Annotated in this window: 36 protein-coding genes; 20 read left to right on the top strand and 16 right to left on the bottom strand. The window is 59.2% G+C overall.

Translation table 11 applies throughout. From position 1 onward, the window contains the following. Window positions 1-227 precede the first annotated feature (227 nt). The gene (locus Mhypo_RS08145) at window positions 228-785 is read right to left on the bottom strand and encodes a protoglobin domain-containing protein (protein WP_119340801.1); all 558 of its coding nucleotides are present in this window, start codon (window positions 783-785) and stop codon (window positions 228-230) included. 667 nt (window positions 786-1,452) lie between these two features. Then, on the bottom strand, window positions 1,453-5,949 hold the full coding sequence (locus Mhypo_RS08140; protein ID WP_119340800.1) for a glutamate synthase-related protein: 4,497 nt from the start codon (window positions 5,947-5,949) through the stop codon (window positions 1,453-1,455). Between the two features lie 289 nt (window positions 5,950-6,238). Here Mhypo_RS08140 and Mhypo_RS08135 point away from each other — a divergent pair, with 289 nt between their 5' ends. Both Mhypo_RS08135 and Mhypo_RS08130 read left to right on the top strand, forming a co-directional pair. After that, a complete protein-coding gene (locus tag Mhypo_RS08135) occupies window positions 6,239-6,511 on the top strand; it encodes a stage V sporulation protein S (RefSeq protein WP_119340799.1) in 273 nt (90 codons plus the stop codon). Window positions 6,512-6,746: 235 nt separating this feature from the next. After that, a complete protein-coding gene (locus Mhypo_RS08130) occupies window positions 6,747-7,421 on the top strand; it encodes a zinc metallopeptidase (protein ID WP_119340798.1) in 675 nt (224 codons plus the stop codon). A gap of 18 nt (window positions 7,422-7,439) precedes the next feature. On the opposite strand, the gene Mhypo_RS08125 is transcribed toward Mhypo_RS08130, so the two are convergent. The 4 genes from Mhypo_RS08125 to Mhypo_RS08110 all read right to left on the bottom strand — a co-directional run bounded on the left by Mhypo_RS08125 (window position 7,440) and on the right by Mhypo_RS08110 (window position 10,758). Then, window positions 7,440-8,006 carry a GNAT family N-acetyltransferase gene (locus Mhypo_RS08125; protein ID WP_119340797.1) on the bottom strand — a complete coding sequence of 189 codons (567 nt, stop codon included), beginning with the start codon at window positions 8,004-8,006 and terminating at the stop codon, window positions 7,440-7,442. 147 nt (window positions 8,007-8,153) lie between these two features. Continuing rightward, on the bottom strand, window positions 8,154-8,708 hold the full coding sequence (locus Mhypo_RS08120) for a GNAT family N-acetyltransferase (RefSeq protein WP_119340796.1): 555 nt from the start codon (window positions 8,706-8,708) through the stop codon (window positions 8,154-8,156). After that, window positions 8,709-10,154, bottom strand: a complete 1,446-nt coding sequence (cysS, locus tag Mhypo_RS08115; protein WP_119340795.1) for a cysteine--tRNA ligase — start codon at window positions 10,152-10,154, stop codon at window positions 8,709-8,711. It abuts the gene before it with no gap. 166 nt (window positions 10,155-10,320) lie between these two features. After that, window positions 10,321-10,758, bottom strand: coding sequence for a type II toxin-antitoxin system RatA family toxin (locus Mhypo_RS08110; RefSeq protein WP_119340794.1), 438 nt, complete (start codon window positions 10,756-10,758; stop codon window positions 10,321-10,323). A gap of 298 nt (window positions 10,759-11,056) precedes the next feature. On the opposite strand from Mhypo_RS08110, the gene Mhypo_RS08105 reads away from it, so the two are divergent. The 3 genes from Mhypo_RS08105 to Mhypo_RS08100 all read left to right on the top strand — a co-directional run bounded on the left by Mhypo_RS08105 (window position 11,057) and on the right by Mhypo_RS08100 (window position 16,357). Then, a complete protein-coding gene (locus Mhypo_RS08105) occupies window positions 11,057-12,292 on the top strand; it encodes an aminopeptidase (protein ID WP_119340807.1) in 1,236 nt (411 codons plus the stop codon). 151 nt (window positions 12,293-12,443) lie between these two features. Continuing rightward, window positions 12,444-13,478: a hypothetical protein gene (locus Mhypo_RS18535; RefSeq protein ID WP_240637166.1), complete on the top strand. Its 1,035-nt coding sequence runs from the start codon at window positions 12,444-12,446 to the stop codon at window positions 13,476-13,478. Window positions 13,479-13,522: 44 nt separating this feature from the next. Continuing rightward, window positions 13,523-16,357, top strand: coding sequence for a DUF4332 domain-containing protein (locus Mhypo_RS08100; protein WP_240637165.1), 2,835 nt, complete (start codon window positions 13,523-13,525; stop codon window positions 16,355-16,357). 36 nt (window positions 16,358-16,393) lie between these two features. On the opposite strand, the gene Mhypo_RS08090 is transcribed toward Mhypo_RS08100, so the two are convergent. The 3 genes from Mhypo_RS08090 to tkt all read right to left on the bottom strand — a co-directional run bounded on the left by Mhypo_RS08090 (window position 16,394) and on the right by tkt (window position 19,582). After that, the gene (locus tag Mhypo_RS08090; protein WP_119340793.1) at window positions 16,394-17,311 is read right to left on the bottom strand and encodes a quinate 5-dehydrogenase; all 918 of its coding nucleotides are present in this window, start codon (window positions 17,309-17,311) and stop codon (window positions 16,394-16,396) included. Window positions 17,312-17,428: 117 nt separating this feature from the next. Further along, window positions 17,429-17,620, bottom strand: coding sequence for a hypothetical protein (locus Mhypo_RS08085; RefSeq protein WP_119340792.1), 192 nt, complete (start codon window positions 17,618-17,620; stop codon window positions 17,429-17,431). Further along, window positions 17,621-19,582, bottom strand: coding sequence for a transketolase (tkt, locus tag Mhypo_RS08080; protein ID WP_119340791.1), 1,962 nt, complete (start codon window positions 19,580-19,582; stop codon window positions 17,621-17,623). A 114-nt stretch (window positions 19,583-19,696) separates the two neighbouring features. On the opposite strand from tkt, the gene Mhypo_RS18740 reads away from it, so the two are divergent. The 7 genes from Mhypo_RS18740 to Mhypo_RS08045 all read left to right on the top strand — a co-directional run bounded on the left by Mhypo_RS18740 (window position 19,697) and on the right by Mhypo_RS08045 (window position 27,952). Beyond that, the gene (locus Mhypo_RS18740) at window positions 19,697-19,858 is read left to right on the top strand and encodes a cytochrome c oxidase subunit 2A (protein WP_307724515.1); all 162 of its coding nucleotides are present in this window, start codon (window positions 19,697-19,699) and stop codon (window positions 19,856-19,858) included. A 3-nt stretch (window positions 19,859-19,861) separates the two neighbouring features. Continuing rightward, window positions 19,862-20,344: a cytochrome c oxidase subunit II gene (locus tag Mhypo_RS08070; protein WP_119340790.1), complete on the top strand. Its 483-nt coding sequence runs from the start codon at window positions 19,862-19,864 to the stop codon at window positions 20,342-20,344. Between the two features lie 12 nt (window positions 20,345-20,356). After that, entirely contained in the window at window positions 20,357-22,039 is a 1,683-nt protein-coding gene (locus Mhypo_RS08065; RefSeq protein WP_119340789.1) for a cbb3-type cytochrome c oxidase subunit I, read from the top strand. Between the two features lie 112 nt (window positions 22,040-22,151). Further along, window positions 22,152-23,309, top strand: coding sequence for an MFS transporter (locus Mhypo_RS08060; protein WP_119340788.1), 1,158 nt, complete (start codon window positions 22,152-22,154; stop codon window positions 23,307-23,309). 68 nt (window positions 23,310-23,377) lie between these two features. Beyond that, entirely contained in the window at window positions 23,378-23,647 is a 270-nt protein-coding gene (rpsO, locus tag Mhypo_RS08055; protein WP_119340787.1) for a 30S ribosomal protein S15, read from the top strand. Between the two features lie 281 nt (window positions 23,648-23,928). After that, window positions 23,929-26,073, top strand: coding sequence for a polyribonucleotide nucleotidyltransferase (gene pnp / locus Mhypo_RS08050; RefSeq protein ID WP_119340786.1), 2,145 nt, complete (start codon window positions 23,929-23,931; stop codon window positions 26,071-26,073). A gap of 148 nt (window positions 26,074-26,221) precedes the next feature. Beyond that, entirely contained in the window at window positions 26,222-27,952 is a 1,731-nt protein-coding gene (locus Mhypo_RS08045) for a ribonuclease J (RefSeq protein WP_119340785.1), read from the top strand. Between the two features lie 113 nt (window positions 27,953-28,065). Here the strand turns inward: Mhypo_RS08045 and Mhypo_RS08040 are convergent, their stop codons facing one another. Continuing rightward, a complete protein-coding gene (locus tag Mhypo_RS08040; RefSeq protein ID WP_119340784.1) occupies window positions 28,066-28,677 on the bottom strand; it encodes an IMPACT family protein in 612 nt (203 codons plus the stop codon). Further along, window positions 28,674-29,489 carry a shikimate dehydrogenase gene (locus tag Mhypo_RS08035; protein WP_119340783.1) on the bottom strand — a complete coding sequence of 272 codons (816 nt, stop codon included), beginning with the start codon at window positions 29,487-29,489 and terminating at the stop codon, window positions 28,674-28,676. Before Mhypo_RS08035 ends, Mhypo_RS08040 begins: the two co-directional genes overlap by 4 nt. Window positions 29,490-29,618: 129 nt before the next feature. Here Mhypo_RS08035 and Mhypo_RS08030 point away from each other — a divergent pair, with 129 nt between their 5' ends. The 8 genes from Mhypo_RS08030 (at window position 29,619) to cdd (ending at window position 36,526) form a co-directional block, all read left to right on the top strand. After that, complete coding sequence (locus Mhypo_RS08030) at window positions 29,619-30,893, top strand: NfeD family protein (RefSeq protein ID WP_119340804.1); 1,275 nt, start codon at window positions 29,619-29,621, stop codon at window positions 30,891-30,893. Window positions 30,894-30,993: 100 nt separating this feature from the next. Then, complete coding sequence (gene floA / locus Mhypo_RS08025) at window positions 30,994-31,992, top strand: flotillin-like protein FloA (RefSeq protein WP_119340782.1); 999 nt, start codon at window positions 30,994-30,996, stop codon at window positions 31,990-31,992. A 162-nt stretch (window positions 31,993-32,154) separates the two neighbouring features. After that, entirely contained in the window at window positions 32,155-32,715 is a 561-nt protein-coding gene (locus Mhypo_RS08020; protein WP_119340781.1) for a hypothetical protein, read from the top strand. Beyond that, the gene (locus Mhypo_RS08015; protein WP_119340780.1) at window positions 32,685-33,674 is read left to right on the top strand and encodes a PhoH family protein; all 990 of its coding nucleotides are present in this window, start codon (window positions 32,685-32,687) and stop codon (window positions 33,672-33,674) included. Before Mhypo_RS08020 ends, Mhypo_RS08015 begins: the two co-directional genes overlap by 31 nt. A 9-nt stretch (window positions 33,675-33,683) precedes the next feature. Next, window positions 33,684-34,109, top strand: a complete 426-nt coding sequence (gene ybeY, locus Mhypo_RS08010) for an rRNA maturation RNase YbeY (protein ID WP_119340779.1) — start codon at window positions 33,684-33,686, stop codon at window positions 34,107-34,109. 93 nt (window positions 34,110-34,202) lie between these two features. Beyond that, on the top strand, window positions 34,203-34,607 hold the full coding sequence (locus Mhypo_RS08005) for a diacylglycerol kinase (protein WP_119340778.1): 405 nt from the start codon (window positions 34,203-34,205) through the stop codon (window positions 34,605-34,607). A 104-nt stretch (window positions 34,608-34,711) separates the two neighbouring features. Beyond that, entirely contained in the window at window positions 34,712-36,088 is a 1,377-nt protein-coding gene (locus tag Mhypo_RS08000; RefSeq protein ID WP_119340777.1) for a hemolysin family protein, read from the top strand. A gap of 21 nt (window positions 36,089-36,109) precedes the next feature. Continuing rightward, window positions 36,110-36,526, top strand: coding sequence for a cytidine deaminase (cdd, locus tag Mhypo_RS07995; RefSeq protein ID WP_119340776.1), 417 nt, complete (start codon window positions 36,110-36,112; stop codon window positions 36,524-36,526). 3 nt (window positions 36,527-36,529) lie between these two features. Here the strand turns inward: cdd and Mhypo_RS07990 are convergent, their stop codons facing one another. From Mhypo_RS07990 to Mhypo_RS07970, 5 genes are all read right to left on the bottom strand, one after another. Beyond that, window positions 36,530-37,237: an endo alpha-1,4 polygalactosaminidase gene (locus Mhypo_RS07990; protein ID WP_119340775.1), complete on the bottom strand. Its 708-nt coding sequence runs from the start codon at window positions 37,235-37,237 to the stop codon at window positions 36,530-36,532. Window positions 37,238-37,245: 8 nt separating this feature from the next. Then, a complete protein-coding gene (locus Mhypo_RS07985) occupies window positions 37,246-38,679 on the bottom strand; it encodes a hypothetical protein (protein WP_119340774.1) in 1,434 nt (477 codons plus the stop codon). Window positions 38,680-38,936: 257 nt separating this feature from the next. Further along, window positions 38,937-40,427: a GT4 family glycosyltransferase PelF gene (gene pelF, locus Mhypo_RS07980; RefSeq protein WP_119340773.1), complete on the bottom strand. Its 1,491-nt coding sequence runs from the start codon at window positions 40,425-40,427 to the stop codon at window positions 38,937-38,939. Window positions 40,428-40,461: 34 nt separating this feature from the next. Then, window positions 40,462-42,759 (bottom strand): Agd3-related carbohydrate-binding protein, encoded by a 2,298-nt coding sequence (locus Mhypo_RS07975; RefSeq protein ID WP_240637164.1) that lies wholly within the window; start codon window positions 42,757-42,759, stop codon window positions 40,462-40,464. A 579-nt stretch (window positions 42,760-43,338) separates the two neighbouring features. After that, window positions 43,339-44,092 (bottom strand): endo alpha-1,4 polygalactosaminidase (locus Mhypo_RS07970; protein ID WP_338067087.1); only part of this gene is annotated, 754 nt, incomplete at its 5' end.

Raw genomic sequence — 44,092 nt, 5'->3', positions numbered from 1 at the left:
GCCGCCACATTCGACTTTCACACTTCCGCAGTTCTGGCAAGCTACACTATCTTTGGGCTTCTCTGGGTTATTCACAAATCCAGTTTAGAAGCCCCTTCCTTTGCTCAACCGAATTTTTTATATGACTCGACAGTTGCCGAAAGCGGGCTATGCTGAGCAGTTATCGAATGAGAAAGAGCGCGTCTATACAGCCCATGACCTTCGGCGCTTGACCCTTTCTCACCTGTTCAGTTGGTTTTTCCCAGCATGGCCCTGGCCCCCGCCACCAGGGCTTTCTCCTGGTCGGCAGCTACCCCCAGGCGGTAGCCGTACTCCATGGCCTGCATGTAGCTATCCTGCATCAGGGCCGCCTCGATGGACATGATCTTCTCAAAGGCTTCCACCGCACTATATATTTCGGGGCTTCGAAGGGTGTTGCGCAGGTGCTCGAGCGAAAGCTCTTGCACCATGCCAAAAGCCGGCATGATAAAGCTGGGCTTGACACCAATAGCCGCATGTACCAGGCCAATCCGGGCACGCTTCTCTGCGTATTCGGCATCATAGTTTCCACAGAATAGGCCCCTGTACCAGTCGGCAAAACTCTGGTACAGGCGCTCAACCCGCCCGGGAGCATCCCACAAAATAGCCCGCATCTCCTCATCGCGCCCCAGGTAGTCGTAAAAGGCCAGGGCGATTTCTGAGGCCATGGGGCTCATCAAGGGCTCAAGCCTGCGTAGCGTGTGCACGTGGTGCTCGAGCAGCCCGGTGCGATCTATCAGCTTAGCCAGCAAAGCCTTGGCTTCCATTTGGGACAATTGTACCTTGACATGAAACTACCAAACTAGACTTGCACAAAAAGACTGAATCCGGATACAGAATGAGTCTTGTATACATTCCAGCAAACCGATGAGCTATATTGATCGCACTCTTCACAGACGTGGCTATCCATCCCGGCGACCACTGTTCTGTTCAGGGTAAAGCTTTCTTAGGCGTGATGGCTCATAGATGTGAAGATGGCTATAGGTTGAACTTCCTTGACCCTTCAGAAAGGAACGGTTTATTGGGTGGTGCAGACTATAACTTACATCCATGTCGTTAGCTAATATCGCATCCCACTCATGTCATACCGGATTCAAAAAGACAGTTTACAAAACCAAAAACACCAGAGGCTGTCTTTTTGAATCCTAGAGCACACCCCTCCCTTGAGTACCGGCGCTAGCCGGGGGCCGATGGCCCTTCACTGTCGGTCGGCGAATAAAGCGTCTCCCTTCCAAGGGCGGTATCGCCCTCCGCTAAGCGGATAACTTCGGTCGGGTTGATTCGTTACCGTTCGGTAACGAATCAACCAAATCTGGTATCAAATCCCTTCCTGGGCGCGAGTGTTCAAGCCGGTCGGTCTACCACCAGACGCAATCACTTCAACCCCAACAACAGAAGGGGCAGCCTGAAAGCTACCCCTCTCAATGCGGCGGTTTACTCGGTACTGACTTCCTGCACCACTTGCTGGTTGGTAGGCACCACCATGCGGAAATGGGTCGCAGGGTCGGCCAGCAGCTTCATCAAACGCTCGGCCTTGTCTTCACGCTCGACATCGCGCAGGGCGTTGAGGTACGCACTCATCAGTTCACGCACATCGGCAATCCCGCGCTCATCGAGCTTCTGAATGGCCACCTTCGCGCCTTTTGCCAGCCGTCGGTGCATGGCCTCTTCGTTGAGACCCATCTCGGGCCAGAAGCGCAGGTAAACCCGTCCGCCAGTCATACCGGAGCAGATCCAGGGGCCAGGGTCGCCCAGCACCACGGCCCGCCCACGGGTCATGTACTCAAAGGCAAAACCTTTGGCCTGGGCACGGGCTGCAATGTTGCCCAGTTCGTCCTGCACGGGTCTATCAGGCTCTCCAGCAAGCACCACATCCGCACCTGACAGACGAATACAGAACCGGCTGTCGGCCTGCCCCTCCACAATAAGCAAGCCGCCAATTGCGCCATACGCGAAAGACTTGCCTACCGAACCATCTACGTACTGGCCGAAGGGATTGCGACCCTTAAGAATCGCTACCTTGCCACCATAGGCGTTCTTGGCGATGCCGTCCTGGGCCCCACCTTCCACCACGATGTCCAGCCCTTCTACGTTGAATGCAGCGATGCCATTCCCGGCCACACTCCCCGCATCAAAGCGCAGCTCAACCCTGGCATCCCACCCCTTGCCGTACAAACGGCGGCGGGCAATCTCGCCGGCCAGGTGGGTCCCTAGGGCACGGTCAGTGGAGCCGACTGGCCCTTCCTGAAAGAGCAGTTCGCGCCCTCCCTCGGCATAGGCATCGGTGACTACCTCGGTAATCGAGCGCGTAAGTTGATTCAAAGGCTTTCTCAGCACGTGGGCCGAGCGTTCGCCCAGCCACTCTGGAGCCGAAACAGGTTCGAAGAAGTAGCTCAGGTCAATTTCTTCGCGATGTCCTTCCTGTGTAAGCAGATCGCTGCGGCCCACCAGGTCACGCAAGCTTACTGCACCTAAAGCCGCCACCAGACGCCGCAACTCTTTGCCCTTGGCAGCAAAGAAATGTACCAGTTGATCTACCGCTCGAGTCTGTTCCTGCGGCACAAAACGCTTCAGGCCGTGGGCCTGGGCCTGCTCCAGGGTCTCGATCTGGGTGGCAATCCCCACATGGCAGGTGTCCATCTGACACTGGCGGCAAATGGTGCAGCCAATCGCCACCATGGCCATGGTGGCCATGCCCACACGGTCGGCCCCCAGCAGCACCATCCGTAGGGTGTCGTAAGCGGTTTTGAGGCCGCCGTCGGCCCAGAGCTCCACCTTATCGCGCATCCCGGCCCGCACCAGCGCCCGGTGAGCGCGGCGCACCCCAATTTCCACCGGAAGGCCGGCGTATTTGAGCGCATGCCAGCGGGCCGCCCCAGTACCTCCCTCAAAGCCCGAGAGCGCAATCACATCGGCCCCGGCCTTAGCGATACCCACCGCAATGGTGCCGATGCCAGGAATAACCGGCACCTTGACCGAGACCTTGGCCTTGGGGTTGATGGTTTTGAGCTCTTCAATCAATTGGGCCAGGTCTTCGATGGAGTAGAGGTCGTGGTTGTTGGAAGGCGAAATAAGGTCTACCCCCGGCACGGCGTTGCGGGCCGCCGCTACCTTGGCCGTGACCTTTTTGCCAGGCAGGTGACCGCCCTCTCCAGGTTTAGCCCCCTGACCAATCTTAATCTCAATGAAACCCGCCGAGTTGAGCATATAGGCATGGGCGCCAAAGCGACCCGATGCCACCTGCTGGCCGCGCCAGTGGGTGTACTTGCCCAGCATATCGGGGATTTCGCCACCCTCGCCGTTGATACACACCATGTTGAGCTTTTTGGCAGCCTCGATGTAGGCCCGGAAGCTGGCCTCCCCTTGAGAACCGAAGCTCATGGCGGTGATAACGAAGGGTAGCGAGTGACCGCCCACACTCAGGTCTACTTCTTCGGGGTTGACTTCGGATTTGCTGGCAAACTCGATACCGAGTAGTTGCCGAGCAGCTACCGGCGATTCATGCTCGAGCCCGCGCACCTTCTCCTGAAAGTGCTCATAAGGCGATTCGCCCGAGGAGACTTCCATGGCCGCCTTGAAGATGCGGGGGTTGAAGCGGAAGTCTTTGGCCGGCAGGACTTTTTCGGCGTTGAGCAAGTTGAGGCGCTCCAGGAGGGTGCGCTCGAGCTCTAACAACCCATAGCCTGCCTTTTCGGAACCCAGGAAGTTGCGAATACCAAACTGCTCGGCCAGTTCGGGCTTGAGGCCGATGGCGCTAAAGATGCGCCCATAGCCGCGCACCTCGTGGATGCCCATGGTGGAGATGACCTTCTCCAGGCCCTTCTTGAGGCCCTCGAGCAGGTTTTGCACGCCCAGCGCGCCCTTGGCGGCCTGGGCCTTGTGCTGCATCAGCCAGGGTGCAACTGCATCGGCCCCCAGGCCCAGGCAGACCGCCACATCGTGCAGGTTTCGCACCCCACCCGAGTGGACCAGAAGCGAGGTACGGCGGCGCAGCGAGATGCCTTCTTCATTCCGCGCCTCTTCCAGCGATTTGCCAACTACTGCCAATGCCAGATACACGTCGAGCCAGATTCCCCCCTCGAAAGCACCCCGGTCGGAGAGCACCAGGAGTTCAGCCCCGTTGCGGGCGGCTTCAACCGCGCTTTCCTGAAGTCGCTTGAGCCCTGCAGCAATGCCTTCTTCTACCGAGAACTGCATGGGCAATACCGCATGTTTGAAACGGCGCAGGGCCTCTTCATAGGTCAGGGTTCCCTGGCCTTGCGCGATGGCGCCTACCGTAGGAGCGGTCTCTTCCAGCAGCACAGGTACGACCAGCTCTTCAACATGACCTGCCCCCCGCCCATCGGGCAAAGGCCGACGCCCCAGGATGCTGCGGGTGGAGAAATGTTCAATTTCGCGCTCGCGGTCAATGGCGGGGTTGGTTACGACCGCTACGGTCTCCTTGAAGAACTCCGAAAGGTTGGGTTTTTCGGGGTTCAAAGCGGCAATAGGGCCGTCGTAGCCGAGCGAGCCAATGGGCTCGTTGCCGTTTTCGGCCAGGGCCTCGAGGTAGCCTGCGTCCCAGCGATCCCAGCCATAAGCCCGCTCGAGGTTCAACGAAGGCGGCGCAGGCCTATCTTCGACCTGGGCCTCGCTACCCCCGGCCATGGGAGGAACCGAGCTATAGCGGGGCCCGGCCAGATGGGCTCTGTAGCCCTCGAGGCTATGGGTTTTGGTCAGGATGCGCTCCAATACCTGGCGCTGATGGCGGTCAAAGGGGAAGAGCCGTGCTCCGTCGGGCGTCAGGCGCAGGTACATCTTTTCCCCTGGGGCAAAGGGACGCGGCTCGGCAACAAACTCCTCTACCGTAAAAACCCCCCGCTCCGAGCTGAAGACGTACTCCGAGTCGGTCTCGACAAACCACAAGGGACGCAGCCCCATGGCATCTGTACCAAAAACAGCCTCCTCGCGATGGCGCGTGACCAGGGCCGCCGGGCCCTGGGCCAGGGGCCCAAAGCGCTGGCGCAGGTTCATGTACAGGTCTTGCAACGCGGGGGAGTAGTTTTTAATCTCACCCAGAATGGGCGGAAAAGCCACATCCATAGCCTCCGGCAAGGAAAGGCCAAAGCGATAGAGCAGCCCCTCCAGAATCCGGTTCAGGTCTTGCGAGTCGGAGCCCCCGGTGAGCGGGATGCCCAGAAACCGCCCTTCGCGGCGCAGGCGCTCGATGGTGTTGATTTCACCGTTGTGGCCCAGCAAGCCAAAGGGCTGTACCGCCTCGAAGGTTGACATGGTGTTGGTGGAGTAGCGGTTGTGGCCCAGGGTGATGGTGGATTTGTACTCTGCCCGCGAGAGCTCCGGGAAGTAGCGCTTGAGAATCTCGGCGGAGCCTCGCACCTTGTAAACGACGGTAGCCGTGGAGAGCGAGACCACATGCACAGGGAAGCGCTGCTCCAGGAGCAAGCCCAGTTCCCACAAGGGGCCGTCGCCGTCGGTAGATAGTCCGGCTACCTGATAAAACAGCGGCTCGGTGCGCTTGCCCACCGGCCCTAGCACACTGCTGTTGGTCTCCCCTTTGCGCTCCAGAAGCAGCTTGATGCCCCGTTTTGAGCCCTCCACCCGGAACAAATCGAATAGCTCCTGAACCCGGGCGCTTTCGCTCTTGGGTATGAACAGGTGGCCTACAAAAAAACGGGGGTTCTGGGCCAGGTTGCTATCGAGCCCCGCTTCGTACAGGTAGCCCGCCCAAAGTTCGCGCGGGAGATCGGTCTGGATACCGGTGCCATCCCCTTCCCCCCGAATCAAACCGGCCCGGTGGGCCATCTTGTAGAGGCTTTCTATGGTACGCTGCACGTTGGCATGGCTTGGGCGTGCGCTCTTTTCGGCGATTGCAATGATGCCACAAGCATCGCGTCCATTTGGTATACCAGGATATGCCTCACTAAATTTCATCTACCAGACCTCCAGAACTGAGCCAAACGGATGTGGGGGAAGAATCTCCGCATAAGTTTGCGAAGATTTGAAGCAGTATACGAATCACCCTGGCCTGCGTCAATATAAAGGAGGTGGTGTAGGAATCCAGCTATTCGTAGTTCAGGACAAAAATACCCGACTTTGTATCTCTGGTGCTACAGTTGGGATAAGGACAGGTCAATAAAAACCCACCAAGAACGTATTTTCTTGACATTGCTTTACGATTGCTCCTACAATGCAAGGGGGAGCGTTACGCCTAGGAGGTATTGTGGAAACGCTGCGAGTATCCGGCAAGTCACGTCCCAACTCCGTCGCAGGTGCCATCGCTGCGCTGCTGCGCTCCCAGAGCGAAGTCGAGGTTCAAGCCATTGGCCCCGAGGCCGTCAATCAGGCTGTCAAGGCTATTGCTATTGCCAGAGGATATATTGCCCCCGACAACCTGGACTTGATTGTAAAACCGGCTTTCGTAAAGCTCGAGCTCGATAGCGAGGAGCGCACCGCCCTTCGCTTCACGGTACGTAGCCAACCCCTCCAACCCTAGCTGGTCTGTATACATCATGCCGGCCAGAGCTGGTTGGCATCAACTTCTGCCTGGCAGTGCCCATGTGGTCTACTGGGAGAGCCTTAGGCGCTTCAAAGATTGCTCAGACCCAAACCCGGTTTACTCACAGAATAGACCGCTTCCATTGTGATCTTTTATACCCAGCCCAGGCAAGTGACCCAGGACTCAGAGCCCTCATACTGGGTCTGCTACCTTATACGTGTAGGAGGGAAGAATGACGATTACGTTCTTACTGATGATTGTGGTTTTTGTGGCAACGCTGTTTATACAGTTCTGGCTCCAGCGAACCTACGCCCGCTATAGCCGGGTAGCCAACAGCCGGGGAGTGACGGGGGAACAAGTGGCCCGCGCAATACTCGACGCTTATGGGCTGCATAATGTGCGGGTAGAAATGGTGCCGGGCGCTCTGACCGACCACTACGACCCCATCGCCAAGGCAGTACGCCTCTCTGAACCCAACTTTCATTCTCCCTCGGCTGCCGCCCTCGCCGTGGCGGCGCACGAGGTAGGACATGCCATCCAGGATGCCAAAAGCTATGCCTGGTTGCGGGTTCGGCACAGCATTCTGCCGGTAGCCAACATTGGCAGTATGTTTGGCCCCTGGATTTTCATTGCCGGGATGTTCATGGGGGCCACCGGCCTGATGAGCATTGGTATCTGGCTCTTTGCCGCCGCCGCCTTATTCCAGCTCGTGACCCTGCCGGTAGAGTTCGATGCCTCCAACCGGGCCTTGAACATCCTCAAAAAGATGAATTTCTTGGACAACAGCGAGATGGGAGGTGCCCGGGCCGTCTTGACCGCCGCCGCCATGACCTACGTGGCCGCCCTGGCCAACTCGCTGGCCACCATCCTGCACTACGTTGCCATCATGATGTCCAACCGGGAGTGAACTAAATCTCGTACAGGGTTAGCCCCGCTTGCGGCGGGGCTTTTGTTTGGGCCAGTCTTGCTTCAATAGGGCGTAAAGAGCCATATCCTGCGGCTTGTCGTGCAGCCAGACTTCCTGGCGCAAAATGCCCTCGAGCATAAATCCTAACCGCTCGGGAATGGCCCGGCTCCTGAGGTTCTTGGTGTGGGTCCTGATCTCCAGGCGACCCAAGCCCATCTCAAAAAATGCATAATTTATCAGCGCTTCCACCCCTCGAGTCATTAACCCTTTACCCTCAAAAGCTGCGCCCAACCAGTAGCCAATCTCGGCCGTACGGTGAGGGAGCACTATGTTAAACAAGGTGAGTGTTCCGGCCAGCTTTCCCCGATGCCAGACCGTCAGGGGTAGTTGTTCGCCCCTGGCCAAGCCATCCAGGGCTCCCTGAATAAAGGCTTTGGTATCTTCTAACGTACGATTGTCATCTACCCACGGCAACCAGCGCCGCAGATGCTTTCGATTGGCGTCGGTGAGAGCGAACAATGCTTCGGCATAGTGGGGCAGCAGCAAACGGAGTTCGCTGTGTTCGTCGAGCAGATAGCTGAACATGGATACAAGAATAAGACCTCTTGCCGAGTAGGAATTTGTAGTTCTGATGGGACGGTTTCCTCTTCCAGCGAAGCGTCGTGCGGCCTATCATGTACGAAAGCACGTCCTGGAGCGCCGTACCGCTCATAATCAAAGAAGCCAACTCTATCAGCTTGAGCTTCGGATAGCCCACTCCTGGTCGGTGATGGCGTAGAGGGCGTGGTCGCAAGGCTTGCCGTGCAGTGTACCGTCGTTGCGCAGCAGGCCTTCTAGTTGCAGGCCCAGCCGCTCCGGGATGGCCCGGCTACGCAGGTTGTCCACATGTACTTTGATCTGAATCCGGTGCAGGCCGACTTCACCAATGGCGTAGTCGAGCAGTGCTCTGACGCTGCGGGTCATCAGGCCCAGGCCCTCGAATTCCTGGCCCAGCCAGTACCCGATCTCGGCCTTCCGGGCGGCCTGGTCGAGGTCGTACAGACCCACCACTCCGGCTACGCTACCCTTATGCCAGATCGAGAGGCTGTAGCCCTGGCCAGCGGCCAGCGCCTCCAGGCGGCCGCGAATAAAATTCGATATAAACGAGACATCGCGGGCACTATCCACCCAGGCCAGCCACCGGCGCAGGTAGGTGCGGTTACGGTCAGCCAGCGCATAAAGCGCCTCGGCATGGTGAGCTTGCAGCAATCGCAATTCGCTATCTTCGTCCAGGCGGTGGACAAGCATCTATACACCCACCTTCCATTTGGGGCCTTCACGGGTGTCCTCGACGACCACTCCCAGTTCGGTCAGGCGATCCCGAATGCGATCCGACAGGGCAAAATTGCGGTTGCGGCGCGACTCTTCCCGGATATCCAGCAGTAAGTTGACCAGGCCCTCGAGCAAAGCGCTCCCCAACTGGTTTTGTAGCACTCGAGCAGGAAACAGCCCCAACACCCCCTCGCCCAATTCCGAGAAAACCTTTTCGGCTTTTTGCAGGCTCTCCCTTCCGGGCCGCCCGGTCAGGGCTTTATTGAGCTCGGTGACGAAGTTAAACAGCGCGGCTATGGCCTGGGGGGTATTCAGATCGTCGTCCAGGGCTTCAGCAAAAGCGCGTTGCACCTCTTCCACCGCATGTTCCAGACCTGGGTGTTTGCCACTCGGCGCAGTATGGATGAGCCGGTGCACCTCCCGGTAGGCGTTCAGCAGGCGCAGGTAGCCGTTTTTGGCTGCCTCCAAACCTTCGTCGGTAAAGTCCAGTACGCTGCGGTAGTGGCTGTTGAGCAGGTAAAACCGAATGTACATCGGCTCGTACTTAGCCCGTAGCTCGGACAGCGAAACCAGGTTGCCGGTGCTCTTGGCCATTTTTTGCCCGTTCAGGAGCACGTGGTAGTGGTGCATCCAGTAGCGGGCAAAAGGGTGTCCGGCGGCCTCGGCTTGGGCAATTTCGGCCTCGTGGTGGGGAAATTGCAGGTCTACGCCCCCCGCGTGAATGTCGAAGCCATCCCCCAGGTATTTGAGGCTCATGGCCGAGCACTCGATGTGCCAGCCGGGGAAGCCCACCCCCCAGGGCGAGTTCCAGCGCATGAGGTGCTCGGGGTCGGCCCGCTTCCACAGGGCAAAGTCGCGGGGATCTTCCTTTTCCTCGCGCACCTCGACCCGCGCCCCGGCCTCCTGCTCCTCGATATCGCGGTTGGACAGCTTGCCAAACTCGGGCCAGCTTCGGACACGAAAATACACTGAGCCGTTGGCTACATAGGCGTGGCCCCGCTTGACCAGGGTTTCGGTCAGCTCGATCTGCTCGGGAATGTGCCCGGCAGCCCTGGGGGTGATGTCGGGGCGCAGCACGTTCAGGGCCTGCATCTCGTCGAAGTAGCTCCACATGTATTTTTCGGCTACTTCCATGGGCTCCAGACGAAGGAGCTTGGCGCGGCGCTGGATTTTGTCCTCGCCCTCGTCGGCATCGTCGGTAAGATGGCCCACGTCGGTAATGTTGGAAACGAAGCGCACCTTGTAGCCCTGGTACCGCAACCAGCGCCGCAGCACGTCGTAGACGATGGGGCCCCGGGCGTGCCCGAGGTGGGGGTCGGAATAAACCGTAGGGCCGCAGACGTAAATACCTACGTAGCCGGGCGTGGCCGGAACGAAGGTCTGTTTGGCCCTAGCAAGGGTGTTATAGATTTGTAAAGGCATTGAGGTGCTCCATTCTTGGAGTAGATTTGGGCATTTTTAGCCCGCCGGCGGTGATGAAGGAATAGCTATGAAAAAAGCCGGGTTGGTGGCCCCAGGCACACCATAACCCCGGCAGGTTGACACACTTAACATCGCGGAACAAACATCATGGGTAGAGTATAGCACCTCAAGCCGCGGTGCAGCGTTCCTTGAGGCCGCGCAACAGGTCGTCGATGTTTTCCTGCATGAGTTTTTTGACCAGCTTTTGCAGCAATCCGCCAAAGATGGGGATATTGAGTTCGTACTCGAGCCTAAGCACCGCCCTGGTGCCTTCACCCTCGGGCAAGAAGGTCCAAGAACCGCGGTAGACATCAAAGTCGCCCTCCTTGCTGTCGAACTCATTGCGCAGCTCGGCATCAAACCAGCGCTCGTCCTCGATCCAGTGGACTTTTTTACCCATAGCCACCGCCACAAACCTGGTGCGCGAGGTACTTCCGTGGTCTTCCAGTACCTCCAGGGTTTCCACATCCTTGAGGTAGGGCTTGAGGCCCGCGAGATCCCGCGCGGCGGCGTACACCTCTTGGGGGGATTTGGGAATGAAAAGTTCAGACATCACTTCCGGCATAGCGCTAGTTTACATGAGGGCCCTTGGGTTCGGCCCGATTCGTTTGATGGTGAGACAACCTGAAGCCTTCTAGGTCTGAAAAACGGAAGGTGTTTTCAAGTCTACGCCCTTGCGAGTGGGCTTAATGCTTCCTGGTAGGAGGTAGGCCATCAAATCGCCGGCGATTGCTCTGCAAGCATGCGGCTCCTCGCAATGATGCTTTTTACCAAGAGAAGACTTCCTCGAGCGGCCATCTGGCTATTGGCCATATCCTGCATTTTCGACCCAAATCACCTGGCCGTAGGGTAGGCTGATGGGCATGTCAGCCAGTTTTGAGGAAAAGTTGCGGCGCTTCGCCGAAGTTGCGGTCAAGGTAGGGGTGGGACTCCAACCCGGTCAGAAACTTTTTGTGAACGCCAACATCGAGGCGCTGCCGTTCACCCGCCTGGTGGTGGAGGAGGCCTACAAGGCGGGCTCGAGGCTGGTGGTAACCCAGCTCTACGACGAGCAGCTCAACCTGGCGCGGTATCGCCATGCGCCGCGGGATTCCTTCCAGGAGTATGCAGCTTTCATGGTTGAAGCGCGGCTCAAGGCCCTGGACGAAGGCTACGCCTGGCTGAGCATCCTGGCCGATGACCCGGAAATCCTGCGCGGACAAGACCCCGAGCTGATTCGCCAGGCCTCGCAAACCGCCGCCCGGTTTAGCAAACCCTTTTCGGATCGAATCAGCGGCTTTGCTACCAACTGGTGCATCATTGGGGCCGCTTCGCCGCGCTGGGCCCAACTGGTTTTTCCAAACGACCCCCCGTCCCGGCAGATGCAACAGCTTTGGGAGGCTATTTTCAAGGTGAGCCGGGTGGATCAGGCCGATCCAATAGCAGCCTGGAAGGTGCATACCGACAACCTCGAGCGTCGCGTGCAGCAGCTCAACGCCAGGCGCTACGCTGCTTTGCACTTCCGGGGGCCGGGCACCGACCTGCACGTAGGACTGGCCGAGGGGCATGTGTGGGCGGGGGGAGCAGGCCAGGCCCAAAACGGGGCGCGGTGCATTCCCAACATGCCCACCGAAGAGGTGTTCACCACCCCCCACCGCGAGCGGGTGGAGGGATGGGTGCAAAGTACCAAGCCCCTGAGCCTGCATGGCAATTTGCTCGAGGGCATCCGGGTTCGCTTTGCACAGGGCCGGGTAGTAGAGGCCCAGGCCGAAAAGGGCCAGGAGATTTTGCAGCACCTGCTCCAGACCGACGAGGGGGCCCAGCGTTTGGGCGAGGTAGCCCTTGTGCCCCATAGCTCGCCCATCTCCCAGACAGGGTTGCTTTTCTACGAAGCCCTCTACGACGAAAACGCGGCCAGTCACATTGCTCTGGGCGCCAGCTACGACGAATGCCTGGAGGGGGGTCATGGCCTCACCCCAGAGCAAAAACGGGCCGCCGGGGCCAACGATAGCCTGATTCACATAGACTGGATGATTGGCTCTGAGCACGTAGATGTTGATGGCATTACCCCAAGCGGCCTGGCCGAGCCCTTGATGCGAGGGGGGGAATGGGTGGATTAAAGCTCCATGACGGTTGGGTGGACTTCTCTCTCACAACTTACCCCGCCTTCGCTTTACTAAATTGAGGCTTCTGGCCGCGGCCTTTCTTCGATGAACGCCTCCGAGGCAGGATGCCCCGACTGTTAGACTTGGAGCAGAGCGGAGGGATTGTATGAGCTGCAATCAGCCAGGCCGCGGTGCCCTCGAGTTTCACGTTTCTAAAAGCGCACGGGATTATTACCAGTTCGACCTCTCGCTGTTTTCGCTGAGTGGAAACGTAATCTTCGCCAACTTCCAGGCCGCGCGGCGCTTTGCCGAGGCCATGAACGCCAAGCGCGACCTGGTGCGCCACCCTGAGCAGGCCGTGAGCGCCAGCCAGATCAATGCGATGGGCCTTATTGACGAGATGCTGCACTTTGTGGTGCGGCAATATCTGGAGCAGCATCCAGGTGTGCTACAGCAAGCCCTTTCTGCGCTGGAAAAGAGCGTCGGCCCGGACGAGCTGGAAAAAGCCCTGCGCTCGTTCGCTACCGAGTTTCCGCCCATACGGGTCTACCGGGGCGAAATCACCTTGGAAGAGTATCTTTTGGACACCACCGAGGGCCGCTCCAACCACGAGATTCTGCTGGAAGAGATGCTGATGCTCTGGATGGCCAATGCCAACCCGGCCTTCAGCCCCTTTAGCGAGTTGTTCGACGATGGCAACCTCGAGCGCACCACCGCCTACCTGCCCATCATCCAGAGCCTGGAAACCTTCTTCGAGGGCCAACCGCCCTTCGGCGAAACCGGCCTCTCCCTCTTCAAAACCCTGCGGCTGCCGGCCCTGCAGCACCCCGACTCCCTCGAGGCCCAGCTCGAGTTCTTACTAAAGCGCTTTGCGGGCAGCTTGGGACGCTTCTACTACCGGATGCTGATCGGCCTGGATGTGGTTCGCGAGGAGAGACGCTCGTTTGCGGTACCCATCCACTTCGACCAGCCGGGGGGTGGGGGCGGGGAAAGCGAGCTGCTGGATGTGCGGCGGCTAGCTCTGGAACCTGAGCCCGAAGCCTTTAGCGCCGACCTGGACTGGATGCCCCGCTGCGTGCTGATTGCCAAAAACGTCTTTGTCTGGCTGGATCAGCTCTCTAAAAAATACCGCCGCGAGATCGCCACCCTCGACCAGATTCCCGAGGAAGAGCTCGAGCTCCTGCAAAGCTGGGGCGGCTGATTGGGCTGTGGGAGCGCAGCAAGGCTTCCAAACGCATCAAGCAGATGATGGGTAACCCCGACGCAGTGGCCTCGGCCTACTCGCTGTACGACTATGTGATTGCAAAGGATCTGGGTGGCGAGGCAGCAGTCGAGATACTGCGACAAAAAGCCACCCGGCGCGGCATCCGCCTGGCCTCGGACATGGTGCCCAACCATGTGGGGATTGATGGGCGCTGGGTTATAGAGCACCCCAATTGGTTCATCAGTCTCCCCTATCCCCCCTACCCAAACTACACCTTTAATGGGCCGGATTTGTCGGAGGATGCGCGGGTGAGCATCTTCCTGGAAGACCACTACTACGACAAATCCGACGCGGCGGTGGTGTTCAAGCGGGTAGATAGGCACACAGGCGAGGTTCATTACATTTATCACGGCAACGACGGCACCGCCATGCCCTGGAACGACACTGCCCAGCTCAACTACCTCAACCCCGAGGTGCGCGAGGCGGTGATCCAGACCATACTGCACGTGGCCCGGCAGTTTCCCATCATCCGCTTCGACGCCGCCATGACCCTGGCCAAGCGCCACATCCAGCGGCTGTGGTGGCCTGAGCCGGGCGGCTCGCCCTGGGGGGCCTCCATTCCCAGCCGGGCCGAGCACGCCATGACCAAAGAGCAGTTCGATGCCGCTATGCCGGTGGAGTTCTGGCGCGAGGTGGTAGATCGGGTTGCCCAAGAGGCACCCGACACCCTGCTTCTGGCCGAAGCCTTCTGGATGATGGAAGGCTACTTCGTGCGTACCCTGGGGATGCACCGGGTCTACAACTCGGCCTTCATGAACATGTTGCGCGACGAGAAAAACGCTGAGTACCGGCAGATCATGAAAAACACCCTCGAGTTCGAACCGGAAATCCTGAAGCGCTTTGTGAACTTCCTGAACAACCCCGACGAAAAAACCGCCGTAGAACAGTTCGGCAAGGGCGATAAGTATTTTGGGGTCATGACCCTGTGCGCCACCCTACCGGGCTTGCCCATGCTCGGCCACGGGCAGGTGGAGGGCTTTACCGAGCGCTACGGAATGGAGTATCGCCGTGCCTACTACGACGAGACCCCCGACCAGGGTCTGGTGGATTACCACTACCAGCAAATCTTTCCCCTGCTCAAGAAGCGCTACCTATTTGCCGAAGTGGAGAACTTTGTGCTCTATGACGCGCTGGCTGGGGAGGCCGTCAACGAGGATGTGTTTGTCTACTCGAACCGGGCCGGTAGCGAACGGGCGCTGGTGGCCTACCACAACAAAAACACTCATACCTCGGTCTGGGTGCGGCGCTCGGTGGGTCAGCCTTTCAAGACCCCTCAGGGGCGCGAAACCCGACAGGTGGGCCTGGGGGAGGGGCTGCAACTGAGCTTTGACCGGCGCACCTTCAGCATTTTCCGCGACCGGGTTACGGGCCTCGAATTCATTCGCAACAACCAGGAACTGCACGAGGAGGGGCTCTACCTCGAGCTCGGCCCCTATCAGCGCAAGGTGTTTCTGGACTGGCGCGAGGTCTACGACCAGGACGGCACCTACGCCCGGCTGGCCCAGATGCTGGGCGGGCAAGGCGTCCCCAGCCTGGACGAAGCCCGGCAGGAGCTCTGGCTCGAGCCCATCCTGCGGCCCTTCCGCGAGCTGGTGAACCCCACCCTGTTGCGCAAGCTGTTGGAAGGCGACCGTACACTGGACGAAGCCCTACAGGAAGAAGTGCAGGGCAGGCTGCTGGCGCTGTACCGGGGCATTGACCAGCATCTGGGTAGCAAGCCCGCCCTGTTGCCGGTGCAGCAAGTGCTGGGCCGCCTAGAAGGGGCGCTAAAGGTGGTGGAGCGGGGTGACCTGGTCGCGAGCGGTGCCCTGCTGGGCTGGGTTTTCACCCACGGGCTGGGCAAGGCCGATGAGAGCCGCGCCCACCTCGACGAGTGGCGCCTGGGACGTGTTCTGGAGCAGACCCTGGCCGAGCTGGGCCTGGGCGAAGCAGATGCGCGGCGCGCGGTGGGCCTGGTCAGGCTACTCTTGGCTCATCCCGAGCTGGCGCAAAACCCAGTGCTATTGAATCAGCAGATGGATAGCCTGTTCCAAGACCCAGAGGTGCAGGGCTTTTTGAAGGTCAACCGCTTCGAAGGCGCAGTGTACTTCAACCGAGAGGCCCACCAAGACTGGCTCAAGGGGCTGAGCCAGATGTCCTTGACATTGGCCACTTCCGAGGGTGAGGCTCCCACTCAGGTCAAGAAGGAGCGCAAAGCCTGGGCAGCCCTGGTCGCAAAACTAGACAAGGCCGCCGAGTCGTCTGGTTATGTAGTCGAACAATACCTGGCGCGAATTGCGCCCAGGAAAGCCACCCCGCGCAAGGCCGGGGCTGCCCCTCGCAGGGCCACGGAGCGCATCAGAGCTCGAGCCTCTGGCAAGCCTGCAGCTTCTGGAGCCGCAAAAACCAAAGAACCTCGTAAAGCTTCCGCCAGAGGTGCTTCTTCTACCCCTACAAAAACGTCTACATCGGAGACGCAAAGCTCGAAAGGTTCGTTCGGAGCCAGGGCCACCAAAACCGAAAAGCCCAAAACCAGAGGCCCGGCTTCGTCGGTCAGTAAAGCCAGGAGTTCCCCAGCCAAACCCTCTCCTGACGACCTGACCCGCATCAAAGGCATCGGGCCCAAAATGTCGGCAGCCCTGCAAGCGGCAGGCATTACCACCTTTGCCCAGCTTGCCAAGGCCAAACCAGAAACCCTGAGCACCGCCCTGGCCGCCGCCAATCTGCGCTTTGCCCCAAGCCTCTCCACCTGGGCCAAGCAAGCCGCCTATCTGGCCAAAGGCGACGAGCAAGGCTTTGCCGCTTACATCCAAAAACTCACCGCCGGACGGGAGTAGCAGACCCACCCCCGCAGACCTTCTTGCTTTCGACCTTCAGCTTTGGGCTTTGGGCTGTAATTCCGTGATCTCGGGCTGCAGGTTGAGCTTGGCGATGTACTCCAGATAATCGGCCTCGCTCAAAGGATGCTTCCCCGCCACCGCCACAATAAAAGCCTCCATCACATTGGTGCCAAAGCTGCGCCCATCCAGGCGGGGGGTGGTGGTGATCAGCCTGGCCACCCCCCGGGTCCGCATGAACTCGAGGTCGTCGGGGGTGGTGGTGTTGGTCAGGATAATCTTGCCCTGCATATCCTCGGGCATGAAGCGGCGCATGAAGTGCCAGTCGCCCGCAATCACATCGGCCCACTCAAAATAGCGCTGCCGCCAGTCCTTCACCTGCTTTTCCTGTTTTTCGCCGGTGGGGTACAGCCACTGGAAGGGCAGTTGGGTGATGATGGGGAGCAGAATATAGGCAATTTTTTGCAGCAGCGATAGCCGATAGAGGGGAATGGGCAGCCCCAGCCCAAAAATCAGGTCGCCGTAGAGCACCCGGGCCCCCGCCTCATCGAGCGCCTCGGCCAGCCCAAAGCGATCTACCGCGCTGGGAATAAGCACCTTCTTGCTCTTCCAGCCAATCTCGGGCTCGAGCAGCCTTACCGCATTGCGCTCCAGGGTGTGCTTGAGCCCCGAACCGTCCAGCATGGGGGTTTTGCGGGCCGCATCGGCCATGCGCTGCGCGTCGCGGAAGGTGTAGCGGTGGCTGCCAGCATACACATACAAGTCGGCTCCTCCCAGGCCAAACGCATCTACCTTGCCGTCGAGTTCCCTGACCAGTTCAATGGCCTTTTCCCAGCTGCCATCGGTGCCGATGCGCTCGAGCACAAAGGTCTCACCCAGGCTCTCCACATGGATTTCGGCCCTGGAGTTGCGCTTGGAGGAACCGATGGAAACGCTTACTACGTGTTTGGGCATGACTTACAGTCTACTACTGCGCCCGGTGGCGTCCAGAGAATCGCGCAAAAACTCAACGCACCGCTCAGCCACCACAAGACCCGTGCACCAACCAGGAGTTGCTGTGAAAAACAATCCCTACGACCCGCCAATCGCCCGAATAATACCAATCAGCGCCAATCCCACAGCCAGGCCCCAGAAGTACAGCGCGGTTCGCTTGCTGGCCGCTCCCTGCAAGGCCAAAGCCCAGATCAACAAGCCCAGCAGGGCCGCCCCCAGGGCCAGGGTAAAAAGCAACGCGGGCAGGTTGGCAAAAATAGTCTGGATCATCTAGACCCCCAGCAAGGCTCTAACTTCGGCGGCCACCCGTTCCCTGGTGAAACCCAGTTTACTGTACACATCAGCAAAAGGGGCACTGGCCCCAAACCGATCCAGACCCACTACCCGCTGGGCATAGCGCTCCCAGCCCAGGGTAGTACCGGCCTCTAAGGCCAGGGTGGGCAGGTTCCTGGGCAGAATCCCCTCCCTGTACGCCTCGGGTTGGGCTTCGAAGGCTTCCCAGCACGGCAGCGAGACCACCCGCACCGCAATTCCTCCTTCGGCCAGGAGTTTCTGGGCCTCGAGGGCCAGCGATACCTCCGAGCCGGTGGCCACAATGGCCGCTTTGGCCTCGGGCACGTTGGAGATGATGTAGCCACCCCGCTCAACCCCCTTGGGCCGCACTCCGTCCAGGACCGGCAGGGCCTGGCGGGTCAGGATCAGGGCGGTAGGGCCGTCGGTACGCTCTAAAGCCATTTTCCAGGCTACGGCGGTCTCGTTCGCATCGGCGGGTCGGATCACCCACAGGTTGGGAATGGCCCTGAGGCTCATCACGTGCTCGATGGGCTGATGGGTGGGGCCGTCCTCCCCAACAGCAATGGAGTCATGGGTGAAAACGAAAATGGTTGGAACCCCCATAATCGCGGCCATGCGAACAGCCGGGCGCATGTAATCGGAAAAGACCAAAAAGGTGCCCCCATAAGGCCGCAAGGCCCGGCTCAGGGCAAGGCCGTTCATGATGGCCCCCATGGCGTGCTCACGCACCCCGTAGCGGATGTACCGGCCCGCCGGGTTGTCCGGGCTAAAGTCGGTCATGTCCGGGGTGCGGGTGTTGTTGGAGGGGGTCAGGTCGGCAGAGCCACCCATAAGTTCCGGCAGCACCGGCACCAATTTTTCCAGAACTTTGCCGGAAGCAGCGCGGGTAGCCAGTTTTTCTCCAGCGGCAAAGCTGGGCAGGTGCGCTTCCCAGCCCTGGGGCAGCTGGCGCTCTATTCTGCGCCGGAACTCTGCAACTTTATCGGGGCTCGCTTGGGCTAGGGCCTCGAGCTTGGCTTCCCACTCAGCCTGGGCCTGCGCGCCCTTTTCCAGGGCACGGCGGTAGTCGGCGTAAATCTCTTCGGGAATTTCAAAAGGCGCATGAGGCCAGCCCAAAGCCTGGCGGGTTGCGGCCACTTTTTCAGGCCCCATAGCGTCCGAGTGGGCTTTGTGGTGGCCCGCCAAGGGCGAACCAAAACCGATAATCGAGCGCACCGAGATCAGGCTTGGGCGGGGGTCGGCCCGGGCTTCGCGCAGCGCAGCGCGAATGGCCCCCAGATCTTCCCCCTCTACCCCCGGCACCACATGCCAGCCATAGGCTTCATACCGCTTAAGACGGTCTTCGGTAAAAGCCAGCTCGGTACGACCATCAATTGAAATGTCGTTGTCGTCGTATAGCACAATCAGCTTTCCTAGCCGCAGATGCCCGGCCAGTGAGGAGGCCTCACCGCTCACCCCCTCCATCAGATCACCATCCGATGCGATCACGTAGGTGTAGTGCTCGGCAATCTCGCCGAACTCGGCCACCAGCTTGCGCTCGGCAATCGCCATCCCCACCGCAGTGCTGATGCCTTGACCTAAAGGTCCGGTGGTGACTTCCACACCGGGGGTGTGCCCGTACTCGGGATGCCCAGGCGTTTTGGAATCCCACTGGCGGAAGCGCTTGAGTTCTTCTAAGGGCAGGTCGTAGCCGCTCAGGTGCAACAGTGCATAGAGCAGCATGGAGCCATGGCCTGCCGAGAGCACAAAGCGGTCTCTGGCCGGCCAGTTGGGGTCTTTGGGATTGTGCTTGAGAAACTCCGTCCAGAGCACATAAGCCGCCGGGGCCATGCCCATGGGCATCCCCGGGTGGCCCGACTTGGCTTGCTCTACAGCGTCGAGGGCCAGCATACGAATGGCATCAATCGAGGCCTTGACAGTGGGGGGGGGTTGGCTCATACCCCGCAATCATAACGCGCTTTCCAACTGTCATCCAACCGACTTTCCCTCCATGCCCAACGTTGCTTATACCCTTACCCGCTCGATAAACCGGGACTTTCCTCCCTAGGACACATGTCCTCTAACCATGTTCTTAGACTTCCCCAAAGGGGGAAGCACGTTATGGAAGAAAAAGAGCAACGACCCATAGGCGCCTTGTTTGTTGTTGGCGTAGTTACAGTTTTTATCTTGGCCTTCTGGTTTTTCCACTTCTTTACACATCTTGCGAGAGGTTAGACCATGGAACAGCATGAACACGTCATTGAGCGATATGAGCGGGCCTGGATCCTTTTTGGTCTGGCCATGATTACCGTTTTCATCATCCTGATCGGCTACATGATGCTTACCATGGGCAACACCAACCCTGTGAGCGCAGCACGCATCGATGCCACCAAGGTTCGCACCGAAGGCGATTTCGCCAATCCGCGCGTTGAGCAAGTAGGCAATGAGTATGTGGCCTACGTCCAGGCTTTCTCTTTTGGCTATTTACCTATGGAGATGAAATTTAAAGCAGGCCAAAAAGTAACTTTTTACATCACTTCACCCGACGTCCAGCACGGTTTTAAGGTTGAAAATACCAACATTAACGTGCAGGTCATTCCGGGCGAGGTTGCTAAAGTAAGCTATACCTTCAAAAAACCAGGTGAATACAATCTCATCTGCAACGAGTACTGCGGCATCGGTCACGCCAACATGGTCAGCAAAATTGTCGTGGAGCCATAAAAGGAGCTTTGGATGGCAGTCAAAACCTTTCCCAAAATAGATGTGTATGCGGGGGCACCCGAAAAGAAGTACACCCTGTTCATGCTAATGTTGGGCTTTATCGCCCTGATGGTCGGCACCCTGTTTGGCCCCCTGCAGGCTTTTAACTACGGTGGGCTAGATCTGTATCCTTTCCTCAAACCGGTCTTCCAGAGTTACTATCAGGGTCTGACCATCCACGGGGTTCTAAACGCCATCATTTTTACGCAACTATTTGGCCAGGCCATTATGGTCTACCTGCCGGCTAAAGAGCTGGGCCTCAGGCCCAACATGACCCTAGCCTGGGTCTCGTTCTGGATGGCGCTGATTGGCCTCCTTATTGCCGCTTTGCCGTTGCTGGGCAACGCTGCTAGCGTGCTTTACACCTTTTATCCACCCCTCAAAGCCCACTGGGCTTTTTATGTGGGCGCTGCCCTTTTCGTACTTTCCAGCTACGTGAGCATCTATCTGGTTCTCGAGATGTGGTCGCGCTGGAAGAGAGCCAACCCAGGCAAGATTACCCCGCTGGCCACCTACATGTCGGTTACCTTTTGGCTGATGTGGTTCCTGGCCAGCCTGGGTCTGGTGGTGGAAGCGCTCTTTCTGATTGCCTGGTCACTGGGCCTGGTGGCAGGGGTGGACCCCTTGCTGATGCGTACCCTGTTCTGGTACACCGGTCACCCCATAGTGTACTTCTGGCTACTGCCGGCTTATACGCTGGCGTATGTTACCCTGCCCAAACTGGCAGGCGGTAAGCTGGTCTCTGACCCCCTCTCGCGCCTGGTATTCCTGCTCTTCTTGCTCTTTTCGGTACCGGTGGGCTTCCACCACCAGTTTGCCGACCCCGGCATTGCTCCTTACTGGAAGATGATCCACACCATCCTGACCATGATGGTGGCAGTGCCCAGCCTCATCACCGCCTTTACCATCGCAGCTTCACTCGAGGTAGCCGGTCGGGCCAACGGGGGTAAGGGCCTGCTGGGTTGGATTGGCGCGTTGCCGTGGAACAATCCCACAGTTCTGGCTTTCCTACTGGGTTTTCTGGCTTTCATTCCTGGGGGTGCCGGGGGCATAGTTAATGCTAGCTTCAACCTCAACCAGAACATCCACAACACGGTTTGGATTCCCGGCCACTTCCACCTGCAGGTGGGCACCCTGGTTACCATGGCAGCCATGGGCACGGCTTTCTGGCTAATTCCCCACCTGACCGGCAAACCGCTGGTGGCCCGTGGCATGGCCCTGGCCTCACAGTGGTTGTGGTTCCTGGGCATGTTCATCATGACCTTTTCTTTGCACTGGATGGGCTTCTTGTATGCCGTGCCCCGTCGCTCTCACATCGCCGGGAGCCCCATCGCCATGGAAGCCTACCGGGAAAGCTCGGCCTGGATGGTCTTGAACATCGTGTCGGGGGTCATCCTGCTGATTGCGGCCATCCTGTTCTTCTATGTCATCTACGCTACAGCCTTGCAAAGCCGCCGCGACCCCGAACGGGTGATGTCTGAAGTACCTTTTTCAGAGGTCATCTCCAAGCCGGAAGGTAGCAGTCTGGCCCTGATGACCGAACGGGTCTGGTTCTGGTTTGGCATTGCCGTAGTGTTGGTGGTGCTGGCCTACGGCCCGGTTCTCTTCCAAATGTTTACCAATATGAACCCGGTTCCAGGGCAACGGCTCTGGTGACTTCCCCCCTTGAGAAATGCCCCTGGGCCTTGCCAGGGGCGTTTCTCTTCTGAAAGCATCCCGACCCTTCGCAGATGACCCAGTGTGTACAACAAGCAGTAGATTGAAGGCCATGAAAAAGCTGCCCCGTGAAGTTTATATTCTGGGCACTGTCAGCCTGTTTACCGACATCGCCTCGGAGATGGTCTATCCGCTCCTGCCGCTGTTCTTAACCGGGGTGCTGGGAGCTTCTACAACGGTGGTGGGCCTGGTAGAGGGCATCGCGGAGGCCTCAGCCAGCCTGTTCAAGGTTATCGGGGGGCGCATTTCCGACCGGATGGCAGCTCGAAAACCGCTAATTTTGTTGGGCTATGGCTTTCCGGCTTTACTAAGGCCCGTGCTGGCCCTGGCGGTAGCCCCGTGGCAGGTCCTGACTTACCGTTTTCTGGATCGGGTAGGCAAGGGGCTTCGCACTGCACCCAGAGACGCCCTGATTGCAGAGGTAGCCAGTCAGGATAGCTATGGGCGGGCCTATGGGCTCCACCGGGCCATGGATAGTCTGGGCGCTACCCTTGGGCCACTCCTGGCCTTCTTGCTTTTGCCCTTACTAGACTTTCGCGGGGTGTTCTGGGTCTCGGCCATTCCTGCAGTCCTGGCTACACTGATTATCCTCTTCTTTTTGCGGGAAAAGCGCGGCCTCGCCAGGCCCTTGCCTCCCCTTCGATTATCGGCGTTTTCACCTCAATACCGCTGGTTCTTGCTGGTAACGGGGGTTTCTACACTGGGGTTGTCTTCCAACGCTTTCCTGATACTTCGCCTGAACGACCTGGGACTAGGAGCAGCCCAGGCCACCCTGGTCTACACCTTTTACAACCTGCTCTACGCCCTGATGGCATATCCACTGGGGTCGTTGGCAGACCGAGTGGGTGCACGCAGTTTGGTGCTGTGGGGGTTTGCCACTTACGCCGTGGTCTACCTGGGGTTCGGACTGAGTTTTTTAGCCTGGCACGGAACCATCTTGTTTTTGCTGTACGCGCTTTACAGCGCTGCCTTCGAGGGCAGCAGCCGAGCCTATCTGGCACAAATTATACCGGCCACAGAAAAAGCCAGCGCCATTGGGCTATACCACACCCTGGTGGGCCTACTCCTGCTCCCAGCCAGCGCCCTTTTTGGCTTTTTGTGGCAACATTTTGACGCCAGCACGGCTTTTTTTACGGGTGCGGCTTTCAGCTTGCTGGCAATGATTCTGTTTTTGCTTGACCCCACGCGCAAGCGCGGCTATACTTCTTAGTTGGCCCCTCGCGGGTCATGAGGAAGCCTCGGTCAGCGTACTGAGGCTCACCCGACAAGGAGACCTGAATGCCCTTTACCAAAGAAGATAAAGCTAGCGTGATCGAGAAGCACGCCCATAAAGCCGGCGACACCGGCTCGACCGAAGTGCAAGTGGCCCTGCTGACCGAGCGCATCAATCGTCTCTCCTCGCATCTGTCTGCTAACAACAAGGACGTTGCAGCCAAACGTGGTTTGCTGACCCTGGTAGGGCAGCGCAAACGGATGCTGAGCTATCTGGAAAAAAAGGACAAGGCCCGCTACAAGACCCTGATCGAAAAGCTTGGGCTGCGCAAGTAAAAAAGTCCGGGGGCAACCCCGGACATTATCTATCATGTACAATACATTATGACTCGGTAGGCGGGGCCGGGGGTGGCTCCGCCGATAACTTGAAGCCTGGGCCCCCCTGGTTTTGGTAATTGCGCACGGGCCACATCATCTTGAGTATGTATCCAACCGAACCTTGCCTATTCTACGCCCCTAGCGAACGCTTCATGCATCGCTCCCTCTTCAAGTACGGGAGCGTTTTGAACCTGTCCTAAAGCGTACCCAGCGCTATAACTGGGCCATCAGGAGCTAATATGAACGAGGACAACCCAATACCCCAAGGTAAGCGCTACAGCGTGGACGTGGGGGGTCGCACCCTGACGATTGAAACCGGAAAATATGCCAAGCATGTGGCCGGCTCGGTCTGGGTCAGCTATGGCGAGACCGTGGTAATGGCCACAGCCCAGGCCTCAGATACCCCCATCCAGGCCGATTTTCTGCCCTTAACGGTGGAGTTTGAAGAAAGGCACTACGCAGTTGGGCGCATCCCCGGTAGCTTTATGCGCCGAGAAGGACGACCCGGCGAAAAAGCTATTCTCTCGGCGCGGTTGACCGACCGCCCCATTCGGCCCCTCTTTCCCAAAGGCTTTCGGCATGAGGTGCAGGTTCTTTTGACGGTGCTCTCAGCCGACCAGGAAAACACCCCCGACATCCTGGGACCCATTGCGGCCAGCGCGGCCCTAATGCTTTCGGATATTCCCTGGGACGGACCAATTGCATCCGTACGGGTGGGCTTACAGGATGGGCGGCTGGTACTGAACCCTGTTGTTCAGGAAAACAGCCAGCTCGATCTGGTGGTAGCAGGCTCCAGGGATGCCATCATCATGGTGGAAGCCGGCGCCCAGGAGGTCTCGGAGGATCAGCTGGTGCAGGCCCTCGAGTTTGCCCACCGGGCCATGCAGCCCATCCTGGAGTTACAGGAACAGATGCGGGCCGAACTGGGCAAGGAGAAGTTTGCCCACGTACCTCCAGCCAAGCTGGACGCCGAAACCCAGGCCGCCCTCTACCAGCGGGCCCTCGAGAAGGGGCTTTCCAACGTTTTGCAAACCGCTTCTAAAGGCGAACGCTCGGCGGCCCTGGATGCCTTTAGCGAAGCTCTGCTGGATGAGTTTGTCCCCAGCCAGGAGGATGGTTCGGTGGATCTGGAGCGGCGCAAGCTGGTAGCAGAGGCTTTCGACGAGGTAGTCAAGCAGGAGCTACGCCGACTGGTGTTGCAGGAAAACAAGCGGGCCGACGGGCGCACACCCCAGCAGGTGCGGCCCATCTGGATCGAGAGCAACGTACTACCCAAACCCCACGGCTCGGCCATCTTCAGCCGCGGCGAGACCCAGGTGCTGGGCGTGGTCACACTGGGCACCGGGCGGGACGCCCAGTTGGTAGACGACCTGGGCATCGAGACCGAGGAGCCCTTCCTGGTGCACTACAACTTTCCCCCTTACTCAACCGGCGAGGTCAAGCGCCTGCGCGGGGTCAGTCGCCGCGAAGTAGGCCACGGCAACCTGGCCAAACGCGGCCTGCGGGCGGTGCTCCCTTCCAGGGACGAGTTCCCTTACACCATCCGGGTAGTGGGGGATGTACTCGAGTCCAACGGTTCATCCAGCATGGCCACGGTCTGCGCGGGCTGCCTGGCCCTTCTGGACGCCGGTGTACCCCTCCGGAAGCACGTGGCCGGTGTGGCCATGGGCCTGATCAAGGAGGGTGACCAAGCTGTTGTGCTGACCGACATTCTGGGCCTCGAGGATGCGCTGGGCGACATGGATTTCAAGGTAACCGGTACCCGCGACGGCGTGACGGCCCTGCAAATGGACATCAAGATCAAAGGGCTCACCCCCGAGATCATGCGGGCCGCGCTGTATCAGGCTCGTGAAACCCGGCTTCACATCCTGAGCCTGATGGAACAAGCCGTTCCCACCCACCGAGCCGAAATGAAACCCCAGGTGCCGCGCATACTGACCTTGAAAATCAACCCGGAGAAGATTGGCGGCATCATCGGACCCGGCGGAAAGAACATTCGCGCACTGGAAGAGCTGGGCGTGGAGATCGACATCGAGCAAGACGGCACCATCCGGCTCTACAGCACCAACGCAGCGGCTGCTGAGGAGGCCAAAGCCCGCATCCTGGGCCAGACCGCCGAGGCCAAAGTAGGTGAAATCTACGAGGGCACCGTCACACGCATCACCAACTTTGGCGCCTTCATCGAAATTTTGCCAGGGAAGGACGGGCTGCTCCACATCAGCCAGCTCGCCCAGGGCCGGGTGGAGAAAGTCGAAGACGTACTCAAGTTAGGCGACAAGCTCAAAGTCAAGGTCAACAAGATTGACGAGCAGGGCCGGGTGGATCTGATTCGTCCGGAGCTCGAGGGCCTGGTCGCCCCCCGCAAACCTCCGGTTAGACGCTAACCCTTCCGATTGTAAGTTTGCGGGTTACTGCGTTCTCGCCGGTATGCCAGAAGCCACAGACAGCTTACGTCCAGTGGGCAGGCTTGAATCAAGCCAGTGCCTGCGTTAAATCCATTTCTACCCATGCAGTGTATCCGTTGGAGCAACCATGAATAGCAACCCACCTTTTAGCCGTCCCAGGGGGCCGCGCAAGCGGCAAGAAAGGCCCAAGCCCAAGGGGCCGGTCATCCTGGGCAAACCCGATAGCGCCGTCGAAATTGTCTTTCTGGGCGGTACGGGTGAAATCGGCAAAAACATCACCGCCATCCGCTACGAAGACGAGATGTTCATCATCGACGGGGGCCTGGCTTTCCCGGACGCCCGGATGTTAGGCGTGGATATCGTAATTCCGCGCATTGACTATCTGGTTCAGCACAAAGACTTGATTCGGGCCTGGGTGCTTACCCACGGCCATGAAGACCACATTGGCGCCCTACCCTATCTGTTTCCTCAGTTGCCGCGGGTTCCGGTGTACGGGGCCAAGCTCACCCTAGGGCTGGTCAAGGGCAAGCTCGAGGAATTTGGACTGAATTTGGGCGACTACAACTTCAAGGAGGTCTCCCCCGACGACCGCATCTCCATCGGGCGCTACTTCCAGCTCGATTTATTCCGCATGACCCACTCCATTCCGGACAACTTCGGCATGGTCATTCATACCCCCATTGGCAAAATCGTGCACACCGGAGACTTCAAGCTCGATGAACGCCCCATCGATGGCAAAACCTCCCACCTGGAAAAAATCGCCCGGGCGGGCACCGAAGGGGTACTATGCCTGATTGCCGACTCCACCAATGGCGAGCGCCCCGGCATCACCCCCACCGAAACCGAGGTAGCAGAGGAACTGGATAAGGTGATTGGGGCCGCCAAAGGGCGCATCTTCGTAACCACCTTTGCTTCACATATTCATCGTATTCAGTCGGTGGTTACAGCCGGCGAGAAGTATGGGCGCAAGATTGCCGTGGAAGGGCGCTCGATGCTCAAATATGCCCGGATTGCCCTCGAGCTCGGCTACTTTAAGCAAAAAGACCGCTTCTACACCCTGGACGAAATCAAGGACCTGCCCGATGAGCAGGTGCTGGTCATCACCACCGGCTCCCAAGGCCAACCCGAAGCCGTGCTCGCCCGCTTGGCTGCTGGCACCCACAGCAAGATGAGCATCAAGGAGGGCGACACAGTTATTCTGAGCAGCAGCCCTATCCCCGGTAATGAAGAAGCGGTTAATACTGTCATTAACAGGCTCTACGCCCTGGGGGCTTATGTCTTCTACCCCCCGCGCTACCGCGTGCATGCCTCGGGCCACGCCAGCCACGAAGAGATCAAGACCGTGCTCAACCTGGCCAGGCCCAAGTTCTTGCTGCCTTGGCACGGCGAAATCCGCCACCAGACCAATTTCAAGTGGCTGGCCCAAAGCATTCCGCAGCCACCCGAAAAAATTTTGATTCCCGAGAACGGTCGTCTGATTAAGCTCACGGCCAACAACATCGAGTTTGACGGTAAGGTACCCCATGGCCAGCTCTATGTGGATGGGCTGGGCGTGGGCGACATCACCGATGAAATCCTGGAGGACCGCAACCACATGGCTGCCGAGGGGGTGGTCATCATCACCGCGCTGGTCAGCCGCGATCCGCTGGTCGAGGTGATTTCCAAGGGATTTGTGAAGGCCGGCGAGCGTTTGCTGGGCGAGATTCGCAAGATGGCCCTGGACTCGCTGTATAGAGGGGTGCGGGAGAAGAAGCGGCTCGAGGAAATCCGCGACGACATCTACTACCCGGTCAAGAAATTCATCGCCAAAAACACCGGGCGTAACCCGGTTATTCTGCCCATCGTGATTGAAGGCTAACGAGGCCTAAGCTCAGCGCTGAAAACCAAAAGTGTTACGGTTTTTGGCATGGAGTTGCAAGAGCCGGTTTCGACTGCTTAATAAAGCCAAGGTCTATGCGAGAAGCAACCAGGTTAATAAACCTCGAGCCGCTCCAGTACGCGCAGAAGCGCCCGGCCTCGAGTTTGGTCGCGCACCTGCTCCTGGAATAGGGGCAGCTGGTCTTCGTCCAGCGTGAAGACCACGGACAACCCTGCTTCGTTGTAGGCTTCGGCTTCGCGGTGAAGGCCTGCCAACAGATGAAACAGGGTATTGCTGAACTCGAAGGGGGCTTGCAGGGAGCAGCGCACCCTGGGCACAATAACCCGCTTGGGGGCTTGCCGCAGGCATTCGGAGGCCGCGCCCCCATAGGCCCGCACCAAACCTCCGGCCCCTAACTTGATGCCCCCAAAGGTGCGGGCTACCACCACCACAACCCCATCCAGACCTTGTCCCTCGATGGCGCTCAGGATGGGGCGGCCTGCCGTTCCAGAAGGTTCGCCATCGTCGGAAAAACGATACAGAGACCCCACCTTGTAGGCCCAGCAGTTGTGGGTAGCTTGCGGGTTCCGCACGGCCTGCACATACGCCAGGGCCTCCTCGGGGCTGGCGACCGGGGCAGCCTGAGCCACAAAGCGCGAGTGTTTGACCTCGAGTTCGTGGCTCCACGGACGCTCGAGGGTGAGTCTTGAATGCACACTGCTCATGGCTGCAAGGCTTCGCCCAGACGCGCCCGCGCCGCCTCGTACATGACCTGGACATCTGCCTTGACCCCCGTCCAGAGTTCAAAGGCCAGCGCCCCTTGCCAAACCAGCATCGACAATCCCCCCAGGGTGGGCAAGCCGGCTTTCTGCGCCTCCTGCATCAAGCGGGTTAGTGGTGGATTGTAAATGATGTCTACCACGGCCCCTTCACGCGGCAACAGGCCCTCGGGCAGGGGCGAACTCAGGGGGTCTTGCAAACCCACGCTGGTGGTGTTGATGAGTAAATCACAGCTTCGTACCGCCGCCTCCAGCAAAGGCTCTGAGACCACGTGCAGGCCCAGGGCTTCACATAGGGCCTGGGCCCGCCCCTGGGTGCGGTTATAAACGGCTACGTGGGCCCCTTCTTCCTTGAGAGCGTAGGCTATGGCTCGAGCAGCTCCCCCCGCCCCCAGCAGCAGGGCTTTTTTGTTGCGGTAGGAGATACCCGCCTCGTCTAAACCCGAAATAAACCCCGGGGCGTCGGTGTTGTAGCCGATCAGCCGGTGTTGGTCGCACACAATCGTATTGACCGCACCGATGGCTCTGGCTTCCGGGCTCAGCTCATCCAGATGGGGCAGCACGCTTTCTTTGTGGGGAATGGTGACATTGACCCCCGTGTAGTCTCGTCGAATTTCCAGCAGGCGGGCCCGCAAAAACGGCGGTGGGGTCTCGAGGGCCCGATAGGAGCCTTCCAGCCCCGCCGCTTTCAAGGCCGCTTCTTGCATCCAGGGTGAAAGCGAATGCTCGACCGGAAAGCCAATCAATCCGAGTTTCACGACTGGATTTTACGCTCCTTATAGCCGTTTGCCAAAAGCGGCCTTGTTCAACTTAGCCCCGACCTTCAGCTCAGGCCCACCCCCCCACACATTACACTCCCCCCGGCCTGGCTTGCTAAGATAACGTTGGTGAGAAACCTACTTTTCGCCTTCCTGTTGGTTGCCTCCTTGGCGCAGGCCAAAACGTACATCATCCCTATCGAAGGGACGATAGACGGGCCGCTGGCCACATTCATAGAACAATCCCTCGAGCAAGCCGAGCGCGATGGGGCCAGTGGGGTGGTGTTCCGGGTCAACACCCCCGGCGGACGGGTGGATGCCGCAATCCGTATCACCGACCGCATCCTGGCCTCCACCGTACCCACCCTGGCGGTGATCGAAAACGCTTTCTCGGCGGGTGCGCTGATCTCTCTGGCTGCCCAGCAAATCATGATGCTGCCCGGTTCTAACATCGGCGCAGCCCTGCCCATCACGGTCACCCCGGTGGTGGGCAACGCCACCGCGGCCGACCGCAAGGTTATCTCGGCCCTGAAGGGCAAGTTCCGGGCGGTGGCCGAAGCCCGCAACCGCCCCGCCAACATCGCCGAGGCCATGGTTGACCCCGAAGTGGAGGTGCGCGGTATTACGACCAAGGGCGAACCCCTGACCCTCTCGGCCCGGAAAGCAGTGGAACTGAAGGTAGCCGACGCCGAGGTCGCCAGCCTGCGGGCCGCCCTCGAGAAAGCCGGGTTCAATACCGATACCCAGGAAGTACAGCCCGGCCCCCAGGTGCGGGTGGCCCGCTTTCTCACCGACCCCACCATCGCCGCCATCCTGCTCGCGGTAGGGGTGTTGGGGCTCGTTCTGGAGTTCTTCACCCCCGGCACCTTCATCCCCGCCATCGTCGGGCTGACCGCGTTGGGCTTGTTCTTCCTGGGGGGCTATCTGGCCGGCCTTTCCAGCGCACTCACCATCATCCTGCTGTTTGGCGGGCTGTTGCTGGTGGTATTTGAGCTTTTTGTGACCCCCGGCTTTGGCATACCTGGCTTAGTGGGACTGGGGCTGATTGGTGCTTCTATTTACTTCACCTTTGGCGACGAGGCTTTGCAGGTGGGGTCATTTGCGATTATCGGGCTGGCCGTGGGGCTATTCCTGATCTTTCGCTATCTGCCCCGTGGCCGGGTGGCCCGGCCTTTCGTGCTCAGCAGTGCCGTAGAGGAAGTGGCCCCGCCCAAAAACGAGCTGGAATCGCTGCTGGGCGCGGTGGGTAGCGCGCTCACCGATCTCCGCCCGGCAGGCACTGCTCAGTTTGGTGACCGCCGCGTAGATGTGGTGACCCTGGGCGAGTTTATAGACCGGGGCCAGACCATCCGGGTCATTCAGGTTGAGGGCCCCAGGGTGGTAGTACGCAAGGTAGACAGCTAGATCTCGGGGCAATGGAAGCCTTTGGGTGATAGCGACTTTACGATGATGTAACCTGGGTTGATAAGGTTTTACTGTTGACAAGCCTAATCAGGAGGACTACATGGAGTTTGGAGCTTTGATCATCGCAGGTTTGGCTTTGCTAGCGGTCTTCATGTTTTTTTATCTGGTTCCCGTACCGCTGTGGATTACGGCGCTGTTCTCGGGGGTCAACGTGCCACTCACCGCTCTGGTGGGGATGCGCTTCCGAAGAATTCCCCCCGCCAAGATCGTCAACCCGATGATCAAGGCCTTCAAAGCGGGCATTCCGGTGGAAACCGCCAAGCTCGAGGCCCAGTATCTGGCCGGCGGTAACGTAGACCGCGTTGTAGACGCCCTCATCGCCGCCGATAAGGCCGGCATCAAGCTCAACTTCGACCGCGCTGCAGCCATAGACCTGGCCGGCCGCGATGTGCTGGACGCGGTGCGGCTCTCGGTTAATCCCAAGGTCATTACCAGCCCCATGGTGGCCGGCATGGCCAAGGACGGCATCCAGCTGCTGGCCACAGCCCGCATCACGGTTCGGGCCAATATTGACCGCCTGGTGGGTGGTGCGGGGGAAGAAACCATCGTGGCCCGGGTCGGCGAAGGCATTGTGGCTTCCATCGGTCAGTCGGAAGACCACAAGCAGGTGCTCGAGCAGCCCGACCGCATCTCCAAAACCGTACTGGCCAAGGGCCTGGATGCCGGCACGGCTTTTGAGATTCTCTCGGTAGACATTGCCGAAGTGGACGTGGGTAAAAACATCGGGGCCCAACTCCGCACCGACCAGGCCGAAGCCGATAAGAAAATCGCCCAGGCCAAAGCCGAGGAGCGCCGGGCCATGGCTGTCGCGGTCGAACAAGAAAACACCGCTCTAGTCGAGGCCATGCGGGCCAAGCTGGTCGAGGCCCAGGCCGCCGTGCCCATGGCCCTAGCCGAAGCACTCCGCAGCGGCCGCATGGGCGTGATGGACTACTATCAGCTAAAAAACATCGAGGCCGACACCGATATGCGCGAATCCATCAGCAAGGCCAGCGGCGGCAACGCCCCCGAGGGCGGGCCGACTGGTACGCAGCGCTAGGTAGCCTGATGGGGTTGCGGTGGTCAGAGGAAAGCCAGGGAGCCCGGCGCTCCATACCTGTGGGCAGGGGGGTTGGGAACGCTCAGCATATGTGGAATCGTCCCCCTCCTTCTCCCTTCTTCCCTTGCCCCTTTACGCCCCCGTCCCCGCCCGGAGGGTCTCATGGGTTTAGATGATCTCTTAGGTCTGTTGTTCTTATTTTTCTTTATCGTGCTGCCCGCCTTGCAGGGCTTGCTGCGGCGGGGCCGGCAGATGCCACCCGATTTTGAGCCCGATGAAATTCCCTTGCCTGGGGAAGAGCGTCGTCCGCCGGCGCAGCCTCGACAGGCCCAGCCCCCCCAGTCGAGCACGCCTGCACGTCCACCCGCCCCCAGAGCGGCTCCCACACCCCCCCCAACCAGCAGCGCCCCAACCCCAAGGCCTCTGGTCAGCCAGCCTTCCCAGCCACCCAGACCCAAAGCTCCGGCGGGTCAGCGCCCCAAGACCCTCGAGGAGATCGAGCGCGAGCGCCTGGCCCGCACAGGGTCTCGTCCTGCCCAAGAGCCCGCTCGGCCGGCCCCAGCAAGGTCAATCCCGCCAGCCGCCAAACCCAAGACCGAACCCACAGCGCAGTGGACGTTTTCGACCACCCCCCATGCTATTCTGAACGGTGTGGTTTGGCATCAGGTGCTGGCTGAACCCAGGAGCCAATATTGGAGAAGAGTACGCAAACTAAAACGATAGTCCCCTTACGCTCACCGCAAGAAGCCCTGGCCTTGCTCGGCCATGGTGACAAAAATCTTAAAACCCTGCGCAAGCTCCTACCAGCGCAGCTGGTCGTGCGCGGGCAGGAAGTACAAATTTCGGGCAACCCCGACGAGGTGCGGCTGGCCGAGCGGGTGATGCGGGATCTGGTCACCCTGGTTCGCCAGGGGGCCGATATAGATGCGGGAACCCTCGAGCAGGTCATTCTGGTCGCCGAAAATGGGCAGTCGCTACCCGTCGAGACGGCCACGCCTACCCTTGGCAACGAGCTCACCCTACCCGGAAGGCTCAAGCCCAAAACGCCGGGGCAGCGGCAGTACGTGGAGGCCATTAGCACCCACGACATCACCTTTGGCATCGGCCCTGCCGGAACCGGCAAAACCTACCTGGCTGTCGCTATGGCCGTGGCCTTCCTGAAAGCCAAGAAAATCAAGCGCATCATCCTGACCCGCCCTGCCGTAGAGGCCGGGGAGCGTCTGGGTTTTTTGCCCGGCGATCTCCAGGCCAAAATTGACCCCTACTTACGTCCGCTATACGACGCTATCTTCGACATGATTGACGCCGAGCGCTTTGATCAGTACATCCAGTCGGGGGTGATTGAGGTAGCCCCGCTGGCCTTCATGCGCGGGCGCACCTTAAACGACGCCTTCATCATTCTCGACGAGGCACAAAACACCACCCCCGAGCAGATGAAGATGTTCCTCACCCGGATGGGCTTCAACAGCCGGGTGGTCATCACCGGCGATATTACCCAGATTGACCTGCCCAAAGCCCAGAAAAGCGGCCTGGTAGAGGCCATGCGCATTCTCAAGGGCATCCAGGGGATTGCCCAGCAGCGCTTTTTGGAATCCGACGTGGTGCGCCACCCGTTAGTCGCCCGCATCATCAAGGCCTACGAGTTCCACGAGCACGAAAGCGAACGCTCCGCAGAGCGTTGAGTTTTGCGAATGGCACAGGTGAATTTGGTCGCCCATACCCCCCTACCCCGGGGCCTGGGCCCACAGGTGCGCAAGGCCCTGCGAAGCCTCCTGACCGAGTTGGGCCACGGCGACAAGTTCCTTACGGTCATTCTGACCGATGACCAGGAAATAAGGGCCCTCAAGCGGCAGCACTGGGGCGAGGACGTCCCCACCGATGTGCTGTCGTTTCCGACCTATGAACCCGGTGACCCCTTCATACCGCCCCACCTGGGGGATATTGTGATTAGCCTGGACACCGCCCGCCGCCAGGCCGTTCAACTTGGGCACAGCCTAACCCACGAGGTCAAGGTGCTGGCGGCCCATTCCTTGTGGCACTTGCTCGGGCATGACCACCAAAGCGAGGCCGATTGGGAAGGGTTCCGGCAGGTGCAAGCCCGCATCCTCGAGCTCTAAGGGTCGGGTAAGCTGGTGTTGCTGTAGGTCGTAGCTCTTGGGTCAAGCACAGGATGCTCAACCCGTTGACCTGGCCCACCCCATCCAAGCCCCATGCCCACCCTGACCCCTCCCCCCAAGCCCGGCTCCGACCCTCTTCCCTTGCGGGGCCTGCGCGCCTCGTTTGCCTATGCCTGGGCAGGGGTTCAACTGGCCTGGAAAAGCCAGCGCAACTTTCGCCTCGAGGTCTACATCGGAGCAATTGCCTTGGGCCTGGCGGTATGGTTACAGGTAAGCCTGGTGCCGGTTTTGCTGCTGATTGCCCTGGTGCTGGGCCTGGAATTGCTCAACACCGCCCTCGAGGCCCTCGTAGATCTGGTCTCACCCAACTATCATCCTCTGGCCAAGGCCGCCAAGGACGTTGCAGCCGCTAGCGTACTGATTGTGAGTGGAATTGCTGCCCTGATCGGGGTTCTACTTCTCGCGCCGCCGCTTGTGAGCCGCCTGGGGCTGTGGTAAACTTCCGCCTAGTAGCGTATGGACTCCCCCTCCAAACGTAGCCGTGGCATTGCCCTGGAATGCTCCGGGGCAAGTTAGTTTTTGGATGGCCGAACGCGAACCTTATGGAAAGCATCCCTGGCAGTTTTGGAATCATCGTCCTCCTCATCCTGATCAATGCTTTTTTTGTGGCTGCCGAATTCTCCCTGGTGGCAATTCGGCGCAGCCGGGTCGAACAAATGGCGGAAAGCGGCTCCTGGCAGGGCAACCTGCTCAAGCAGGCCATGGTCAAGCTCGATACCTACATCGCCACCACCCAGTTAGGTATCACCGCCACCAACCTGATTCTGGGTGCGTTTGGCGAACCCTACGTCACCCGGCTGATTGTGGCGGGTATCGCCGCCCTCTTTGGCCAGACCGAAGCTTCCGTTGCCGCAGAAAGTAGCCTGCTCTCCACCATTAGTTTTTCCATCTCGGTCATCCTCATCACTTTTATTACGGTGCTCTTTGGGGAGCTGATTCCCAAGGGCATTGCCCTGCAACGTACCGAGCAGGTTGCGGGCTTCACCATCCTGCCGCTCAATGTTTTTCAGCGCCTGACCGCTCCTCTGGTATGGCTGTTTAACCGCAGCGGCAACTTCTTCCTGAGGCTCCTCGGCTTGAAGGAAGCCCCCTCGCACTCCATGGTAGGCAGCGCCGAAGAGCTCAAGCTGATTGTTGAGGCTTCTTCGAAGGAAGGCGTGCTGGACGAAAGCGAAGGCGAGATTATCAGCCAGATTCTGGATCTGGAAGAAACCCCGGTGCGCTCGATTATGGTTCCCAGGGTGGACATGGTGGCCATATCGGCCGATGCCACACTGCGCGAGTTCTGGAACATGGCCCGCGAGCATCGTTATTCTCGGGTTCCGGTCTACAAAGAAACCATAGACAACATCATCGGGGTGGCCTACATCAAAGATTTGCTCGAGTACAGCGGCCCGGTGATGGACAGCACCAAGGTCAGCAGCATCTGCCACCCGGCCTACTTCGTGCCCGAGACCATGGGAGCGCGCGAGCTGCTGCGCGAGATGCGCCGCCGCAAAACCCACATGGCCATTGTGGTGGACGAGTTCAAGGGCACCGCCGGCCTGATTACCCTCGAGGACATCATCGAAGAAATCATCGGGGAGATCTACGATGAGTCCGATGAAGAGGAAGCCGCCCCGGTGCAGGAGGTGGCCGAGGGGGTCTATATGCTGGATGCCTCCATTCCATTGGAGGACGCCTCGGAAAAGCTGGGTATCGAGCTGCCAGAAGGCGAGTACGACACCCTTTCGGGCTTTCTGATGAACGAGTTTGGGCACATCCCCGAGGTGGGGGAAAAGCTCGAGTACGGCAGTTTTGTCTTTGTGGTCGAAACAGCCGACCCCAGGGGCATCGAGCGAGTGCGGGCCCAGAAGAAAACCCCCCAGCCCAGCGACGACGAAACCCTGAGTGAGTCGGTCACTTCGGAGGAAGCCTGAATCGTGCGGTATGCTGGAAGCGTGTCCAGAACACCCAAGAAGGTTCTAGAACTCCTGCACCAGCTCCTGACCCGCTCCTATTCGCCCTACTCGGGTTTTGCTGTGGCGGCCGTCATCAAGTCCAGGTCGGGCCGATTATACGGCGGGGTGAATGTAGAAAACGCCGCCTATCCCCTCTCGCGCTGTGCCGAACAGTCGGCGACCCTGCAAATGGTCTCGGCAGGAGAGCAAGAGATTGCCGAGGTTTGGGTGTTGAGCCGGGGCAAACAGCCCGCAACCCCTTGCGGTGGATGTCGACAGGTACTAAGCGAGTTTGCCCACCCCGAGACCCCGGTGCACTGCCTCAGCGCCGATGGCTCCGAGTTACATACCACTCTCGGAGAGCTTCTGCCCCACGCCTTTTCGAAGCAGTATCTGGATGGGCCGGACAGAGGGTAGCTTCTATATGCGGGTTAGATCCCGGTTGCTCACAAAAGTGGGCAAGCCATAAAACATCGCCCGTAGACGAGCGTAGCCCTCGAGCCAGAGGTTGTTGGCGTAGTCCAGCGCATAGAGCTCCAAGGAATACCCCTGGAGCCTGAACAGGCAGCTAAGGTTGTACTCGAGTTCGTACGCAGGCAACACCCTGTAGCCCCAGGGCGTCCAGGTAGTAGAAAACGACTCCAGTACCACCCCGTTCACCAGGGTTGCCAGCTCGGGCAAGAGGTGGAACCCTCGGTTGGCAAATATCAGCCTGGCTCCCAGCTTTTCCCGTAACTGGCTGATGAGGCCAAGCATGACAAACCGATCCTGAGGAAACAGGGTAACGGTATCCAGGGTGTCCAGAAACAACCCCTCAAACCCCACTTCAATCGCCTTTTGCGCCTCCTCGAGTCGGTTCTTCATCCACTCGGGATGGGCAGGATCAACATAAACCGTATTCCAGTCCAGATTGCGGGCATCGCGGTGCCAGGGCGAAGGCATAGGCTGGTCTTCACCCAGGCTCAAGTAGGCCAGAGGTAGGGTTCGCTGGCTACGCAGAAAAGCCAGCTCCTCTGACGTATAAGCCCAAGTCTGCAACACCACTTTTTGATAGCGGCATAGTCGCTCTAGCCGACCCTGCCCATAGTAGAAGGCTAGGGGTCTGGCTTTAGCAGGCTTGGTGCTCATCGTTTTGCCTACTGATAGTTGCGAAGCTCACGCAAAACCGGCAGGGCCACCAGCAGCAAATAGATGCTAAAGACCCCACATCCCAGCAGATAACTCAGGTGTCCATTCAGGGGCAGCAGTCCCTGAATGGAGAGACCAAAAGCCGCCAGATACACCATCAGGGCCAACACCATCCCCAGCAGTACCCGCAGGGTACGGTTCATGGAGGTGAGGGTGAAGGCCACAAAAAACCCCAGACCCAGCATAAAGTTGGCAACCAGGAAGATCTGGGATTCCGAATCGCGAAGGTTCAGAATTCCTATAGCCAGCAGACTTAACACCAGCAGAAGCAGCCCATAAGTGGCCAGCACGGACAAAAAGATGCGATTGACGTTGCGGGCAAATACGCTCAGGTCGCTGGTGCTGGCCAACAACAGGCTCATGCGTTCCAGGAAAATCCGCAGCTGCCACTCCAGGCCCCCCATGCTCAGTACCAGCGGAACTACTGCCAGACCCGAGGCAATGGGGGTATTGGTCATCCAGTGCCAGAAAGGATTGAGGAACACAAAAATAGCGCTCAAGAAACCGTACAGCATGAGCGGCAGGGTATCCAGCCAGTCGGCCCGCTGCAACACTTTCCAGGGGGAATGGGTAGCCTTGGCCTGGGTGGTGACGAGGGCAGCCACAAAACTGAGCAACACCGAAACCATCATGACCAGGGTCGTGGTGGCGGCGCCCAGCACCTCTGGAGCCAGCAAGAACAGCACCCCCGACACAACAGCCGGCGATGTGGCCACTAGCAACCACAGTTCGCGCTTATACAAAAGCAGGATACCGGAGGCCATGTGATAGGCCATTTGCAAAACCACCAGGGCCACCAGGGGTGGGCTTCCTTGAATGATTGGCGGAATTAAGGCCGCCAGACCCAATCCAACAAACATCATGGTGCGTAACAAGACTCGGGCTTCCGGGGCAAAGCCTTGACCCATCAAGACATAAGCCAGACGAATCATGCCCTGGCTCCACGACCAGCCCAGAATGGCGGACAAGATCAGCCCCAAAGTGGCTTCCTGGGGGCCTACCCAGGCAAACACAGCCGGATAGAATAACCCCGGCATCCCATAAAACAGCCCATGCGAAAGTTCTCGAAGGGTGTTGGAGAAATGATAAACCCTGCTTTTGGCGGGGGTGAGCTTGCGCGGCACGGTGCGGAAGAGAGCTTCGGCCAACTCGAATACGTTGGGGTAGCCATAGCGCTCGAGTACCATTCGATCGTTATAACCGTGGGCCTCGAGGGCCGCCGCAATCTGCTGCGAATCCACTGCGGTTTCTAAGACCGGCCCCAGGTGCTGCATCAACTGGGCTAGGCGGTTGGAGGGGGTGGATAGGGCCTTGCCCGTCCGGGTATAGCTAGGCAGTACAGCCACCCCACGATCCTCAAAAAACTCGATACGCTGGCTCATACCATCCAACCCATGGCCTCAAAGACCCTTGTCATGAACCCTCTTTCCTCTCTCCTGGTGGAAGAGAGAGGTATCTGGCACAGGATTTTAGATACAGGAAAGCAAAAAGGCCCATAGAATGGTTTTTTTAAGCTAGATATCCGGAGAGTAGGAAAGGTAAATAAGCCAAATCATCACGAAAGTCCCCTGCCCTTGGTGGCAAGCCTAACAGAATGCAGCCTGGGTAGTAACATGAACGAACCTGAGGTAAGCCCAGTTCAGCTCCCCGAGGCCACCAGTAAATTACTCTCGGTAGGCGTCTTCGGCTCGGTAAGGGTCTTGGGTGAACTCGAAAAAAAAACCACGTCGTGGTACATCTTACGGTAGTCGTTCAGAAATCGCTCGAGGGTAAAGTACTTGAGCACCCGTTCACGTGCCTTCTTGCCCATCTCAATACGCCGTTGGGAGTCCATAAGTAACTCAGTACAAGCCATTCCCATAGCCTGCGGGTCGCGGGCCGGCACCAGAATACCTGCATCCCCGACCGCCTCGCTAACCCCGCCCACATCGGTCGAGACCGTCGCCCGCCCACATGACATGGCCTCAATCACCGCATACGGAAAGCTCTCCGAGATGCTGCTCAAAACCGCCACGTGCCCGGCCTGGTAGCCGCGTGCCGCCGGAGAAATTCGGCCTTCGAAAGTCGCGGCTCCCTGCAAACCCAGCTCTTCAATCAACCTTTCGCAGCTTTCCCTGTAACGTTCATTGCCGGCAGGAGTGGGGCCAAACATCCGCAAGCGGGCCTCCGGCACGTGTTTTTTGGTGTAGGCAAACGACTCAATCAGGGTGTGCAGGTCTTTGAGGGGGTCTATGCGGCCCACAAAGGTCAGGGTCGGAACCTCGGGCTCCTTTTCGGGCGGCGGGAACAGGGCCGGGTCAATCCCGTTGTGAATGGGGCGAATCGAGGAGGGGAAGGCCCCGTTTCGCTCTTCCCAGCGGCGGTTGTACTCCGAAACCGGCACGATTAGGTCTGCCATGCGGTAGGCCGTGCTGGAAAGCAGGCGGAAGAAGTTGAGAATCAGGGTCTGCACCGCCGGGCTGTATGGAGCTTGCAAATAGCTCAGGTAGCGCTCGCGTAAATACACCCCATGCTCGGTGAGCACAAAGGGAGCGGCATGGTACCACTTGCCCATCATCCCTACAATCGCCGCCGGGCCGTTGGAGACCGCATGGTAGACATCGGCTTTAGGGGGAATCAACCGCAAGGGCCGAAGCAGATGCTCAATTAGCTGAGATGCCAGCAAGGCATCCTGAAGGGTCAGGTTCGGCAGGGAACCATTGGAGGGGTCTTGCGGCTGGTATCCCTTCCAGGCCTTAATGAGCCGACCCAGCGAGGCTTCGCTGAGCAGGGCCGCACCCAGGTCGGCCTGCTGGGCATAGCCGGCCATGGCCCGCAAAGCCCACATAAAATAGGTGGTGCCCCAGTTGGGCTGGGTCAGAGCGCTCACAAAACTGTGGTGCACCTGGTCAAACCAACGAGAGGAATGGCTTTTGCCTCGTCGCCGCCGTTCTGCGTTCCATAGGGGAAAGTTGATCACCCCTCTGAGGTTAGGTGGGGCAGGATAGGCATTCGTTTCCAGACCGTTGCTGGTCAGGGCAATCACCTCGAACTCAAAATCGCTCAGACCACGAATGAGTTGGTCGCACCAGACGCTCACCCCACCCACCACAAAAGGGTAGGTTCCTTCGGTGATCAGTGCAATTCTCATCGCGCTCCTCTTAGGCTTTGGCTCAAAAATCCCTTTACTCTGAAGGAGTGTAGGAAAAGCTCAGGTTCTGCCCGGCAGAAAGGCTGACCTTCGAAACGGTATCGCCTCCGTACACAGTGCTCTGCCCCTGCGCCGCCCCTGTAAAAAACAGTACACCCGAACGCCCTGAAGGCGCGGTGAATATAACCTGATTGGTGCTGCGATCCCAAATCGCGGTGAGACCTGCTTGCAGCAGCTCGGTATGGTTGGTGCGTTCGGCCACGTATTCCCCGATCTCGTCCCAGGAGGGGTTGAGCACAGGTATCTGGTAGAACGAGGTGTATTTCTCCATCAGGCGGTTCAGGTAGTCAAAGACCAGACTGCGGCCCGGCGCATACTCGCGCAGGTTGGCCTGGTGGAAGTAGTGCGAGCTGGCGCTGGTCTGGAGGTGGTAGAGGGCCAGGTTGGTTTCCTGCTCGAGGATTTCCTCATAGCTCAGGGGCCTGGGCCAGTAGGGGTTCTGCCCGCCCGGTGCGTAGATATAGTTATAGAACGAGGTAGCTTCTGCGGGGTTGGTCACAGTGTAGGCAATGTTGGTGGGCCAGACTGGGGTCATCAGCAAGTCCGGGCGCAGGGCCACCCCACAAATGGGGCAGGGGGGCTTGTGGCTGGTCACCGAGTAATTGCCGTGGATATAACGAATGCCCAACTCGCGGGCCCGATCCAGCAGGCTGCTGTTCGCGCAAACCAGGCCGAAATCTTTACGCGGCTCGTCCGAGCCAGGCCCCGCTGGTGTGGCGATGGGCGGACACTCCGACGGCAGGGTAGGTAGAACGATGGGTGCCGGATCCGGACTCCGGTACCAGCCCAGCCCAGAGAGTTCTCCGGTTTTGAGCGTCTTGCTGCCGTACCAGAGGCCGAGTTGATTGGCCAGGCGGGTGTTCTCGGCAATCTGGAAGCGCAGGGCAGCAGGGTCGGTGATGTTGTCCATGGAGGGGTGGTCGCGGGTGTGATTGACCCAGCGCATCCGGCTGGCCAGGCACTTGGTCAGGCTGGAGAGGGGGTCACCGCTGGACACCCCTGGGTTGCAGCTGGCCGCCACGCCGGTGTTCACCCCCCGCCCGTTGAAGGCCAGGTTGAGCATGAAGCCGTTGCTGAGGGGATAGGTCGCGTTGAGCTGGCGCTGCTGCTGATACACCGACCAGGCATCCACCGCAGATATTCGAAAGGGCTGGGGCCGGTAGCGCAGGGGCTCACCGGGCTGGAGGGTATCGTCCCACCAGTCGGATTCCAGCCCCCAGTCATCTACGTCCACCGCCAGGATATGCCGCCGCTCCCCGATAAAAAGCCCGCGCGTGGCCCAGCGAACCAGGCCATAGCCCAGCAGTTGGGTGTGCAGCAGGTAGGGGTTGCTGGCAAAGGTCAGGGCGATGCGCTCGCGCCCGTCGGCGCTCCGGCTGAACACGCCCAGCACGTTGTTGCTCGAGTCCCGCAAAAGCGGCTGTACCAGACAACCCGGAGACTCCTGGGCGGTGGCCAACCGGGCCGGATAGGTATAGGCATTTTGAATAGGAATTACGGCACTGGGGTTGAGGTAGCTAAACAACCCGCGCCCCTCGGGCGTAAGCGTCATCTGAACCGCCGGATAGGGGGGCGGGTCGCCAGGCGGGTTGGTGGCCGGATTGTCGGTACGCACCTCTTCGTCGCCCGCAGGCCGCACCGAGCGGATGCAGTAGTCTTCCGGATCTGCAAAACGCACCGTTGGGGTTCCCGGCCCTGGAAAGGTATAGAGCGAAACCGAACGCACCGCGTAGCGGCGCTGGTAGTCCCACAACCGGCTCCATTCGTCACCGGTGAATGCGCTGGCAAAAACCCCCGGCGAGACCTCGTAGGCCAGGTTGTTGCTGGCCAGCAGGATAGCCTGGAAGCGTCCCCCTGTAGTGTCCTCCAGCACACCACTGGTTAGCTCCTGCGAGGCAGCCAGCAGCACCTCGTAGTGGGCGCCCAGTTGGTCGAGGATGGCTTTCCAGGCTTGCAGGCCGGGGTCTTCGGCAGTGGGGCCAATCACCAGGATACGCAGGGCCACACGGTTAGCTGGAAGCGCCTGGGACTGCACACCCTGGCGCTGGGGCTGGGCCACCCCCGGAATTTGCACACCCGGCAGGGGCCGGTTGGCATCGGCCTTTTGAACTGGCAAAGCCACCGGGGCCCCCTCGAAGCGGGGCATGGAAGGGGTCTGAGGTGGGCCGTTGGGAGCCTCGCCCTCGCTATTGCTTTTTTGCAAATTACAGCCCGCTAGTAGTAAAAGCAGGGTGATGAGAAGAAAAGTGACGATTCGGATGGTGGTTTTCATTCGTCCTGACCCTCTGGATAATGGAGCAAGAGCATGAAGCGTATTTCCTGACCTTAGCGTAGAAGACGAACCTCAAACACCATAGGGCAACTGTCCTGTTATCCATCGTTACATTAATCACGTACGCGAAGCACTTTTCGCTTTACTTTGGACGTCTCAGTGCGCGCAAAGCACCCCCCTATAGCCTTACAAGAAACTGACAAGTTGTCCAGGTACGCATTTCCTGGCAAATGCACCAAGTCCCCTGTGTACTTGCCTTAGATGTGCAAATCCCACTCGAGCTCTACTAGCCCGGTGGGATTTTCACGTATGAAACGCTATGTTTCGACTTAACGGGGTAAGTTATACCGGATTCAAAAAGACAGTTTACAAAACCAAAAACACCAGAGGCTGTCTTTTTGAATCCTAGAGCACACCCCTCCCTTGAGTACCGGCGCTAGCCGGGGGCCGATGGCCCTTCACTGTCGGTCGGCGAAAAAAGCGTCTTACTTCCAAGGGGCGGTATCGCCCTCCGCTACGCGGATAACTTCGGTGGGGTTAGTTCATCACCCTTTGGTGACGAACTAACCGAATCTGGTATTACCTGCACTCCTCCACCCAACCATCAAGCTCCCGTCGCTTGAGGATGGAAAAAATTCCCAGGCCCAGCGTATTACCACAGAACTGCGAGGCGCTCTTGATGCGGGTATCGGTGTATTCGATGTTCAGAACAGGCTTACCGGCCTGCACCATGGGGCGGGTCTGGTTGCACCAGCCCTGGTCGAAGCACTCCTCGGTGACGAGGAAATCGAAGTCGTTGATGAGCTGCGAGAGCAGTTCGGTGGTGTTCTTGAGGCCAATCGCCAGGCCCCGCTGGTGGGCTTCGTTCGCCAGCCAGCGGTTGAAGCGAATCTGGTCCTGGGCTGTAAGCGGAAAGCCGGTGTTGTTCTGATAGCCGTTCACATTGTCCGGGTCTACCCCCACAAAGCCCTTCTGCTTGCACAGGTCGAGCCGGGCCCGCAGCACAGGGGCCAGCTTGTCAATCTGGCGAATGTCCAGCCAGCGCTCACCGGGCCAGCCGTCGTAGTTACGGCCCAGCACCTCCGGGGGAAACTGGTTCTTGTCCGGTCGCCAGTTCTCCCAGGAGCCTGCACTCAGATAGCAAACCGCCTTGACCCCTCTGGCCGCCAGCTCTTGCACCACGCTGGCCGGGGTATCGAACAAGTCCACGTTGTAAACCGTCACCTGGCGGGTTTTATCCAGTGTGCCAGTGTACTGAATGTGCCAGGTGGTATTGGCCGCAGGTTTCCACCAACTGCCTGGGGTGGCGGGGGGGGTGGGGTTTGCTGGAGGG

Source organism: Meiothermus hypogaeus (assembly GCF_003574035.1).
In the GTDB taxonomy this organism is placed as follows: domain Bacteria; phylum Deinococcota; class Deinococci; order Deinococcales; family Thermaceae; genus Meiothermus; species Meiothermus hypogaeus.
Note: the sequence above shows the minus strand (reverse complement) of the source record. Positions and strands in the feature narration are given on the sequence as shown.

Excerpts from the sequence above, each read along its gene's own strand:
- Mhypo_RS08070 (WP_119340790.1), top strand. The coding sequence starts at position 19,862 with ATGGAACAGCATGAACACGTCATTGAGCGATATGAGCGGGCCTGGATC.
- Mhypo_RS08000 (WP_119340777.1), top strand. The coding sequence starts at position 34,712 with ATGGAAAGCATCCCTGGCAGTTTTGGAATCATCGTCCTCCTCATCCTG.
- Mhypo_RS08130 (WP_119340798.1), top strand. The coding sequence starts at position 6,747 with ATGACGATTACGTTCTTACTGATGATTGTGGTTTTTGTGGCAACGCTG.
- tkt (WP_119340791.1), bottom strand. The coding sequence starts at position 19,582 with ATGAGCCAACCCCCCCCCACTGTCAAGGCCTCGATTGATGCCATTCGT.
- ybeY (WP_119340779.1), top strand. The coding sequence starts at position 33,684 with ATGGCACAGGTGAATTTGGTCGCCCATACCCCCCTACCCCGGGGCCTG.
- Mhypo_RS08040 (WP_119340784.1), bottom strand. The coding sequence starts at position 28,677 with ATGAGCAGTGTGCATTCAAGACTCACCCTCGAGCGTCCGTGGAGCCAC.
- Mhypo_RS07990 (WP_119340775.1), bottom strand. The coding sequence starts at position 37,237 with ATGAGCACCAAGCCTGCTAAAGCCAGACCCCTAGCCTTCTACTATGGG.
- Mhypo_RS08065 (WP_119340789.1), top strand. The coding sequence starts at position 20,357 with ATGGCAGTCAAAACCTTTCCCAAAATAGATGTGTATGCGGGGGCACCC.
- Mhypo_RS07985 (WP_119340774.1), bottom strand. The coding sequence starts at position 38,679 with ATGAGCCAGCGTATCGAGTTTTTTGAGGATCGTGGGGTGGCTGTACTG.
- Mhypo_RS08145 (WP_119340801.1), bottom strand. The coding sequence starts at position 785 with ATGGAAGCCAAGGCTTTGCTGGCTAAGCTGATAGATCGCACCGGGCTG.
- Mhypo_RS08090 (WP_119340793.1), bottom strand. The coding sequence starts at position 17,311 with ATGCCCAAACACGTAGTAAGCGTTTCCATCGGTTCCTCCAAGCGCAAC.
- Mhypo_RS08060 (WP_119340788.1), top strand. The coding sequence starts at position 22,152 with ATGAAAAAGCTGCCCCGTGAAGTTTATATTCTGGGCACTGTCAGCCTG.
- Mhypo_RS08045 (WP_119340785.1), top strand. The coding sequence starts at position 26,222 with ATGAATAGCAACCCACCTTTTAGCCGTCCCAGGGGGCCGCGCAAGCGG.
- Mhypo_RS08005 (WP_119340778.1), top strand. The coding sequence starts at position 34,203 with ATGCCCACCCTGACCCCTCCCCCCAAGCCCGGCTCCGACCCTCTTCCC.
- floA (WP_119340782.1), top strand. The coding sequence starts at position 30,994 with ATGGAGTTTGGAGCTTTGATCATCGCAGGTTTGGCTTTGCTAGCGGTC.
- Mhypo_RS08120 (WP_119340796.1), bottom strand. The coding sequence starts at position 8,708 with ATGCTTGTCCACCGCCTGGACGAAGATAGCGAATTGCGATTGCTGCAA.
- Mhypo_RS08140 (WP_119340800.1), bottom strand. The coding sequence starts at position 5,949 with ATGAAATTTAGTGAGGCATATCCTGGTATACCAAATGGACGCGATGCT.
- cysS (WP_119340795.1), bottom strand. The coding sequence starts at position 10,154 with ATGCCTTTACAAATCTATAACACCCTTGCTAGGGCCAAACAGACCTTC.
- pnp (WP_119340786.1), top strand. The coding sequence starts at position 23,929 with ATGAACGAGGACAACCCAATACCCCAAGGTAAGCGCTACAGCGTGGAC.
- Mhypo_RS18535 (WP_240637166.1), top strand. The coding sequence starts at position 12,444 with ATGAGCTGCAATCAGCCAGGCCGCGGTGCCCTCGAGTTTCACGTTTCT.
- rpsO (WP_119340787.1), top strand. The coding sequence starts at position 23,378 with ATGCCCTTTACCAAAGAAGATAAAGCTAGCGTGATCGAGAAGCACGCC.
- Mhypo_RS08020 (WP_119340781.1), top strand. The coding sequence starts at position 32,155 with ATGGGTTTAGATGATCTCTTAGGTCTGTTGTTCTTATTTTTCTTTATC.
- Mhypo_RS08100 (WP_240637165.1), top strand. The coding sequence starts at position 13,523 with ATGATGGGTAACCCCGACGCAGTGGCCTCGGCCTACTCGCTGTACGAC.
- Mhypo_RS08125 (WP_119340797.1), bottom strand. The coding sequence starts at position 8,006 with ATGTTCAGCTATCTGCTCGACGAACACAGCGAACTCCGTTTGCTGCTG.
- Mhypo_RS07975 (WP_240637164.1), bottom strand. The coding sequence starts at position 42,759 with ATGAAAACCACCATCCGAATCGTCACTTTTCTTCTCATCACCCTGCTT.
- pelF (WP_119340773.1), bottom strand. The coding sequence starts at position 40,427 with ATGAGAATTGCACTGATCACCGAAGGAACCTACCCTTTTGTGGTGGGT.
- Mhypo_RS08085 (WP_119340792.1), bottom strand. The coding sequence starts at position 17,620 with ATGATCCAGACTATTTTTGCCAACCTGCCCGCGTTGCTTTTTACCCTG.
- Mhypo_RS08105 (WP_119340807.1), top strand. The coding sequence starts at position 11,057 with ATGTCAGCCAGTTTTGAGGAAAAGTTGCGGCGCTTCGCCGAAGTTGCG.
- Mhypo_RS08110 (WP_119340794.1), bottom strand. The coding sequence starts at position 10,758 with ATGCCGGAAGTGATGTCTGAACTTTTCATTCCCAAATCCCCCCAAGAG.
- Mhypo_RS18740 (WP_307724515.1), top strand. The coding sequence starts at position 19,697 with ATGTCCTCTAACCATGTTCTTAGACTTCCCCAAAGGGGGAAGCACGTT.